This window comes from Bacillus cereus group sp. BfR-BA-01441, assembly GCF_022663075.1.
GTDB lineage: Bacteria > Bacillota > Bacilli > Bacillales > Bacillaceae_G > Bacillus_A > Bacillus_A cereus.
This window is the reverse complement of sequence record NZ_JAKUEU010000028.1, coordinates 1-57,671: the sequence shown is the minus strand read 5'-3', so window position 1 is coordinate 57,671 and position 57,671 is coordinate 1. Positions and strand designations below refer to the sequence as shown.

Below are 57,671 nucleotides of genomic sequence, written 5' to 3'. Positions count from 1 at the left end.
ATTTGACATACCGGTTGATTTGCGAGATAGTCCAAAAGGAACTTATGAGATTTCTTTAAAAACGAACGGGCTTCCAGATGATGTGAAAGGAACAGTTCAGCCATCAACAATTAAAGTTACTCTTCATGAAAAGGCGAGAAAATATGTTCATGTAGATCTGAAATTATCAAATGAGGATCAGATGCCAGCGGGGGCTACTCTAGAAAAATCAAGCCTTAAACCGGATACTGTTGAGGTAGTTGGGACGAAAGAAGAAATTGAAAGCATTTCATCTGCCAAAGCGTATGTTGATTTAAAAGGTGTTAATAAAACTGTTACAAAAACGCCCGAAGTTACATTATACAATAAAGAAGGAAAACGTTTAAATGTAAGAACAAGTCCATCTAAGATTAGTGTAACGTTGAATGTGGCAACGCAAACTACAGCCAATAATACTGAAAAAACTGTTCCTGTAACGTATACGAAGAAGGGGAGTTTAGCAGAAGGATTGGCGGTTACAAATATCAGTGTTGAACCGAGAGAAGTAACGATAGCTGGTCCAAAAGATATTTTGGATAATATACAATCGCTAGAGGGGGTCGAAGTAGATCTTAGTCAATTGACAGAGTCTACAACATTCGATGCCTCTGTTTTATTACCCAAGGGTGTAACAAGTGCAAAACCGAATCAAGTGAAGGTTTCGGTGGGAGTGCAAAAAACAAAACAAACGAAAACAAAAACGATTGATGGTATCCCAATCCAGAAAAATGGACTGTCTAAAGATGTTACTGCTCAGCTACTTTCGCCGCAAGATGGAAAGATAAGTGTTGATATTTCAGGAGAAGCAAGTATAGTAGATAAAATAACAGCTGCTCAAATAACAGCGGTAATTAATCTGCAAAATGTATCCTCAGGGACGAAAGATATTTCCATTCAAGTGAGCGGTCCTGGTAATATTTCAATAGAGCCAAAACAAAAAAGTGCTAAAGTTACTATTGTGAAGAAAGAAAAACCAGATAAAGAAGTACAGGGTAACGGTCAACAACCGGATTCAAATACGGATCAAGAAAATCAAAATGAGAAACCAAAAAATCCTGAACCTGATTCAGAAAAAGAACAGGAAAAGAATCAAAACCAAAATCAAAATCAAGATAAAGATAAAGAAACGAGTCAAGAACCAACAGTAGATAATCAAAAAGAGCAAGAAAAAGGAGCGAATCATAATGGGTAAATATTTTGGTACAGATGGAGTACGCGGAGTTGCAAATAAGGAGTTAACACCTGAATTAGCTTTCAAAATTGGACGTTTTGGTGGTTATGTATTAACAAAAGATACAGATCGTCCAAAAGTAATTATCGGTCGTGATACACGTGTATCTGGTCATATGTTAGAAGGAGCTTTAGTAGCAGGTCTATTATCAACTGGAGCAGAAGTAATGCGCCTTGGCGTTATTTCTACACCGGGCGTTGCTTATTTAACAAAAGCACTAGATGCACAAGCGGGTGTTATGATTTCTGCATCTCATAATCCAGTACAAGATAACGGTATTAAATTCTTTGGTTCAGACGGCTTTAAATTAACAGATGAGCAAGAAGCTGAGATTGAAGCTTTATTAGACAAAGAAGTTGATGAACTACCACGTCCGACAGGTACTAATCTTGGACAAGTGAGCGATTACTTTGAAGGTGGACAAAAATATTTACAGTACATTAAACAAACTGTTGAAGAAGATTTCTCTGGCCTACATATCGCTTTAGATTGTGCACATGGTGCAACTTCTTCTCTAGCTCCATACTTATTTGCAGACCTAGAAGCTGATATTTCAACAATGGGAACTTCTCCAAACGGTATGAATATTAATGAGGGTGTAGGATCTACACATCCAGAAGGCTTAGCTGAATTGGTAAAAGAAAAAGGTGCGGATATCGGACTTGCTTTTGATGGTGATGGCGACCGTTTAATTGCTGTAGACGAAAAAGGAAACATCGTTGACGGTGATCAAATTATGTTCATTTGTGCGAAATATATGAAAGAAACTGGTCAATTAAAACATAATACAGTTGTTTCAACTGTTATGAGTAACTTAGGTTTCTACAAGGCACTTGAAGCAAATAATATTACAAGTGATAAAACAGCAGTTGGTGACCGCTACGTAATGGAAGAAATGAAGCGTGGAGGTTACAACCTAGGTGGAGAACAATCAGGCCATATTATCTTACTTGATTACATTACAACTGGTGATGGAATGTTAAGTGCACTTCAACTTGTAAACATCATGAAAATGACGAAAAAGCCATTATCTGAGCTTGCAGGAGAAATGACGAAATTCCCACAATTGTTAGTAAACGTTCGTGTAACAGATAAAAAATTAGCATTAGAAAATGAAAAAATTAAAGAAATTATTCGTGTTGTAGAGGAAGAAATGAACGGTGATGGCCGTATTCTTGTTCGTCCATCTGGAACAGAGCCACTTATTCGTGTAATGGCAGAAGCACCAACACAAGAAGTTTGTGATGCATATGTACATCGCATTGTAGAAGTTGTGAAAGCTGAAGTTGGCGCTGAATAATTAGCTGAATTTATATGAAAAAGGAGCACAAAAAGTGCTCCTTTTTCATATGTTTTATAGACGATGAAAAAAATTTCATTGACGGTTTATCCATGTTTGTTATAAGATGGTCTTGTTCTTTTTCTCAAAGGAAATATTGTAAATTATAAAAGCGCCAGAACTACAAATAGTGTAGTTGACGAGGTGGGGTTTATCGAGATTTCGGCGGATGACTCCCGGTTGTTCATCACAACCGCAAGCTTTTACTTAAATCATTAAGGTGACTTAGTGGACAAAGGTGAAAGTGTGATGAGAGAAGAGGAACGGATGAAAACTAGCTGTATAAGTATATACGGACTTAAACCCAATCGAGAGGAAGGTGAAAGCCGTTACAAGCTTACAGGGCTAGCAATATGTAATCCGTTTTTTAGTATAAATAAAAATGGTATCGGACTATGTCGTTACATGTTCGCAGAGCAGTGTAAGCATTTGTAACGGCGACTAAACATGTGTGGAATCGTAGGATTTATTGGAGAGCAAGATGCAAAGGAAATTTTATTAAAAGGTTTAGAAAAGCTAGAATATCGTGGATATGATTCAGCAGGTATTGCAGTACAAGCAGAGAACGGTGTTGTTGTATACAAAGAAAAAGGCCGTATCGCAAAACTTCGTGAAATCGTAGATGAGAACGTAGCAGCAAGCGTGGGTATCGGACACACACGCTGGGCTACACACGGTGTTCCAAGTAAAGTAAACGCGCATCCGCATCAAAGTACATCAAAACGCTTTACATTAGTTCATAACGGTGTAATTGAAAACTATGAATTAGTGAAAAAGGAATATTTACAAGATGTAACGTTCGTAAGTGAAACAGATACAGAGGTTATCGTACAGCTTATGGAACAACAAGTGAGCACAGGATTAAGTGTAGAAGAAGCGTTCCGTAATACGCTATCTCTTTTACATGGCTCTTATGCAATCGGATTACTTGATGCTGAAAATCCAAACATGATTTATGTTGCTAAAAACAAAAGCCCGCTATTAGTAGGTGTTGGTGACAACTTTAATGTTGTGGCAAGCGACGCTATGGCGATGTTACAAGTTACAGATCAATTTATTGAGTTAATGGATAAAGAAATCGTAATCGTAACGAAAGAAAGTATTACAATTAAAAACTTACAAGGTGAAACGATTGAACGTGCACCGTTTACAGCGGAATTAGACGCAAGTGATATTGAAAAGGGAACATATCCTCATTTCATGCTTAAAGAAATCGATGAGCAACCACTTGTAATCCGTAATATAATTCAAAAGTATCAAGATGAAAATGGCGAAATTGAATTAAATCAAGACATCCGCAATGCGATCTTAGATAGCGATCGTATTTACATCATTGCATGTGGAACGAGTTATCATGCAGGTCTTGTTGGAAAACAATTTATCGAGAAGTTTGCAAAAATGCCAGTTGAAGTACACGTGGCAAGTGAATTCTCTTACAACATGCCATTATTAACAGAAAGACCATTCTTCATTTACATTTCACAAAGTGGTGAAACAGCTGATAGCCGTGCAGTACTTGTGCAAACAAATGAAATGGGCCATAAAGCATTAACAATTACAAACGTGCCTGGTTCTACGCTTTCTCGTGAAGCTGATTATACACTTCCGTTATACGCTGGACCAGAAATTGCAGTTGCATCAACGAAAGCTTACACAGCACAGCTTGCAGTACTTTCAATTTTAGCGGCTGATATTGCTAAAGCAAAAGGTGAAGTTCTTGATTTCGATTTAACACACGAACTAGGACTTGTAGCAAATGCAATGATAGAACTTTGTGATCAAAAAGAAGAAATGGACGCATTAGCAAAACAATTTTTAGCAACAACGCGTAACTGTTTCTTCATCGGCCGTAGCGTAGACTTCTACGTAGGATTAGAAGGTGCGTTAAAACTAAAAGAAATCTCTTACATCCAAGCAGAAGGATTCGCTGGAGGAGAGTTAAAACACGGTACAATCGCTTTAATTGAAAATGGTACACCAGTTATCGCACTTGCTACACAAGAGCACGTAAACCTTGGAATTCGTGGTAACGTGAAAGAAGTAGTAGCACGCGGGGCTAACCCATGTATCATCTCAATGAAAGGCTTAGAAATGGAAGGTGACAGCTTCGTATTACCAGCTGTACACGAAGCGCTAGCACCGCTAGTAGCAGTTATTCCATTACAACTTATCTCATACTACGCAGCACTTCACCGCGAGTGTGACGTTGATAAGCCACGTAACTTAGCTAAGTCTGTTACTGTTGAGTAGGAGATTGGTAGGTTAATAAGTATAGTTATACGTTTGAAATAAATTAAAACTAAGAAAAAACTCTGTAAAAATCATTTTACAGAGTTTTTTAGTTATTTATTGTTTTACATAACAAATTGTTACTTGTTCGTCTATGTGGAAAATCTGTAACGCTTTACCATCTAAATTTTTAACCTCATATGATGAATAAATAGGTCTTTCCAATTTCACTTCTTGACCATTTTGAGTTCCTTTTTCCACCATTAGCGTTAACTGATGGGAAGAAACGTCTGCTTGGTATGTTCCTGTTAAGTAATTATCTTTATTTGGATAAGAACCATTTGCATATGTTTCAAATGTCTTATCTGCTTTTAGGACTAACGTAGTTTTGACTCCGTCTCCGTAATCAATACCCCAATTACCTACAAGCTCTGTACCGTCTTTATAGTTGTTCTGTACATTCTTAAACTTAGCGGAATCCTCGTCTGGTGTATCAATTTTTCCTTTGAATATACCAGTTTTATCTTGGGTACTGTATGTTTTAACTGTATTACCACTAGATAAACTCGGTGAGTTAGAAGAACTAGTACCACTTGTTGTAGAAGTAGTTGTTGAACCACCCTTAGCTTCCGCTTTTAACTTATTAAATACAGGTTTCCAAATGCGTTTTGCTTCATCTAATTTATTGTTTGCTTTATCTATGATTGCATCATCCGTATCTTTAAGTGTTTTAGAGTAATCAAATAACTTGGATACTTCTTTGAAAGATTCTTTTAACTTTTGAACAGCTTTTACAATTTCCTTATGATCTTCCTTGTATTTTCCTGGTGCATCTATACGCTCTATTTTATTAAATACTTTATCTAAGTCTTTAATACTATCTCGTACCTCTTCATTTGACTTACTTCCCTTTTTATTATCCCTCACAGAAGCATCATAGTAATCTAGACGTCTTAATAAGTCTTCTTCAATGTCTACCATAAGTTGTGGGTAATCCTCAGGTAAAACCATAATCATCTTAACATCTTTACTTTCTTCTTTTGAGTTAGTTGATTTTTCCTTTGTTTCAGATGATTTACCTTCTGTCTTAGTTTCTTTACTTTCTTGTTTACCAGATTCAGCATTTGTTTTTTCTTTTTCTCCAAATAAATTTGTTACACTACAAGCTGACATAGAAACTACTAATCCAGATGCTAGTAAAATTTTACCTGTACTCTTTTTGAAATTCTTCATATGATTTTTCAATTCTCCCTTTAAAAACATAAAATAGATGTGCTTTAGCCCCTTTAAAACTAAAAAACATACCCCTTCTATATTTATTTTATAATACCTTTCTACGTATAATATTTTACAATTAATTACAGATACGGTCAAAATTTATCTTAGTTTAACGATGTTCACAAAAAAGATGCGAAGCTTTATTCCTTCAAGTAAAGATTCTAAGTGAGTTTTGATTAAAATTTTTTTATAAAAATCTCATACTTAGTTAAAAAGAGTGATTCTATTTTGATCAATCGTTTTTTCAAAATGAATTTTTTTGTTGTTAAATAAAGATTTGTGACTTCATTTTTATCAAATTTTATTCTAAACCAACATATAGTTATAGCTTTAAAATAAATTTACAAATTTGTATCTAAAAGGGGTGTTTTTGTGTCGGAAAAGAACATCTAGAATTGGTAAGTGGATAGAACTCCATAAATTAAAGTTTTACTTTATCGACTTCACTTTTATTTATCTGAATTTTCCGTTATCATTTTAAGTATTCGTGAACAATTTCCTTTATTACGATAAAAAGAGACGAGAGATTTATGGACATTTCAAGGGGGTATATTGATGAAAGTGAATGAAAAAACATATTTAAGTATAGAAGAGATTATTTCATTACCAACCGTATCAAGTACAAACATAAGTGATGATGGTAAAAACGTAGCATTTGTTAAGAAGACGGCTGATTGGAAAGACAATACATATAGGAATCATGTATGGATATATGAAAAAGATAAGAAGCAGAGTTACCCATTATCAAATGGTGATATAGATAGTACACACCCATTATGGTCTCCAGATGCTAGGTGTATCGCATATCTTAGTCCAGTTGGTGATGGGAAAAATCAGATATTTGTTAAGTCACTAGATGGTTATAGAGAGTTTCAAATTACCGATGAGAAAGAAGGAGTCAGTACATTCAAATGGGGTCCTACTGGCAAGGGTCTTTATTATGTTACGCAGTCAAAAGAATGTGAGGAGATAAAGAAACGTAAGGATCTATATGGAGATTTTCAACATATAGGTAAGGAACACCAGAATAATTGTTTATATTACATTGAAATAGAGAAGGTGATACAAAGTGATACAGATGAACACGAGAACAGAGTTGTTTATCAATTAACAGATGGTAAGGATTTTCATATCCATGAATTTGATATTTCAAATGATGGTAAAAAGGTTGTATTTATGGCGACACCAAGCTCAAATATGGCAGATTATATAAATGGAGATCTATACATACTCCATATTAAAGCTGGAGAGCTACAAAAGCTGAATGTGGATAAGTTGTTGGGAGGGAGTGTTTGCTTTTCTCCTGACGGCAGTGAAATATGTTACACAGCAAGCATAAGAGAGAAGGGTTACTATAGAAACCATATACAAGATAGTACGTTAGAGATATATGATATAAATACCGGAGAGCTAATTCAACCTTTAACAGATTTTGATAGTACGGTTATGCCATTACAGTGGACAGCTAAAGGGGTTTTAATTAGGTGGCAGAATAAAACGAATTATCTTATTGGATTGCTAGCCGAAGATGGCACTGTGGAAATATTAAGCGAAAAAGTAGATGGCTTTATAATGGATGCTTCTATAACAAAGGATGGCAAACATATATCCTACAATAAGGCTATAACAAATGAAACCTTTGAAATCTATTTAGACGATAAAAAAATAACGGATGAAAATAGCTTTTTCAAAGGGAAACTTAGAAGTAACAGGGAAATCATCTCATGGAAAAGTAGCGATGGTCTTGAAATAGAAGGTGTTTTATCAACGCCAGTAGAGTTGGACACTAATAAAAAATATCCTTTATTAGTAGTAATTCACGGCGGTCCGGCTTGGGCATCTTTTCCGATATTTTCAGACTGCTTCAATGAGAAATATCCGATTGAACAGTTTGTTGAAAAAGGCTTTATCGTTTTAGAACCAAATTACAGAGGAAGTTCAGGTTATGGTAATGAATTTTTAAAAGCTAACTATAGAAAACAGGGGATTGCTGACTACGATGATGTTATATCTGGAGTGGATGAACTAGTAGAAAAAGGGATGGTAGACAAGGATAGAGTAGGAGTTATGGGATGGAGCAACGGTGGATATGTATCAGCTTTCTGTTCTACGTTTAGTAGTCGGTTTAAAGCTATTTCAGTTGGCGGTGGAATAACTAACTGGAGTACCCATTATGTAAATACAGATATACCTTACTTTATTAGAATGTATTTAGGAAATACTCCATGGAATGATCCAGAGATATATACGAAGACATCACCTATGACGTATATTAAATCAGCTTGTACGCCTACCTTAATTCAACATGGGGAAAAGGATGCAAGAATTCCAATTACAAATGCATATGATCTATATCAAAGATTAATGGATATGGAAGTTGATACAGAATTAATTATATTTAAAGGAATGGCATATAGTTCTGACCAACCAGGAGTTCATGTGGCTATTATGAAGCAGAACTTGATGTGGTTTTCACACTATATTCTTGGAGAGAGTATGGAGGGTTTTAGGACTTTGTAAGGGATGTTTGTACAAGACATAAGGTTGAAACGGTCTTCATATTGAGATGATTTATTATAAAATATATACTTAAACTACTATCAGTACATACATCAGGGAGGACTAATATGACAGGAAATAAAAATGACTTACTAGTAGAAAAACGTGAAGAGTTATTGAAAGTATTGCAAGCTCGTTTTGAGAAAAACATGAACCGCCATGAAGGTCTTGAATGGGCTAAAGTTGAAGCGAAGCTGACTACTAATAATGAAAAAATGTGGTCACTTAACGAAATGGAAGTAACTGGTGGTGAACCGGATGTTGTTGGTTATGATGAAGAAAAGGACGAATATACTTTCTATGATTGTTCAAAGGAGAGTCCTAAAGGCCGCAGAAGTCTTTGTTATGATCTTGAAGCGTTAGAATCAAGAAAAAAACATAAACCAGAAAATAACGTTATTGATGTTGCCAATGCTATGGGCATTGAATTATTAACGGAAGAACAGTATCGGGAATTGCAACAACTTGGCGATTTTGACATGAAATCATCAAGTTGGGTACAAACACCTTTAGATATTCGAGAACTCGGTGGTGCTTTATTTTGCGATTATCGCTTTGGACATGTTTTCGTGTACCATAATGGAGCAGACTCTTACTATGCTGCCAGAGGTTTTCGTGGCTCGTTAAAAGTTTAAATTAGGATAAATAAGAAAAAGAGCCTATATTCAGGCTCTTTTTCTTATTTATATTTTAAAAGTAAACTGTTACTACGCAGTTTTACTTAATTTATATGTTCCGTGGTTGTTTTTACGGAAAAGTTTAGGGAAAACATAGCCATCTAATCCAATACGTCCAGCGTTCTGCCCTGCAACTAAAATGAACATAGTCAAAATAAGCAGGTTTGGGTTTACACTAACAGTTCCACTTAATAAAAATGAAAGATTCATTATGATTCCGAAAAATGCAGCTGTTTTTGTTAATCCGCCTAAAATTAAACCTAGACCTACTAAAATTTCTCCCCATTGAACTAAAAAGCTAAATAGGTCTGCGTTTGGAAGGACAAAATGTTGAAGAAAATCTGCCCACCAACTTTGTACTGCAGGGTGGTCACCTGATGCTTGAGCAATAGCACCCTTTAGAAAGCCACTTGCGTCAAAAGATTGTCCGAAGACTTTGCCTATCCCAGCAGCGAACCATGTATACCCTATGTAAAGCCGTAAAAGTAATAATATGAAAGTAGCACGTTTATCAGTTCTTAAAAAATTGATAACCATTGAAATCCCTCCAATATTGTATTTACATGTTTATTATATATATATTGTGAACAAATTCACAATAGAGGAAATGTGAACGAATATATGTTTTGAGTAATTGTTTTATTTTTTGTAACATTTCATCTTTTTTGATAGACTAATAATAGAGATATATCAAAAGGAGGAAAAGACTAGATATGTGGATGAACTTGTAATGATTAGAAACTACTAGATAGATGAATTTTTCTCTCATAAGCGAGGGTTTATTTAGTTATCTGTAAATCATTCAAGGAATGCATATTTGGCTTGTACATCCCTTTTATAAGGATAGGTGCCTATTTTATGTATCTGTCTTTTTTGTGGGAAAGTTTATATCTCTTATATAAAATATGCGTCCTTTAAACTTGGAGGAGTATATGATGAACCAATTAAAAAATAAAGTAGCAGTTATTACAGGGGTAAGTCGTCTAGACGGTATAGGCGCAGCAATTTGCAAAGAATTGGCTGAATCAGGATACGATATATTTTTTACGTATTGGACGGATTATGATAAAGAGATGCCATGGGGCGTTGAGAAAAATGAACAAATACAATTAGAAGAAGAGCTATTACAAAACGGTGTTAGAGTATCAAGCATGGAGTTAGATTTAACTCGGAATGATGCACCGAAAGAGCTTATAAATAAAGTTACTGAACAATTAGGGTACCCTCATATATTAATTAATAATGCAGCATATTCTACGAATAATGATTTCTCTATGTTGACTGCTGAAGAATTAGATAAGCATTATATGGTGAATATTCGTGCGACTACATTGCTCAGTAGTCAATTTGCCCGAGGATTTGATAAAAAATCTGGTGGTAGAATTGTGAATATGACTTCGGGGCAATTTCAAGGTCCTATGGTAGGAGAACTAGCGTATGCAACAACGAAGGGAGCTATTGATGCTCTTACTAGTACGTTGTCAGCAGAGGTAGCTCATTTAGGAATAACAGTGAATGCAATTAATCCAGGACCAACTGATACAGGATGGATGACTGAAGAGATAAAACAAGGGTTAAAGCCGATGTTTCCTTTTGGCAGAATTGGTGAGCCAAAGGATGCAGCTAGACTCATTAAATTTTTAGTAAGTGAAGAAGCTGAGTGGATTACTGGGCAAGTTATTCATTCAGAAGGTGGATTTAAAAGATAAAAAAGAAGGTATCTCACCTTAGTGAGATACCTTCTTTTTTAATCTTTCTTCAGTCTTCGTGCAACACCATTTCCTAAAGACTGTAATCCTTGAACGAGGATAATTAAAATAAAGACAGTTGCATACATTACTTCAGGCTCGTAGCGTAAATGTCCGAAGCGGTATGCTAAATCCCCTAGCCCGCCAGCACCCACAAGGCCAGCCATTGCTGTTGCGCCAATTAAGCCAATTGTTGCGATTGTTAATCCAAGTACAAGGGAGGGACGAGCTTCTTTAACCAGGACGTGCCAAATGATTTTTATAGTAGAGACTCCCATCGCTTGGTAGGCTTCAATGACACCGCGATCGACTTCTAGTAAAGCTGTCTCCATTAAACGTGCGATATAAGGGGCTGTGAAGACGACAAGCGGTACGATAACACCTTGTACGCCAATGGATGTTCCCATTAGAAACTTTGTAAAAGGCAAAATAAAGAATAATAGAATGATAAATGGAAGAGAGCGAATAACATTAATAACCGTATTAAGAATAGGATAGATGATTTTATTTTCATGCTGTCCACCAGGTCTCGTTAAAACAAGTGTAACACCAAGTGGCAGTGCAATAAGGATCGAGATGAGTAATGAAATAGATGTCATTTGAAAGGTTTGGATTGTGGCTTCCCATATGACTTTACCCCATTCATCCAAAAAGGACTTGTTTCCCATAATCTGTTCTACCTCCTTCTACGATGATTCCTTGCTCTTGTAAAAATGATAAAGCACGGTGGATTTCATTTTGTTCCCCTTGCATATGAACGACTAGTTTCCCATATGCTTCATGTTTTAACTGCGTAATATTACCGGATAAAATATTCGGATATACTTGGAACCGTTTTGTGGCAACGGCTAAGGCAGGTTCCCCTGAAGTAGTGCCAATAAATGAAAGTGTTACAATTTCTCCAGTACTTTGTAGTTCTTTCTGTACCTTTTCTGGAATTTTCGCTGCAAATGCGCTATTTACAAATTTCTTCGTTGTTACATGTTGTGGGTTTGTGAAAATATCTTTTACAGTCCCACTTTCGACTACAGATCCATGTTCCATAACAGCAACGCGGTCACATATACGCTGGATGACATTCATTTCATGTGTAATGAGTAAAATCGTAATTCCGATTTCTTCGTTAATCTTTAATAGCAAATCAAGGATAGAATCGGTTGTTTCTGGATCTAATGCGCTCGTTGCTTCATCACTTAATAACACTTCAGGTTCATGTGATAGCGCACGAGCAATTGCGACACGCTGTTTTTGACCACCAGAAAGTTCGCTTGGATACGCATCTTTTCTATTAAAAAGATCGACAATGCGTAAATACTTTTCTACTCTTTTTTCAATTTCTGCTTTTGGAATGCCAGCAAGCCGTAACGGTAATGCGATATTTTCATAAACGGTAACAGTTTTAAGTAAATTGAATCCTTGAAAGATCATTCCGATTTTTTGTCTCGCTTTTGCTAGTTCTTTTGTCGATAACGTTGTTAAGTCTTGTTCATTTACAATGATATTTCCTGTCGTTGGTTTTTCTAATAAATTTACACATCGAATCAATGTACTTTTACCAGCGCCACTATACCCAATGATTCCAAATACCTCGCCTTTTTCTACTTTAAGGGAAGTAGACTTAAGAGCCTCAACATTCCCTTTTTTTGTTGTAAATACTTTGGATATGTTTTTTAATTCAATCATTATCGTCAGCTCCTACCAAGATGGTAAAACTGAACCATCAAATTTTTTCTCGATAAACTCTTTTACTTCTTTAGATTGATAAGCTTTCTTTAATTTATTTACAACGGCATCATCTTTATTTTCAGTACGAACAACAACCCAGTTCACATAGGGTGAATCTTTTCCTTCGCGGAAAATAGAATCTTTCGCTGGACTTAATTTTGCACCTAATGCAAAGTTTGTGTTAATTGCAGCTGCTTTCACTTCACTTAGTTGCGTTGGTAATTGAGATGCCTCTAATTCGACAATCTTTAATTTTTTTGGATTTTCAATTACATCTTTTGCAGTCGCTTTTTCTGTAGCCTTTGGATCAACTTTTAAAACCCCTGCTTTTTCAAATAATTTTAAAGCTCGAAGTTCATTCGTTGGGTCATTTGGTACAGCAATTGCATCGCCCTCTTTTAAGTCTTTTACATCTTTTATATCTTTAGAATATACACCCATAGGGAATGTTACTGTTGAAAATACTTCAGCTAATTTCATATTGCGTTCAGCTTTAAATACATCTAAATACGATTTCGTTTGGTAGCTATTTACATCAAGGCTTTTTTCATCTAATGATACGTTTGGCGCTACATAATCATTAAATACTTTTATATCAATTTCGAGGCCATCTTTTGCTGCAACTTCTTTTACCTTTTCAAAAATTTGTTCATGTGGTCCACCTGTTACACCGACAGTAATCTTTTTCTCGTCTAATTCTTTTACCTCTTTATCTGAACTCACACTACATGCGCCTAATAATAATACTGCTCCGCTTACAATGCTTAATAATACCTTTTTCATCTATAAATCCCCCTTCATATACGTTCCAAAATAAAAAGCACCTCCCAAAAAATAAGAGAGGTGCCGAATAGACGAAATAGATTCCTCTCTTATCTTCCAAAACGAAAACTCGTTTTGCAGGAATTAGCACCTTAGCTTATACGTCATAAGCTCGGTTGCCGGGCATCATCGGGCCAGTCCCTCCGCCACTCTTGATAAGAGTATGTGTATGTAGTTTTGAATATGGTACTAATAGTAAATCGTACAAAAAGAATTGTCAATGATATTTTCAGAATATATTTTATTTTAAGGTAATCGAAACGTTCCCCTTTTTATGTCCTTTTTCTACATATATATGAGCTTCAGCAATTTCTTCTAATCGGTAAGTTCTATCAATAACAGGCTTTAGCTTTTCTGTTTCAGCTAGTTGTTTTAGTAGGTTCATATCTTCTTTACTGACTTTTGCCATCATTCCGTTCACAGATACATATTTTCCATTAGGCATTAATGCATCTGTACAAAGAGACTTATTATATTTTCCAACTGCATCAAATATAATATCATAGTGCTCGCCCCGCTTAGTAAAATCTTCTTTCATATAATCAATTACGTTGTCTGCCCCTAAAGCTGTTACTAAATCGAAATTCGAACTACTACAAATGGCTGTGACAGTCGCCCCGAAGTATTTCGCAAGTTGTACGGCAGCTGTCCCTACTGACCCAGAGGCGCCGTATATAAGTACTCGTTGCCCTTTTTTTATCTGTCCTTTTCTAAGGAAGTGCAATGCTGAAGTTCCGCCAAAAGGAATAACGGCAGCTTCTTCATATGTCACATTGGTAGGTTTTAATGCTATTAATCCACTTTCATGCACGCATGTGTATTCGGCATAACCACCAAGGTTTAGTTCTGTTAATGCAAAAACTTGATCTCCTTTTTTAAATTGTGTTACATCTGTTCCAATGTCTTCGATTTCACCGGATAACTCTACGCCAAGTATAGGTTTTCTCGGTTTTCTGAAACCTAATATGATCCGCATAGGAATCCAAAATAAGAGGGGGCTATTAAAGCCACGTATTCTACAATCTCCAGTCGATACACTTGTTGCGTGAATTTTAACTAATACTTCATTTTTTTTAGGTTTAGGCTTTTCTATATTTTGAAGTTGGAGAACATTAGGTGGTCCATACTTTGTGCAAATAATAGCTTTCATAATGACCTCCTGAAATGAGTTGTTATTATTTACATCATATTTAAACTTTTTCTCAAACATGTTGCTATATAGGAAATAAATTTAAAGAAGAATATTACGAATTATATAGATTTCATAGGAAAAGAGATGATATTATTTTTGGGAAGGAGGGGACGTTATGAAAAAAATTATTTTAATTTCAAGTTTAGTACTTGCAGTCGGTCTAGGAGTAGGGTGTAGTAATGAGAAAGCAAAAAAGACTGATGAACCGAAAAAAGAAGCTGTGCAGAAAGAAAAGGAATTAACAGCGAAGGATGTTTTTAATAAAGCGAATGAAGCTTTTAAAAACGAAGAAAATGTAACGATGACATATGATGTGGGAATAAAGGCTGAAGGAACAGAGATGAATGTAATAAAGGCCAAAATGCAATTAGAGCCGAAGAAAAAAAATTCTCGTTCTGAAATGAATGTTTCTGGTACAGAGGTTGTTGTTTATGATGTGGGTGGCAAAATTGCTGGTCAGTTGAAAAATCCTAATACGGGTGAAGTTATGTCTGTACCAGAGGAACAATTAAATGCTAACGGAATGAATGCGACTCAAGGAATGGTAGATAATTTAGAGATTCCATCGGAAATTTTAAATAAAGTGAAGATGGATAAAAGTGGAGATAATTATAAGCTGAAGTTTGCATTAAAAGGGCAAGAGACAGAGAGTATGTTAGCTAGTATGGATGAAAAGCAGAAACAAATGCTACAAGGCCAAAATGCAAAGATAGAAGAAATAGATGGAGAATATATTATTACAAAAGATTTTAAATATGAATCAGCAAAGATAGATATGGTTATGAGTAGCAATGGTGAGGATAAAGCGCACATTATTACGGATGCGAAGTTTACATCGTATGATAAATTTGATCCAATACAATTGCCAGCAGCAAAGTAATCACTGTCAAGAGAGGTACCTGAAAGAACGGGTATCTCTTTTTGTTGCTAATAAGGAGAGTGTCCTTTGAAAAAAAGAAAGATAGTAGTGGTCATTGTCGCATATACGGTTTTGCTTGCAACGTCTGTACATACGTATAAAAAACAAATTGATCATCCTATTATGAGTGATGTAGGTAAATTGCTTCCGACAAAAATAAAACGTGTTGAAAGTGCTACGGAAGAGCACTCGTTAATAAAATTAGTGCGAGATGCAAAAGTTTCAGGAGAGAAAATTTCCATTGCAGGCATGCAACATAGCCAAGGAGGACAGACATATTATCCAAATGGCACGATGCTCGATATGAAAGGATATAATAAAATATTAGAATTTGATCCAGAGAAGAAGTGGATTACAGTTCAAAGTGGTGTCACGTGGAATGATATTCAGAAGAAAATAAATCCATATGGCCTTGCGGTACAGGTCATGCAGTCTCAAAATATTTTTACTGTTGGTGGTTCATTAAGTGTAAATGTACACGGGCGTGATATTCGTCATGAGGCACTAATTGATACAGTAGATTCATTTAGATTGTTAATGGCAGATGGTACGGTACGTAATGTAAGTAGAGAAGAAAATGCAGAGTTATTTCCATATGTCATTGGGGGTTACGGTTTATTTGGAGTTATTTTAGATGTGACGCTGAAGTTAACAGATGATGAATTATATGAAATGCACACGAGAATGATAGATTATAAAGAATACGCATCTTATTTCAAAGAGAAAGTGAAAAGAGATGAGAATGTTCGTATGCACTTAGCGCGTATTTCTGTTGCTCCAAATTCATTTTTAAAAGAGATGTATGTGACAGATTATACTTTGGCACAAAATCAAAATATGAGAGAAGAGTACAGTGAATTAAAGGAAGAAAATATTATAGCGGTACCGAAATTTTTACTTGGGTTATCACGTTATAGTGATTGGGGAAAGAATACGTTTTGGGATATACAAAGAGGTTATTTTGAACGTACAGATGGAAAGTATGAGACGCGTAATAATGTTATGAGATCAGATAGTGCTTTTATGGAATATGAAAATCCAAATAGGACCGAAGTGTTACAAGAATACTTTGTGCCTATAGATGCTTTCACGGAGTATATAGATGATTTACGTAACGTATTAAATGAAGAAGAGTTTAATTTACTCAACATTACGATTCGTTACGTGGAAAAGAATGAAAATGCAGTTTTGTCCTATGCGAAAGATGATATGTTTGCGCTGGTTCTTTTGATTAACCAGGGACGCTCAGAGAGTGAGATAAAGAAAACAGAGGATGTCATTCGGAAGATGATTGATGTTACTTTAAAGCATAACGGTAGTTACTATTTGCCGTACTATTCTTATCCAACGAAAGAGCAGTTAAAGAGGGCATATCCTCGTATTGAAGAATTTCTCAAGAAAAAGAAGGAAGTAGATTCAGAAGAGAGATTTGTGAATTTATTTTATAGGGAGTATACGAAATGACATATAGAAGATTTGTGGCTTCGCAAAGTATCATCATGATGGCAGGAAGTATGGTATTTCCTTTTTATATATTATTGCTTCGAAACATTGGAAATAGCTTCTCGCAATTTGGCTGGGCGTATGGCTTATTTGCTTTAACATCAGCACTTGTATATCCACTAGTGGGAAAGGTATCTGATCAAGTAGGTGATAAAAAATTATTAATCATATACGCTTGGTCCATGGCAATCTTAATGCTTTGCTTTCCGATTGCCACGGAAGTATGGCATGTGTATATTCTTCAAATTGTAATGGGAGTTTTAGGTGCTGTGCAGCGTAATACTGAGAAGACTTCATTAGCACGAAAGGTTGCGCAGGAAAAGGCTGGTTATGAGATTGGAAAATACCATGTGTGGACATCCATTGGCGGAGCAGTAGCGGTTATTGCCACGGGATATTTAGTAGATTTCTTTACGATTGGTACAATTTTTTATATTGCATCTATTCTATATGTAGTGAGCGGGATTGTATTAAGTAGTAAAAAAATATAACTATTCCTATTTTCACCTTAATACCCTTTATTTGTTATACTAAAAGGGAATACAAAAGAAAAGGGGACAGTGCCTTTGATGAAATTTGTAGTTTTAGCTATTCTTACTTTGTTTTTGATTCCATGGACAAGAAGTAGTAGTAAGCTTCGAGCAGTGGATAAGAAGGGAGATAAGAAGGTTGTAAAGGGTAAGAAATCATCTATTTTAGTTATTCCTGTTTTATTTTGGATAGGTATTGCAATCTATGAATACTTTTGGCTAATTGATGATCGGGTAGACTCGATTCTTACTCATTATTCTGTTGCAGTAGCAATTTTAATTGGGCTTGTTTTATTTTCACAAGATCAAATAGGGAAATTAGAAGGTACATTAAAAGGACTTCTAATGTTTATTTTACTCGCAAGTTACGGCTACTTTGGTTATTTGCACGATATAGTAATCTCGCAAAAGAAATATGATTCTGTTGTTAAGATAGAGAAAGATATTTCAGAGCCATTTACTGAAAATGACCAGCCGTTTACAGTGCCGCCAAAGACAGCGGAGAATAAGATGAAAAAAGTATTTGGTGATATTCCGAAAGTAGCTTATTTTGAGCTAGGAGAATTAACGCCACAAATGGTAAACGGCGAAGCTTTATATGTAGCGCCGATTGAAGTTTCAGGATTTTTTAAAGCGCGTAAAGCTGAGACAATTCCAGGGTATGTAACGATGTCAGGTACGAATCCTGATGCGGAAGCGAAACTGCACCTCGGTTATAAAATGAAATATGTGCCAAGCATGTTTTTTGGTAATAATTTAGAGCGTGTGGTAAGGCAAGCAGAACCAAATTTAATCTTTAAAGGAAAACCTAAATTTGAGGTTGATGATAAAGGAAAACCATATTATACAATGACGTATGGTGAATTTATTTCAGGAAGATCTGGATTTGAGGTAGAAGGTGTTGTCGTAGTAGATGCACAAACAGGTGAAGTGAAAAGATATGATAAAGGAAAGGCACCTAAATTTGTTGATGGTGTATTAAATCATGAGACTGCATCTACGTTAAATACGTACTTTGGTAAATATATTCACGGATTTTGGAATACGAAATTCTCACAAACAGATATGAAAATTCCGACTGAGTGGGGAACGAAAGAAGGCGTGACCCCGATCTTTGGTAAAGATGGAACACTGTATTATTTTACAGACTTTACTTCTCCAAAAGAAGGAGTAGATTCAGCCCTAGGCTATTCATTAGTAGATGCACGCACAGGCAAGCTATATTACTATAATGGAAAAGAAGTAAAGGGGATTATGGATGGTTCAGCAGCTACAGAAGTAGTAGATAATTCCTTTAAGAGAGAGAAATGGCATGGGACAATGCCTGTCATTTATAACGTATACGGTAAACCAGCTTGGATTATTCCGGTTGTTGATGACGGAGGCCTAGTACGTGCACATACAGTTATATATGCTGCTAATGCAAAAATATTTGCGACAGGTTCTTCGCAGAAAGAAGCGCTTGAGAATTATAAAAACGTAATGAGCGGTAATGGTGATACATTTAGACCAACCTCAACAGGAAAAGAAGCGCAAAAAGAAGGTATTGTACAACGTGTATATAAAGAAAAATCAGGTGAAAATACAATCGTGTACGTACTTTTAGAGAATGAACAAAAGGTATTTATGATACCGGTGAAGAAATTCCCATATGCTATGTTTACAGAAGTAGGAGACCCAATTCAAATTACATATTTAGATACGAGAGAGATGATGTCCTCAGTATCTAAATTTACGAATAGCAATGTGAAAAAGTAAAGCGATAGAATTTCTATCGCTTTTTTTACATTATGAAAGAGGAAAATGCGCTGTACTTGACGTATGTTTATGATGTAACTATAATTGTTACGATTCAGTTTGTATAGGAAAGGGTGAATTGAAAAAGTGAATGAAGTTAATCACGAAATATATAAACCTGTAAAGGCAAACAGGTTATGGATGATTCTTGTATTAGGAACACTTACGGCGATTGGACCATTATCTATTGATATGTATTTGCCTTCATTACCGAAGTTAACGGATGATTTGCAAACAGGTGCATCCCTCGCGCAGCTTACATTAACAGCTTGTTTGCTTGGGCTGTCAGTAGGACAATTATTTGTTGGCTCAATTAGTGATATTTACGGAAGACGCAAACCTCTTATTATTGCTCTTATTATTTATGTTGCTTCTTCTTTACTTTGTGCTGTTGCGCCATCTATTTGGACATTAGTGTTATTGCGCTTCCTACAAGGAGCTTCAGGATCAGCCGGGATTGTTATATCACGTGCGATGGTACGTGATATGTATTCAGGTTCTGAAATGACGAAGTTTTTCTCACTGCTTATGTTAGTAAACGGAGCAGCACCTATTTTGGCACCGATTATTGGGGGGCAATTATTACAGTTTACAACGTGGCGCGGTGTTTTCATCGTTCTTGGAGCAATTAGTGTATTCATGTTAATCTCAGCTACTTTTGTATTGCGTGAAACATTACCTCCTGAAGAAAGAGAAACGGGTGGTTTGTCAGGGACTTTGGCGACGTACGGAAAATTGTTAAAGGACCGTCTGTTTATGGGATATGCATTGTCACAAGGATTAGTAACAGCGGCAATGTTTGCATACATTTCGGGCTCACCATTTGTGTTGCAGAATATATACGGAGCATCACCACAGCAATTTAGTTTATTCTTTGCGATTAACGGCATCGGTATTATTATTGCTAGTCAGGTAACGGGTCGTTTAGCGGGGAAAGTGAATGAGAAGACATTATTTGTTGCTGGTATTATTATCGCAGCTGTTGGTGGCCTATCTTTACTACTGACAATCGTACTAGGAATAGGTTTAATCGGTGTTTTATGTTCGTTATTCCTTGTCGTATCAAGTGTCGGGGTTGTATCAACAACTGGGTTTTCATTAGCGATGAGAAATCAGAAACAAGCTGCAGGAACAGCATCAGCTTTATTAGGCTTATTACAGTTCATTTCAGGAGCTCTTGTTGCGCCGCTAGTAGGTATCGGTGGAAGTAATACAGCATTACCGATGGGGGTTGTTATTGCGCTTTGTGAAGTAGGAGCAGTGTTATGTTATCTATTTATGGCCAGAAGAAGTGAGAAGCAGTTTGAACTGCAGCAAAAACAAAATTTAGAGGCTTAACAAAAAAGAACTGATTCAAAGGGAATGTTTGAATCAGTTCTTTTTTTCATTTCTTTGAAATACCTCATACACATTATTCATGATCGTATCATATAAAACAGCAAGTTTATCCCACACCCAGCGATTACTATCGACTTCTTTTTCCCCACAGTCGATAATATCGGTATGGTCAGTAATTTTATACGCTTTTTTAACGATAATAGGAGCAATCTTCGGTATACGTGGGATTTCCTTTAAGGTATCTGCAAAGTTTCCAATGTAGACATGACCGATGATTTCGATTGTTAATGATTTATCCGATATATTTAGCACGGTATGAAATTGATTTGTATGTTGTTGTTTTAAATATTGAGCTAACTTAAATGGAGCATGCTTCTTCTTTAATACGCGGCGAAGGCTCTCTGTATTTTCGATATGAAGTGATTTTTCGCGAATAAGGACACGAATATCTTCTCCCATAAAAGGTATTGTGTTGTACATAGATGATTCTCCTTAAAACCTTACATATGTTTGCGTTATGCATATGTAAGTCTAGCATGGTTTGTTCTTTATGTGTGCTTACAGTTTTGTAAGGTGAGTAGTAAAGCAGTGCAAAAGTTATTTGTATAAAGTGACGATACTGTGACAAACATGTTGGTATACATGTTACGATGTCGTCTTAAGTGTAAAAAGTAGGATGTTCTCGGTATAATAACAAGTGGAGATAAAAGAAACTATAATGAGTAGTAGCTGTAGATAAAAGGAGAAGAAGAGATGAAGAAGGTTTTGGGTATTGCTGTAATGGGAAGTATGATCCTTCTAGCAGGATGTAATGGAAATAAGGATACGAAAGAACCGAAAGAAAAGGTAGAGCAATCTACAGAACAAACAGAAGAAATGAAAGAATACCTTGCAGTACATGAAAAATACGATTTGAAAATGAATAAAGAAATTAATAACGCACTGCAGTTATTTGAAGTGGCAAAAGAAAAGGGCGGTAAGGAAATAACGACTGCTACATATAAAGAAGATGTGCAAAAGGTAACAACGAGCATGTTAGAAGATATTGATCATATACGAAAAGAAATTCGTGTTCCGAAGTCGAAAGAGCAAGAACATGAGGTATATGTCGGTTTCTTGAATGAATCGGAACAAGCAATGAAAAAATTACAGAAGTTAGCTAAAGAAGAAGATTCATCGTTGATTCGTGATATAGAAATTAATTTTGCAACAGCATCGACATACTATAAACGTTTTCAAGCAGAAACGAAAAAATAACCTTGCCTATGCAAGGTTATTTTTTCTTCTTACTACCGCCTACTTCTTTATTTTATTTCTCTTTTATATTCTTTTTTCGTTCCATCAGAGAAGACAACTTCTAAATCGAATTTTTGATAGTCTTTATCAAGTTTGAACACGTTCACTACTTGATCGATTACTTCTTGGTCAGGAGTATCTTTATCAAATTTTAATTCTTGTAGAAGTGGGCTTAATTTTGTGATAGCCTCGTCTCCTGTTAATTTTACATCTGCTTTATGATCTTCAATTTTTGCTTCCATTTTCTTGTCAGCTGCTACATTTTTATAGTCTGCTTCGTAGTCTTTCTTTGTATCTTGGTAGTCTGCCTTTAAATCGAATTCATTGAAGTTTAGTTTTAAATCTGCAGGAGCCTCATTTTTTGCTTCTTCAGTCGTCTTTTTATTAGAAGTTGTGTCTTCTTTGGCAGGAGCTTTACATCCTGTTAATGCAGGTACTAGCATAAGAGCTAATAAAACTGATAGTAGAATTCTCATTATAAATTCCTCCTTATGTAAATTCGTTCTATACAAGTTTTTCCCAAAAACATGTAATTATGTATGTGTTGAAAATAAATTATTATCCTGCAGTCACAAGGGCTAATCCGCAATTTAAATCAAAAACGATTTGTATGTATATGGTAAATTGAAGTTGTGAGGGAGGGGCTAAAATGCATGAAGAATATAAAGAGATAATAAAAAAATCAATTGAATATATAGAGAATCACTTACATGAGGAGCTTACAACAGAAAGAGTGGCATCTCACAGTGCAGTATCGATGTACCATTTTCATCGCATCTTTCAAAGATATGTTGGGATGAGTGTAACAGATTATATTCGAAAGAGAAGGTTAACTCATGCTGCGCAAGTTTTAGTGTCAACGGAGAGAGAGCTGTTATTGATATTGCAGTGCAATACGGTTTTTCCTCACAAGAGGCATTTACGAGAGCTTTTAAAAGAATGTTTCAATTGCCACCAAAGAAATATCGAAAGTACTTTCAGTCATTTTATATAGAAAGAGAGGGTGTTTCAATGCAAAAAGGTATACCGAAAGGATGGATCTTAAGTGGAAGTCATCCTGCTGAATATGAGATGGGTTTAGATTATGAAGTTGTCCATCAAGGAAAAGTATCTGCATACATAAAAGCAAAAGAGAATGTTACGCACGGAGGATTTTCAACATTAATGCAAATGTTCCGAGCGGATAAATATGTAGGGAAGAGATTACGTTTTACAGCATTTATTAAGAGTGAAAATGTAAGAGATTGGGCAGGATTGTGGATGCGAGTAGATGGAAAAGATACAGAACCGCTCGCTATGGATAATATGCAAAATCGCCCCATTAAAAATACGAATAACTGGCAATCGTACTCGGTTGTATTAGATATAAAAGAAGAAGCACTTGGTATTGCATTTGGTGTTTTATTATCAGGAGAAGGTTGTGTGTGGCTAGATAGTATTCGATTTGATGAAGTAGATGAAAAAATCCCTTCAACAGATTTGGCAGAGAACTTTTATGAAACACTTTTAGAAGATCCGGTGAATCTACAGTTTGAAGAAGTAGAAAAATAAAAACAAGGAGAAAAGATATGCTCAAATATGTAAAACTAATAAGTATTAGTTTAGTAATATCGTCTTGTATTATGGGAATTAATTATTTAGTTAGCTATCTTTGGTCAGGGCATATACCTTCTTTGACATGGAGAACATATTTGATGTTTGTGTTTATATTTATGATGAGTTTTGGTTCAATGCAAAAAGAAGGAAAAGAGGATTATTGACAATAGTCTTTTTCGCCTTTCTTTCATTAACACAAATGGTTGTAACTGTGCCACATGAAATGCTTTCTAAAACATATCAAACAATCAGTGAATTATTTCCTGCAACATATGCAGCGAATGGCTATTATACAATAATATTTGGAGGAGTTAGTTTAGAGAGAAATATTATTTCGTTATTAGTTATTGTATTGGTTACACAATCAGTAGCAGTGATGACTTTAGCTATAAAAGGAATGGTAAAGGGAAGAAGAAGCTCTGTAGTTAAAGAAGTATAAAATAAAAAGGTATCCTGGGTGGGATACCTTTTTATTAGCACTTATTATTTTGTAACTTCTGTCCACTTGTAGTTAAACTCACCACCGAAGTCAGTTGTTACAAGTCCTTTAATGAAAGAGCGTTGTAAGTAAGAACGGCCTTGTTGGTATAAAGGAGCGACAGCGCCGTCTTGTAATAGAATTTTTTCAGCTTGCTTCATTGCTTCAAAGCGTGCTTTTTCATCGCCAGCTAAATCTGTTTTCACTTTATGAATTAGCTCATCGTACTCTTTGTTAGAGTATTTATCGAAGTTATAAGCACTATCTGTTGTAAATAAATCTAAGAATGTAATTGGATCAGCGAAGTCAGGGCCCCAGCCGTCAATACCAATTTCATAGTCACCACTTAATAGTAGTTTTAGCTGTTGTTTACGTGGTTGTGGTTTTAAATTCACTGTTAATCCATCTAGGTTCTTTTCTAATTCACCTTTTAAATATTCACCAGTCTTTTTAGCTAAAGCATTGTCACTTGTTAATAGTTCGATTGTTACTTTGTCAGTACCAAGTTCTTGTTTTGCTTTTTTCCAGTTTTCTTTCGCTGTTTTCACATCATCCTTGACTAGATTTCCATTTTCTTTACGGAAGTCATTGCCTTCTGGGCTCTTTGCAAATTTCGCAGGAACCATTCCTTCAGCTGGAACAGCGCCGTTATTTAAGATTGTTTCTACGTAAGCTTTTTTATTCATTGCGCCGTTAATAGCAAGGCGTGCATGTTGATTTTTTAATGTTTCATTTTTCTGATTTAATCGTAAGAATTGAATGCCGACTTCAGCGCGTTCTTTGAAGTTTGGATCGCTCTTATATTTATCAACAAACTCTGCAGTTAAAGCAACACGATCAATTTGTCCTGAATCATATAAGTTCACTTCTGTAGACTTATCTTTAACGACATTGAAGTTGATTTTTTCTAATTTTACAGTTTTAGCATCCCAATAGTTAGGATTTTTCTTCAATTGGAAGCTTTGTTCATGTTTCCAGTTATCTAATGTGAAAGCACCGTTATAAATTAAATGATTTGTTTCTAAACCATATTTATCGCCTTGAGACTTTAAGTACTCTTCATTAATTGGTAAGAATGTTGAGAATGTAGTTAAGCTTAAGAAGTAGGGAACAGGACGGTCTAGTTGTACTTCTAACGTTTTATCATCAACAGCTTTGACCCCTAGTTGATCAATTGGCAATTGTTTTTGGTTTATTTGTTTCGCATTCTTTATATCGAAGAATAAGAATGCGTATTCAGCTGCTGTATCAGGATTTACGGCACGTTGCCAAGCGAAGGCAAAGTCCTTTGCTGTAACAGGAGTACCGTTTGACCATTTTGAATCACGGAGATGGAATGTATATTTTGTTTTATCGGGACTAATGTCAACCGACTCAGCGACACCAGGAACCGGTTTATTATCTTCTCCCATTGCATATAGCCCTTCAAAAACATTACGCATTACGTTCATGGATTCCCCATCCGTTGCTTTTGCAACATCCATTGTTGGAATTTCTGAAGCGAATGATAAGTTAATTGCCTGTTTATCAGGTGCTTTATCGTTTGCTTTCGCTCCGCTTGCATTATCTTTATTTCCCCCGCAAGCAGTTAGTAATAGACTTGCCCCTAAAACAGATGCAACAACAGGTACAACTTTTTTCTTCATTGTTCGTTCCTCCCTAAATGTGTTGTTCGTAACGTCATAATGTCCGTGTCTTGAAGTAGCTATAGAAGGAGATAAAACCTATTATAAATATTTGTTTATAGGTAATCAGGTGTTCTATATGTATATACATGTTGAACTATAATCTATCGTTATATGTTTCAACGTAGTAGACATTATATTTTGATGGTGAAATATTTTGTTTCTTTGATTATTTAGAATATTAACACTGAAAAGAACTATATGTCAATAATAAAAATAGATTGTTAATTTCTCAGAATAATATATTAAAAAAGCAGATTCTCATGTGTGAGAGAACCTATTTTTAATATGTTTTGCTAAAAAAACAATTGGTGTGGGCTAATAATAAGTGGGGATGAAGAAACCCCCACTTATTAAAGTTTCACTTTATTTTTCAATTTTTGCCCACTTGAAGTTTAATTGACCTGCAAAGTCTACTTGCACAATTCCTTTCACATAAGAACGTTCTAAATAAGATTCGCCTTTTTGGTAAAGAGGAGCGATAACAGAGTCTTTAAATAATATTTTCTCGGATGCTAGTAATGCTTCCCAGCGAGCTTTTTCATCACCAGCTAAAGTTGTTTTCACTTTTGCTATTGTTTCATCGAATTCCTTATTAGAGTAATGATCTAAGTTATAAGGGTTATTCGTTGTAAATAGCTCAAGGAATGTAATTGGATCCGCAAAGTCAGGGCTCCAGCCATCAATTCCGATTTCGTAGTCACCTTTTAATAAAAGCGAAACTTGTTGCTTACGCGGCTGAGGTTTTATATTTACTGTTAATCCATCTAGATTCTTTTCTAGTTGTCCTTTTAAGAATTCACCAGTTTTCTTATCAAGGTCAGCATCACTCGTTAATAATTCTAATGTTATCTTTTCAGAACCAAGCTCTTGTTTAGCTTTTTTCCATAACTCTTGTGCAGATTTTGTATCAACTTTTGTTAAATCGCCGTTTGCAGTACGGAAGTCTTTTCCTTCAGGTCCTTTTGCAAAGTTTTTTGGAACGAGACCAAATGTTGGTGTAGAGCCATCATTTAATAACGTATTTACAAAGGATTTTCTATCAATTGTTTGATCAATTGCTTGGCGTGCAGAAACGTTTTGAAGTACTTTGTTTTGTTGATTCATACGTAAAAATTGTACGCCTACGTTTGGACGTTCTTTAAAGTTAGCATCCTTTTTATATTTATCGACGAAGTCAGATGTTAGTTTTATACGATCTAATTGTTTTGACTCGAATAAATTTACTTCTGTTGATTTTTCTTTTACGACATTAAAATTGATTTCTTCTAGTTTGACAGTATCTTTATCCCAATAGGTAGGGTTCTTCTTAAATTTAAAGCTTTGTTCGTGCTTCCAATCGCTTAGTGTAAAAGCTCCATTGTACAAGAGTGTATTATCTTCTAAAGCGTACTTATCACCTTGTACTTTAAAGAATTCCTCATTAATTGGTAGAAATGTTGGGAACGCTGTTAAGCTAATAAAATAAGGAACAGGACGCTCTAATTCTACCTCAAACGTATGGTCATCAACTGCTTTTACACCAAGTTGGTCGGCTGGAAGTTCTTTGTTGTTAATTTTTGTTGCGTTTTTAATATCAAAGAATAAAAATGCATATTCAGAGGCTGTTGCTGGATCTACGGCACGTTGCCAAGCGAACACAAAATCTTTAGCTGTAACAGGAGTGCCGTTTGACCATTTTGAATCTCGCAAATGGAATGTGTATTTCGTTTTATCGCCACTTACTTCATGAGATTTTGCAACACCAGGAACAGGTTTGTTACCTTCACCAAGATTATACAAACCTTCAAATACGTTTCTCATTACTTGACCAGAATCAGTATCTGTAGCACGAGCCGTATCCATTGTTCGTATTTCAGTAGGTGAAGATAAGTTTAAAACCTGTTTACTAGGTGCCTCGTCTTTTGCATTTGCTCCGCTTGCTTCGTTTTTATAACTACCGCAACCAGTTAATAAAATACTTACTCCTACAACTGATGCAATACCGGGTACAAACTTCTTTTTCATTTGATTTTCCTCCTAAATAATTAAGTTTGGATGATGATGAGGGAAATGAAAAATAAAAAATCCCTCTTTTCATATTGAGAAAGAGGGATTTTTACGTACAAGTTATGCACCCGTATATAAACGAAGTCCCTCATTCTATCTTTCAAGCATAAAGCTTGCAGGAAGTGGCACAGTATTCAAAATGAACCTGCTGCCGAGGTTTCAAAGGGCCAGTCCCTCCACCTCTCTTGATACAATGAGTAAACGAATAAATTTTATTAATTTTTGTGTTTCTTTGATAATTCAAAATCTTACACCTTGAATAATGAAGTGTCAACTAAATGAAATATAGTTTAAATTTTCAGTTTTCTTAAATGAAAAAACCACTGCATATGGCAGTGGTTTTTCTACTAGAAGTTAAAGTTATCTGGATCTGGACCAACGCGACGATCTTCATTTAAAGCTTGAATTGCTTTCATATCATCAGCACTTAATTCAAAGTCGAAGATGTTTGCATTTTCAATAATGCGATGTTCTTTAATTGATTTAGGAATTGTTACAACTTCGTTTTGTAAATCCCAACGTAAAATAATTTGCGCAGTTGATTTATTATATTTTGTCGCAATTTCTTGTAACGTTGGATTATCTAGTAGTTGTCCTTGCATTAATGGTGACCAAGCTTCAAGCTGGATATTATGTTCTTTACAGAATGCATGTAACTCTTCTTGTGCTAAACGTGGGTGGTATTCCACTTGGTTGACCATTGGCTTAATTTCAGCAATTTCAAATACGTCTTGTAAGTGGTGAATGTGGAAATTACTCACACCGATAGCGCGAACACGGCCATCTTTATAAAGTGTTTCTAATGCTTTCCATGATTCAGTATATTTCCCTTTTACAGGCCAATGTACTAAATATAAATCTAAATATTCTAGACCTAATTTCTCTAATGTAGTTTCAAATGCTTGAAGTGTTGTTTCATATCCTTGATCGCTATTCCATACTTTTGAGGTAATAAATAATTCTTCACGTGAAACACCGGATTCACGAATCGCTTGCCCAACGCCTTCTTCATTTTGATAGATTGCTGCAGTATCGATGCTGCGGTAGCCATTTTTAATTGCTGCTTTTACAGAATTAATTACTTCTGAACCATCTTCTACTTTAAAAACACCTAAACCAAACCAAGGCATTTTTACACCGTTATGTAATGTTGTATAGTCTTTTAAACTTGTTAAAATCATATTATTTCCCCCTAGCTTTTTTGTTTGTTGCTTCTACTGCTTTTTGAATTGCCTCTGAAAAATTATATTCGTATAAAGTTTTGAGACCCTCAGCTGTGGAACCACCTGGCGTTGTTACTTGTTCGCGAAGGTTAGCTGGATTTTGCGTTTGTTCAAGCATAGAAGCAGAGCCAGAAATCATTTGAATGACAAGATGTTTTGCGGTTTCTTCATCAACTCCATAACTTTTTGTTGCTTCAATTAAGCTTTCAGCAAAGTAATAAAGGAAGGCTGGTGCACTTCCAGTAACTGCAGTAAGCTGATGAACTTCTTCCTCAGTACAAAGTTGCGAAGTACCAATACCTTTTAAAAGTAGTTGCAGGGTTTCTTGATGTATCTCGTTTACTGATTGTCCCATTGTATATAAGGAGATAGACTTTCCAATTTCAGCAGCTGTATTAGGCATAATCCAAGCAACAGGCGTGCCTTTTGGGAGTCTAGCTTCTAAATAAGATGGTCCAATGCCAGCTGCTACTGTTACGACTAGTTGATTTGATATTAACGGAGATAGCTCAGCTAATAACTCTTCATGAGCCGAAGGTGGCATTGCTAAAACAACCGTATCAACAGATGTAACATGCTGTTTCCAATCTGTTGTAGTATACACATTATATCGATGTTGTAACTGTTTTAGCTTTTCTATGTTGCTTCGGTTAGAGACGATAATTTCTTCGATGTACTCTTTGCTTGTTTTAAGTAATCCGGAAAATATAGCTTCTGCCATACGACCGGCACCAATAAATAAAATTCGATGTTTAGTTAGCATATCCTTTATTCCTTTCTAGTAGAGATATGTTATAAAAACGATATCATCTTTAAGAGAATTTTGTAAAAAGAAAAGACTTACCGTAGATGGAATGGATAATGAGAAGGAGGAAATTCATGGTAAAGGAAAGGGCTATTCCTTATACTGGTGATAGGGAATTTATTACACATCTGGGGAGAGATAAATATGGTTAGAAGTTCACTTTTTTTACTTGTTTCTAGTATTATTTGTGTATTAGTTGGATTGTATATTCAATCGAGTTATATTGAAATTTTCGCATCAATTATGGGGATCATTAATGTTTGGTTATTAGCGAGAGAAAAAGTATCCAACTTTTTATTTGGCATGATTACTGTTGCGGTATTTCTATACATTTTTATTACACAAGGTTTATATGCAATGGCAGTATTAGCCGCTTTTCAATTTATATTTAATGTATATGGTTGGTATTATTGGATTGCACGAAGTGGGGAGGGAGAGGTAAAAGCAACAGTTCGTTTAGATTTGAAAGGATGGACTTTTTATATAAGTTTTATTTTAGTTGCTTGGATTGGTTGGGGTTATTATCAAGTCCGTTATTTAGAGTCAACAAGTCCATATTTAGACGCTTTAAATGCCGTATTGGGACTAGTGGCTCAATTTATGTTAAGTCGAAAAATATTAGAAAACTGGCATTTATGGATTTTATATAACGTAGTTAGCATTGTAATTTATATTTCTACTGGTTTATACGTCATGCTAATATTAGCTATTATTAATCTCTTTATATGTGTAGCTGGTTTGCTAGAGTGGAAGAGCAATTATAAGGGGCAAGAACATACAAATAATTATATCTAGAAAATAATTAGAATTAAAAAACCCCTGAAGTACATATGCTTCAGGGGTTTACTAATAGAATATAAGATTATGCTTTTGTCATACCAAGTAATACAGCGCCGCCAATAATTAAAACACTACCGAGTGCAATAAAGATCAATTGACGTTTTGTTTTCTTTTCACCTAAGAATACAATCGCACCGAATGTTGAGATAACGATTCCAGTTTGAGATAATGGGAAGCTTGTTGCTACTCCAACACGTGGTAATGAAAGAAGTAAGAATAAGTTTCCAGTTCCCCATAGTAAACCAGACAAAGCATTACGGATTGCATATTTGTTAAATGGTTTATGTTTAGACGTCAGTACAACCGCACCAACAAACATACCAACTGCTTGTGGTAAAATAGCAGACCAACCATCGATATTATACCAACGAATAATAATTACATATACAAGATAGCCGAAAGTAGAAACAATTAAAGTAAGAAGTCCTTTTTTCAATTGTCCAGGTGGCTGAGCATTTTCTTTATCATCTAATGATGTGAATACAACACCAACTACGATTAATAGGATTGCAATCGTTCCCAGAATGATCGTTGTAGTAGTAGTCCACTCACGGAAAGCGATAACCCCAAAGATAGAAGTTGCAACAAGTTGCATACCAGTAGAAATCGTTACAGTAGTTGAAACACCTAGTTTTTCAACTGTTTTTAATTGGTTTACTTGTCCTAAAGCCCAGAATAAACCTGAAATAAAACCAACAATTAAGATTGTCATTGTTAAAGCTGGTTGAGTAAATACATACATAATTGTTGCGAAGAATAGAGCACCGATTGTCATACCTACCGTTTGGCTATATGCACCACCGCCCATTTTTACGCTTACTAATAAGATGTTTCCCCATGCAATTGCAGGAAGAAGCGCTAATAAAATGTCCATTACAAGACTCCCTTCGGTTTGCTATACCAATATAGTTACATATCGTTCTAACGATCGGTAATGCCCCACTAATAGAGTAGAAGATTACCGATCGCTAAAACAGGATGAAGAATTCACGATATAAATGCGTTTTCATTTCTTCATTTTTTGAAACACCTCCATATAATAACAGGAAATTGCCTATTTTAGAAAGTGAATTCAAATAAAATGTATATTTTAATAAGAGGTAAAATTCAGTTATTTCCCGATGGTATATTTTATTTCCTAAGAAATAAAGAAGCAGCTTCGAAAAAAGCTGCTTTAAGAGTTAGTAATTCTTTTATTAATAAGTTGAATACATAGTAGAAATACGAGTGACATACCGATAGTAATAACTACAAGTGTCCATGCGAGTTGCATATTACTTGCATCAATAGCCATGTAAATTGCAGTTGGGATTGTCTGTGTTTTACCAGGAATGTTCCCGGCAAACATAAGTGTAGCGCCAAATTCACCGAGCGCGCGGACAAAGCTCAAAATCATCCCGCTTAGTAAGGCAGGAAATGCGAGCGGAAGTGTAACGTGCAGAAAAACTTGATATTCACTTGCGCCAAGGTCACGAGCACTTTCTTCAATTTGTACATTTGCGATAGAAAATCCCGTTTTCGCTGATTGGTACATAAGCGGAAATGCAACAACTGTAGAAGCAATGATCGCAGCAGTAGATGTGAACATAATAGACTGCTGAAATAATGATTCAACCCACTTTCCGATCGGGCTGTTGTTTCCAAAGATGATAATGAGAAAGAAGCCGATAACAGTTGGTGGAAGTACCATTGGTAATAAAAATATGGTTTCTAATAGTACTTTATATCGCCATGAGGAGCGAGCTAGTGCTCGCCCGACAATTGTCCCTAAAATTGTAACGAGAATAGTGGCGCATGCAGCTACTCTTAAAGATAGAAAGACAGGCGATAAAATAGCATCAATGCTCATAGTAATTACGACAGGACTGTAAATCCATATTTTTTAAAGATAGATTGTGCATCTTTTGACTGCAAATACTCATAAAATGAAGTCGCCTCTTTCTTATGTTTAGATTCCTTTATAACACCTAAAGGATAGTGGATTGGCTCATGAGAAGTAGCTGCTGCTGTCTCACCAATCTTTACTTTATCCGAAATGAGAGCATCTGTTTTGTATACGATACCAGCATCGACATTCCCTGTTTCTACATATGTTAACACTTGGCGAACATCTTTTGTAAATATGACTTTATTTTGAACATCATTCCAAAGGTTTTCGTGTGTTAGAGAAGCCTTTGCATATTTGCCAGCAGGTACAGATTCAGGTGTACCAAGTGCAATTTTTTTGATTTTCTCATCTTTTAAATCTTGAAATTTTGTAAGAGAACTATCTTTAGGGATGACTAGAACTAGTTCATTTCCAAGAAGATTTTTCCCTTCTTTTTCATTAATGAATCCTTTTTTTACAAGGGTTTGGAATTTATCTTCTGCTGCTGAGAAGAATAAATCAGCAGGTGCACCTCGTTCAATTTGTTGTTGAAGTGCTCCAGAAGCACCGAAGTTAAAAGAAAGTTTGATATTTGGCTCTTTTTCTTTATATTGTTTTTCGATTTCTTTTAATGCATCTTGTAAGCTTGCAGCAGCTGAGATAGTCAGTTCAACTGTTTTATCCTCTTTAGCAGCTGACTTTGTATGCTTTTCCCCACTTGTACAAGCAGCGCTAAATATAAGAAGGAAAGAAAGTATAAGTGCCCCGATGGAACGTAATATAAATTTATTCATAAAAAAATCCCCTTTCATTTTGACACATCTAATTATAACTAAATATAACTAAATATAACTAGTTATAATTGAATATAATTTGAACATAAGTCTATTTTTAAAAAATAGGAGAAATATTCTTTTCTTTGTTACAATGAAAGGAGAAAGTGAGGAATCGTCTATGGATCATCATTCCTACACAACGGAAGAAGTAGCAAAGCGATTAAAAGTATCAAAATTAACTGTATACGACTTAATTAAAAAAGGAGAACTTCCTTCTTATAGAGTTGGTAGACAGATGCGCATTGATGCAGCAGATTTAGATCAATATATAAAGCAAATGAAAACAGGGAAAGTACAAGTTAATCCTGTAAAAAACGATGGTAGTAGTATCTTGAACACGTGTATTATTAGTGGTCAAGAACTAACGTTAGATATGTTAGCTAAACGTATAGAAAATCGTTTGCCAAGTTCTAATGTTTTAAGAGCGTATCAAGGTAGCTTAACGAGTTTAGTGAAAATGTATCAAGGAGAAGGAAGTATCGTTAGTTTGCATTTGTTTGATGGTGAAACGGGTACATATAATATTCCTTACGTAAAACGTATTTTAGTAGGACAGCCATGTCTTATGATTAATTTATTGTCCAGAAATGTAGGGTTTTATGTTCAAAAAGGAAATCCGAAGAAAATAAAGACATGGGCTGACATATCCGGGTCCACTATAAAGTTTGTGAATCGAGAAAAGGGTTCTGGTATTAGAGTGTTAGTGGATGAACAATTACGAATCCGAAAATTAAATAAAGCTGATATTAGTGGATATGAATGGGAAGAATCGAATCATCTTGGTGTTGCCACGCAAGTTGCAAATGGAAAAGCTGATGTAGGAGTAGGTTCAGAAAAGTTTTCGCAAATTGTAAATGTGGACTTTATTCCAATCATGAAAGAACAGTATGATTTAGTAATTTTGAAGAATAAAGAAAATGAAGAGCTGATTGAAGTTGTGAAAGACATTCTGCAATCGGAAGAATTTCATAATGAATTAAATGCGATTGGCGGATATGATATTACGAAAACAGGTCAAATTGTATATGAAATAAAGTGAAACTTTAATCAGTGTGGGGGTTCTTCATCCCCCACTGATTATTAGCCTTCACCAATCGGACTTTTATAGGCAGCCCGACCCTCACCTAACTTCTTTGCTTTCGCTGAATTTTGAGGTGGGGGTCTTACTGCCCATTAAAGCGGGACAAACTAAAAAGCTGCTTGTCTATAAGACGAGCAGCTTTTTCTATATATAAAGGGGTTTGGGGAAACAAAGTGTTAAATAAGACCTTGAGCAAGTGTATAAATGAAAGCCGTAAGAAGAGTAGCTCCACTTGCAAGTCCGATAAAGTCTGATTTGTTGAAAGTAATGTTGTTCATTATAATCTCTCCTTATTTGTTTAATGTAGTTGCAACAGCTTTTGCATCGACAAGTGCGGATAGCACCATGCCCATTGTATTTAAAAATTTATTTGATTTCATATTGTTCATCATGCGTATCCGCTCCTTTTCGAATAGTTGTTGCCCTGCTTATGTCTTAATTATAGGGAATATGGATACTTCCAACTATCGAATTAGCTTACGAAAGACTTACACTTTTGTAAGAAAAAAAGACATTCATGTAAGAATGTCTTTCACAGCATATTGATATGATGATGGTCTTCAATTGTTTTTAAAAAACTACGCATTGAATTCGTCATATAGCTATCTTTACGGCGTATGAAAACCGTTGAAATACTGCCGTATTTTTCAGGGATTGCATGACAATGTACCTTACCTGCTTTAGAAAGATGATGGACAGCAGACTGTGGTACGAGTGTAATTCCGAGACCGAGTGCAACACTGTTTAATATTGTCTCTAATATATTGAATTCCATAATTCTTTTTGGTAGCAAACCTTCGTCTTTAAGCCAACGTTCTAGTTTGGAGCGGTATCCACATCCTTGGTTAAAAACGAGTAGAGGCGTTGTTGTAAATTCTTCTATATGAAAGGCTTTATTTTGTGTTATAAGCATTAATTTCTCTGTACTAACATCGTATTGTTCGATTAGTGGATGTTTAATAGGACCTGATATAAAGGCGCCATCTAATTGATGATCAAGTACTTCTCTAATTAATTCTTCTGTTAGACCCGCTTGTAATGATAAATCGACATTCGGATAGCTTTTATAGTAAGAAGATAAAATGGTAGGCAGTGTACTTACTGTTTCGACTGTACCGATTTTTAATATACCAGAAGGTGTTTCGCTATCTAAAAATACTTGTTTTAGTTCGTCGACATCTTGCAAAATTTTACTAACATAAACGAGCATTTTTCTTCCTTCAGCTGTTAAAGTCATTCCTCGTTTATGGCGGTAAAAGAGTGGGGTTTTTAATTCGTTTTCTAGTTGTTTAATACGTGCAGTTACATTTGATTGTACATAATTTAATTCCTTTGCTGCGCTACTTACACTACCCTGATCGGCAACGCTTTTAAAGATTTGTAAGTCTCTTAATTCCATTTTGTAATCCCCCTTGATGTTAACTATCATTATAAATGATAGTTAACATCATTTTGAATCATTTTACGTGATATATTTTTTCTTTTACAATTCTCTTTGTGCAAATAGAAAGAAACGGGGGATTGCGGTGAGAAGAGGTCAAATGATAATAGGGGCTTTGGCGTGTTTAATTGCGAGTATGTCATGGGGAGCGATGTTTCCAGTTGCTGATCATGCGCTAGAATACATAGATCCATTTTATTTTTCGCTTATTCGCTATGGAGCAGTGGCGATAATGCTGATTGTATTGTTGTTAGTGAAAGAAGGAAAACAGGCATTTTGTTTAGAGGGAAGAGGAAAGTTACTCGTCTTTTTTGGAACGATGGCATTTACAGTATATAATGTCCTCATATTTTTAGGGCAAATGTTAATGGGTAAGTCGGGTGTAATGGTAGCTTCCATTATGGAAGCACTTATGCCGATGATTTCTATTTGTATTTTATGGGGATATAAGCATATAAAACCGAAGAAGTATATGATAACGAGTATGGTTATTGCTTTTGTAGGAGCTGTGTTTGTTATTACAAAAGGTGACATGAGTTTCTTTGTAACATTGAAAGATAATATGTTCCCATTAGCATTTATATTTATTGGTGTTGTAGGGTGGGTTATTTATACGATGGGTGGTCAAACTTGTAGTGATTGGTCAACGTTACGTTATTCTACGTTGACGTGTGTATTCGGTACGACTGTTACAGCGATTATAACGGTAATTATTACGTCGCTTGGATATATTTCAGTTCCAAGTATGGGAACGATTTCTATTGTGAAATATGATTTGTTATTCATGATGACATTGCCAGGTATTGTAGCGCTACTTGCTTGGAACTATGGTGTGAAAATTTTATCATCCATTAATGGGATTTTATTTATTAATTTTGTACCAATTACGACTTTAGCTATTATGATGATGCAAGGGTATCAAATCACAATGTTTGATATTATAGGGACTGTACTTGTTATTGCAGCGCTTATTCGCAATAACGTTTGCCAGAGAAAAGAAGAAAATATAAATAAGAGAGTTTTACAAGAAGAACAATTACGTCAAGCTGTTTAATAGGCAAATGGAGGATTTCACATGTTAGAAAGTTTATTGTTTTTCTTCGCCGTCGGAGTTGCCTGTGAGCTTGCAGCAATTAATCGAAATGGTCGTAAAAAGATAAAACAACAAGCTGAGCTGATACAGCTTTTAAAAGAATTGAAAGAAAGAAAAAATTAAAAAGACGATCGGGCATAGACGGTCGTCTTTTTCTATATAAAGGGGAAAGGGGACACAAAGTTATACAAGCGTAGCAGCGTAAATGAAAGCAGTAAGAAGAAGAGAGCCGCTAGCTAATCCTAAAAAATCTAATTTGTTAAAAGTAATGTTATTCATAATACATTCTCCTTACTTGTTTAATGCAGAAGCAACAGCTTTTGCATCGAAAAGAGCCGATAATACCATGCCCATTGTATTTAAGAAATTGTTCGTTTTCATTTTGTTCATCATATTGATCCACTCCTTTTCGAATAATTGTTGCCCTGTTTCTGACTTAATTGTATGAAATATAGTAAGAAGTAACTATCGAATTAGCTTACAAGAAAATTACACTTTTGTAAGAATTGAAATTTAACAATTCATCCTTAATTTTATTACCAACTCCTAAAACTTAGTGTTATAATTATTATAAGAATATGATTATACTTCGGATGTTTAGAAAGGAACGAAATAAATGTATAAACCAATTACATTTTTGTTGAAATATATATTTAAAACAGCTGGGAAAGTAGAAGTACAAGGAAGAGAAAAGCTACCAGAAGGTGGACCCTATGTTGTTGCATGTACACATACAAGTTTTATGGATGTATTAATGTTAGCTACAGGGATGTATCCAACTCAAATTCATTACATGGCCAAAAAAGAATTATTTGAAGGGAAATTCAAAAATTGGTTCTTTAAAAATGTAAATGCATTCCCTGTAGATCGTGCGAATCCAGGACCAAGTACACTTAAAATTCCATCACGTTTATTAAAAGAAGGAAAGGTAGTAGGGATTTTTCCGAGTGGAACAAGATCAGCGGAAGATGTTTCATTAAAAGCGGGTGCTGTGACAATTGCGATGCGTTCCAATGTTCCGTTAGTACCAGCAGCTTATGTTGGTCCATCAAGTGTAAAAGAATTAATAAAGGGGAAAAAGGCACAATTGATTTTTGGAGATCCAATTCAAATTGAGGCTGGAGAACAAATAGATCGAAAAACCGCTATGAAAATGATGACGGATCAATTAAATGAGAAGTTTGAGGAGTTAAAAGAAGCTTTGCAATCAAATCAAAAATAAGAAAAGACGACCGGGCATAGACGGTCGTCTTTTCTATTACTATTTATAATAAAGGGGAAAGGGGACACAAAGTTATACAAGCGTAGCGGCGTAAATAAAAGCAGTAAGAAGAATCGAGCCACTAGCTAGTCCTAAAAAATCTAATTTGTTAAAAGTGATGTTATTCATAATACATTCTCCTTACTTGTTTAATGTAGAAGCAACAGCTTTTGCGTCGATAAGAGCGGAAAATACCATGCCCATTGTATGTAAGAAATTGTTCGTTTTTATTTTGTTCATCATATTAATCCGCTCCTTTTCGAATAGTTGTTACCTTGTTTCTGACTTAATTGTATGAAATGTTGCGGAAAGTCACTATCGAATTAGCTTACAGAAAAATTACACTTTTGTAAGAGAAACGAATGAAGGTGTAATGATAAGAAGATTTGACATATGTTCATGAGATTCATTAAGTTAAAGGTAGAGGTGAGTGTATGGCTAATATTAAAGATATTGCAAAGATGGCGGGAGTTTCAGTTACGACTGTTTCGAGAGTGTTGAATGATCACCCATATGTAAGTGAAGAAAAAAGAAAAGCGGTTATAGAGATAGTTGAGAAATTGAATTACTCGCAAAACGCAAATGCTGTTCATTTATCAAAAGGAAAAACGAATATTGTTGGTGTGATTTTACCGTATATTAATCATCCGTGTTTTGATGCGATGGTGAGCGGAATGATGGAGACTGCGTTAGCGCATAATTACAGGGTGCTACTTTGCCAAACGAATTATAATAAAAAAGAAGAAATGAAAAGTTTACATATGTTAAAAACAAAACAATTGGATGGTCTTATTATTTGTTCACGTGCAAATGATTGGGAAACGATAGAACCGTATGCTTCTTACGGCGCAATAATTGCTTGTGAAGACAATGATATTTCAAACATCTCAAGTGTATATACGAATCATTCAGCGGCCTTTCAATTAGGAATGGATTATTTGATTGAGAAAGGTTATAAAAAAATTGGTTATTGTACGGGAAGAAAATTAGGGCCGAGTAGTCAAAAGCGTTTTGATGTTTATAAACAGCAATTGCAATCTATAGACGAAGAGGTTAATGAAGAATGGATTTTTACAGAATGTTTTACACTAGAAGATGGTGTAAAAGTGGCTCATAAGTTAAAAGAGATGCAGGATCTTCCTGAAGCATTAATAGTAGCAGGTGATGAAGTTGCGATTGGGGTTATGACAGAGGTTGAAAAATTAGGGATTCAAGTTCCTGAGGATTTAGCGATTATTGGCTTTGATAATCAACCTATCTCGCAAGTGTTACAATTGACAACTATTGATCAAAATTTAAAGGAGATAGGGAAAACTGCTTTTGAAATGTTGCATAGAAAAGTGAATGACGAGAGTTCTGAACAAGAAAAGCTGGAAATTCCATACGAACTTGTGGAACGCTCTACAGTTTAATCGTAATCCGTTATGTGTATAATCGCATAACGGATTATTTTTTTGAAATATCTTTGACAGGAAACGCGTTTCATACTTTATAAAGGAGTTAAACCGGTCTGTAATAATCCATGGATTCTTTTCAAGTGTTAATGCAGTGAATAGAATTTGGAGGAATATGCATGAATGAACTTTTATCGAGTATGAAAAAGTATGTAGATGATGATGAAAAGATTCTGGCTTTTGTGGTAGGGATATTTGAGAAGGATAATTTTATATTATCGTATCAACATGGGGTTTTTGTTGCCACTACTAGACGTCTCCTTTTTTACGGGAAATTTCCGTACTATTCTTCAACATTTAAAGAGTATTCATATTTGTATATAGATAGCATAGATTTTCATCCGTATTTTGAATTTACTTGTAGTCATGAAACCATTCGCGCTAAGTATATTCGGAAAGGGAATGTGGAGCGATTTGTCCGTGCAGTTAGAGCAAATATGAATAATTAATCAACCCTCTGTTTAAACATAATATTTCAATTTTTAAGAGGGAAAATGCGGAATAAAAACCACTTCTAAACCTCTAGGAGATAGTGATACAATGTCAAATGGGGGGAGGGTATGAACTATGGTTAATCAACGTATAAAGGAAATAACACTAATTACAATTGGTTCATTATTATTCGCAATTGGTATTAATTACTTTGCAATTCCAAACCGTTTATCGGAAGGTGGAATTATTGGTTTAACGGTTGTTACGTACTACTTATTTGATTGGTCACCAGGAATTGTGAACTTTGCTATAAATGCAATTTTACTAGCTGTTGGTTATAAATTTTTTGATAAGAAAACAATGATTTATACAATTTTAGGGATTGTAGAAACATCTTTGTTTTTATACGTTACAGAACATATTGAGTATCATGTAAATAGTGATACATTATTAGCAGCTTTATTTGCTGGTTTATTTGTGGGAATTGGATTAGGTTGTATGTTCAAAGCCGGAGGTACATCGGGAGGATCAGCAATCTTAGCTCAGTTAGCAAATCAATATTTAGGTTGGAGTGTAGGTAAAGGCGTACTAATTATTGATATTGTTGTAATTGCTGGTTCTGTATTTATAATAGGGCAAGAAAAGGCGATGTATACACTTGTGGCTGTGTTCATTGGAGCGAAGGTGATTGATTTCATTGTAGAAGGAATGGACACAAAAACGGCTGTTACGATTATTTCGAATCAACCAGATTTAATTCGTGAAGCTATTACGAAAAATATGACACGCGGTGTTACTGTATTAGAAGGGCGCGGCGGATATACTGGTAAAAATAAAGAAGTTTTATATGTTGTTATTAATAAACAAGAGCTTGTTAAGTTAAAACAAGTTATTAGCCGGGTAGATGAAGATGCTTTCGTTGTTATACATGATGTACGTGATGTACTTGGCGGTGGCTTTAAAGCAAGCTAAAAGGTGAACGAGCAAATTCGTTCACCTTTTTTAATTCTTACAAAAATGTAAGTGTAATGTAATGAGATTCAATAGTAGATTTTATTCCCCCTTTTTAAAATGGATGTATATATATCCTGCAGAGGAGGAATGTTTATTATGAAGAAAAAAATGATCACTACTATAATAGCGATGATAGTGATAGTAGTAATGTTACTGCCTACGAAACTTGGACCAGTTATCGATAAATATAATCCATTTTATAAGACGAAAGAATACTATACGTTTGTGAATACAATTGGTCAGCATATTGGTGATGAGTGGTATGAATATGAATTTATTGCATTCGATGAACGTGGTAGAGAGCAGAAAATAAAGAAAACGGTTAAGCATATGTTAAAGAGAGATGAAGCATTAAAGGTTTTTGCAAAAGGACGTTACGGTGAATCGATTGAAGAGATTGAGGTTGCAAATATTCCTATAAATGCGAAGAGCAAACTTTTAACGATGAGATAGTGAAATATACCCCCGGCTATTTTTTGTCGAAAATAAAAATACTGGGTAAGGGTATTTTTGGGATTAACAAAAAAGCCTTAGTCCATATAGACTAAGGCTTTTTTATTATATAAAGGGGAAGGGGGTACATTGTAGTAGCATGGGTGAAAGGTATAAGAAGAGTAGCTACTAGCAATGTAATTTGGTTATGTGAGTGTTCTTCTTATTTGGCTTACTTTCTAACTTTATTGTACGAAATATAAGTAAGGGGAACTATCGAATTACATTACACATAACTTACAAACATGTAAGCCTTCTGTAATGTAATTCGATAGTTAAAAGATAGTAATTTTCATATAGTGTAACTAGAAAGTCTCAATGTATTACTTTCTGTTTGTAATGAAGAATGAAAAACCAACTAATTTTTAATAATCCTCATCTGAATAAAGATGGGGATCCTTTTTTAAACCTTACAACATTGTAAGGTTTACGTAAGTTAATTCGATAGTAAATTTGTCATATTTTTTGCATAATAGATACAGATAGAAAAATAATTAGGGATCTAGTAAGAAGGGAGAAGAATGGGATGCGTAAAGAAGAAGTAGTGAAGTTACCAATTAAAGATTTCTGTAGCTACTTTACTGTTGCCGTAGTGTGTATTGGATTATTTGATATCATAACAAACTTAATTGTTAAATAATATAGATGCTAAAACAAGAAAGGAAGTCCTTTCTTGTTTTTTTTATGGGGGCATAAAGATGAAATGGATTGATAGTCATATACATGTTGATCAATATAAGGATGAAGAGAAGAGCAGATTGCTGAAAGAGGTGGAAAATAGTAAGGAAATAAAGGGGCTTATTGCAGTATCTATGAATTATCAATCTTGTAAGGAAACGTTATCTTTAGCGAAGAAGTATCCCTTTATATATCCAGCGATAGGGTTTCATCCAGAGCAACAGATTCATAAAGAAGAGTGTGAACAGATTTATCAACTTATTGAACAGAACGCAGAGGAAATTGTTGCGATTGGTGAAGTAGGTTTGCCCTATTATTTGAGAAAAGAAGATGAAAGAATTGCTGCAGATCCATACATAGCTGTATTGAAAAAATTTATAGAACTAGCTAGTAAGTATAATTTGCCGATTGTATTACACGCAGTTTATGAAGATGCTGACATTGTATGTGATTTGCTAGAGAAATCTAAAGTTTCACGTGCACACTTTCATTGGTTTAAAGGAAGCGATGAAACAATGAAACGGATGATGAGAAATGGTTATTATATTTCGATTACACCGGATGTTTTACATAAGGAGAAGATTAGAAAAATCGTTTCGTATTATCCGCTTGAATATATGATGGTAGAAACAGATGGTCCGTGGGAATTTCAAGAAGATGTTATAACGCACCCAAGAATGATTCGAGAGGTATTAAAGGAAATTAGTTCTATAAAAAACATATCCATTGATAAGGTCACAGAAACAATATATGAAAATACAAGTCGATTTTATTTGAAAGGATAGGAGAATTATAGTTTTAATCATGTAACAGAAAAAGTAAAAGTTGAATTTATTTAATAAAATGCCACGGTTTGATATAGGACAAAAAACCACCAAGCGTTCCGCTCGGTGGTTTTGTATTAGGATTCTAATTTTTTCGCACGTTTTAATAATAAAAGAAAGACAATGATAACGAACCCTAGCATAAGGAAGAAGCCATATTGCTTTATATAATCAATTATGTCATTCGCACTGGTTGGTTTTTCAACGTGAATGCCGTCTTTATTCGTCGTAATATGAATATCTTTCATTTTTACTTCATTCTTTTCCTTTTGTAAATCAATCCATTCTATATTTGGAATACTTTCTAGATCCTTTAACACTTCTTTTAATGGTTTCGCACCTAAGTAAGGATGATAGAATGCACCAATAACTCCATCGGATAATTTAGAAACAGATAGAGCACGCTCTTTCATTTTAGCAGTAGTTTGTGGCGTATCTTCTTCAATAAATCCGACTGTTTCAGGCAATAGTTTCATTCCATGTAAAAATGATGGAGTACTTGTATAATATGGTGAGTGCATGGATTTCCAAGTTGTATCATTTAACTGTAGTTGTCCTACATAAGTTGAAAAGTACCTTGATAATATTTCATATCCTTTTTGAGACATCGTGTAATGAGGTGCTTCAAAGGCAACAGGATATAGTTTAGCATCTACAAGTTCTTGAATTCCTTTTTCGATATGATCTTTCGTATATTTTTCCTCGAATTCTTCCCCTTTTTTTACATATTGGTTATATGCCTCTATATTTGGAAAGTCATCTTTTGTCTTCGGTTTTTCATGCTTCGGTTGGCGAATTGGTTGATCTGTTTTTACATCCCAAAATTCAAAGCCTTCACCTGTTTCACTGTCATAAAATTGGTGAGTATAACCATGCATAATAATTGCTGCACCATCATCTTGCATAGAGCGTAAAAGATCAACTAGTTCTGGTTTATCTTTTAAATGTATTATCTTTCCTGTATCTGGATCTTTATATACCGGAATAACAGTAATCATGTAAGGCATCTTTTTCTCTTTTAGTAATTCAGCAATTTCTTTCAATTGATTTATATCTGCTGCGGGGTGAACATCCTCAAGGCGTAAATAAGCTTCAACTTTATTTTTCGTTGGTTTTTGGCTGAAATAAGAAAATAACATTTCACCGACGTAATGAGACATCCAGTCAAAGAGGTTAGGTGTTGCAACATAATAAGATGTTTCATGCTGAACGATTAGTGGGTTAGTGTTATTTGAGCTTAAGGCGTTAGCAAGCACAGTTCCATTCGTATCAAATGATTGAATTAATCGTTCCTCCTCTAAGGTATTTTTTAGCTTCTTGTCTGGATATTCAATTTTATTAACTCGTATATCATCACTATTCAAAGTAATGAAAGAAAAACGCTTAGATAATTGTTCAACATTTTGTCCTAATACTAATACAGGGCCGGAGAAGTTTTCTAGAAATTGTTTCGTTTCATCAGAAAACGCTTCTTTTGTTTCACCGATATAAACAATATGTGTATAGGAGGATACGTTATTAATTGAAGTTGCTTCTTTTAAGTTTTTTACGGTTATATCATTTGTAAAATGTCCTAATTGAGTATTAAGGATTTGGACATTATTTGAAACTTTATCGTCTTGTGTACTATACAAAACAAGTACTTTTGGTTTTGATGATGTTTGTGCAGAGGTGTAGGTAGGGATGAGTAGTAAAATGCTGAACAAGAGTGTTAGGCATTTTTTCATTTTGTACGCTCCTATTCTATATATAGAGTTCAGTTTACAATTATATACAATAAATGCGTTATAGTCTATGAAAGTTACATTTTTGCCCGTATTTACCAGCTGTTTTTTCACAAAATCGGTCTAAAGCATGATGATAATATGTATAGTTATTTGCTATGATAAAAGAGTAATAGAATGTAGGTAATTGTAAAGGGAAGGCTGAAAGGGGACAAATTTCAGCGGAGAAAGAGGTAGAGGTAGTGAAGAAATTCTTTGTAGGATTTTTAGTTGTTCTTGGAGTATATTTATATTTCCAAGGAAAGTCTGAAGGAATGGATAAGCTAGTGAATGGAACAAGCTATGTTGATTCAGAAGAAGCAAAACAGATGAAACAAATCATTATAGAGGAAGCGAAGAAAGTAAATCTTCCAGAATGGATACCTCTTGCAATTGCCGAGCATGAAAGTCGATTAAATCCAAGAAGTGTTGGAGATAATGGAACTTCATTCGGATTGTTTCAACTACACCGCGGCGGCGGGCTTGCACCAGAACATTTAACTGATGATGAGCTGAAAGATCCACGTACAAATGCGCAAATTGCAATGCCGCATTTAATGAAAGGATATAAGCGTGGGGTGCAAAAAGGTTTGACTGATTTTGCATTACTGAAATATATAGCGAATACATCTGGATGGCCAGGGAATTTAGGGCCAGAGTGGACGGATAATAACATGAAGTATAACATCGGATTAGAAGATGTGTACTATCGAAATAAAGGTGTAATAAAAGAGTAGGTTTTCTATACCTACTCTGTTTTTTTATGAATAATTTCATCCTTTTCTTTCGTGAAATACTGCGTGAGTTGTATTTTCACCTCTTCTAGTTTTGTAGAAACTTGCGGTATTTTATATCCTACATACAATGGTGAAACGACAAATCTAGGTACAACTTTACAAGTAATTTTTCCATTTAAGTAATAGAAGAATAAGTTATAACTACTACATCCTTTATGGAAATCTGTCAGTATGTAACGTACAGTTTGCTGAATGTAATTTGCCATTTCATTTATATATGAAATGTTATCAATGATTATATTGAATTCAGTGAAGCCAATAATGGGACGCTCTGAAATATTAAGCTCAATGCATTCATTTTTTTGAACAATTAACCCTTGGAAATTTTCTTCTTCAATATTTTCAAGATAATCTACATATTTCATTCCGATAATTTGCATGTGTGCATGATGCAAACTTCCACCTGAAAATGGACCGTGATTTTTATATAAAATCACAGATGCGAACTCTTCGTTCTCCTGTAAGTGTAACCAATGTTGAATAGAAAATTGCATTAATTTTCTCATATGTTCTTCTGTATATGTTGCGATATGATCTTCGCAATTATCGGTTTCGATTAACACTGTTTGAAATGTATCTTGTAATGTAGGAAATTTATTTTTTAACCAAATAATAGAACCATCAGTTGCTAAAATATTCGTTAATTGTTCTTTATCGCAAAATGGACATGCAGCGCTTCTATTCCGAATACTTTCTGGTTTTTGTTTACCGATATCGTTTAAAAAATATAGTTGTTGTGTATCCATTTGTATATATGCCCCTTTAAAATATGTGTAAAAATCCCGCTTAATACATTCGGGAAAAGGAAAAGGAAATCCTCTAAAGGAATAGGGGAAAAATAAAAGACAAGATATCCTCATTACGATAGGGTACCTTGTCTTTTATTTTTTCTCTAATAGTGTGTATGGATAATATAGAACATTTTCATTATTTTTCTTTTTTCTCTTTTTTATTGTGTATAAGGTAATTGCTGTGCTTGCAATTATAATAATGGCTTTCTTCATATTCATATACCCCTTTTTATTGTTGGTTTAATTCTTGGCTAACTGCTTTTGCATCGACTAAAGCGTGTAAAATCATTTTCACCATGTTCATCATATTTCTTCACTCCTTTTTATAGTTCATTTAGTTCTTTTACAACTGCTTGTCCGTTCACTAATACCTCAAAGATTGCTTTTACGATTTCTTTCATCATGTTTGTTTCCTCCTTTTGTTTGTCTCGCTTGTTTACATCTTTATTGTATAGGGAGGCATCTTTTCGTACTATCGCTTTCCATTACGTGAACATAACAGTTTTGTAAGATTTGATGTCACTTATTGAAATGTTTAGTCTATCTTCATTATTTTCAGAAAAATGACTATTCAAACATGAAATTGGAAAGTATAATAAAGAAGTAAGTATTAAATTCCGTACGAAAGGGGTGAATGAGATGAAACGTTCTTTAGCTGCGCGTGCCAAATTTTTAGATTTTATTTATTTTTGTCGTGCGATTTTTCATGATGTAGTTGTTAACGGGATACGTATGCCCTTTTTTAACAATTGCATAGTGACTATTGAACGATAGAAATCTCTTCACCCATTTTTAATAAACGTGTGAAAAGGGAGCTATTTGGCTTCCTTTTTCTATGCCGAAAACCATGGGGAATGTTTCTTTCTCATGGTTTTTTATATTGAAAGGAGTACGGAAAATGACTATTTGTAGTGTAAATAATGTAATGAAATCTTTTGGTGGAAACATCATATTTGAAAATATATCGCTTGAAATAAAGAATGGTGAACGTGTTGGGTTAGTTGGTCGTAACGGTAGTGGGAAGACAACAATCTTTGGACTTCTAACGGGAAAGGAGAGTTTGGATGCAGGAGCCATCCATATGAAGAAAGGTACACGTATTGGTCATGTCGCACAAATTCCGAAGTTTGATGAGGTCATGAATGTATATGATGTATTGAGTTCCGCTTTTAAAGTAGAAAAGGAATTAGAAAAAGAAATGCATGCTCTAGAAAAAAATATGGCGGAGGAGCAGGAACAATCTTCATTGCAAAAGCTAATGGAGAGGTACGGAATAATTCAAGAAAAATTTGCATTTCTCGGTGGTTATGAAATAGAGGCAAATATAATGAAGGTAGCAAATGGCTTACAAGTAACAGACTTATTTCCAAGAGTATTTACGGAATTAAGTGGAGGAGAACAGACGAAAGTTAGCCTTGCATATATGTTATTGCAGAAACCAGATTTACTTCTATTAGATGAACCAACAAATCATTTAGATTTGTTTGCAGTTGAATGGTTAGAGAAATTTTTAAAAGAATATACTGGAACAGTTATGGTTATTTCACACGATCGCTATTTCCTTGATGAAGTTGTAACGAAAATTTTTGATTTGGAAGATGGAGAGATTCACGTGTACCATACGAATTATTCTCAGTTCGTTGAGGAGAAGGAAGAAAGATTACTTCAAGAGTTTCAAGCTTATCAGGAGCAGCAAAAGAAAATAAAGAAAATGAAAGAAGCAATTAAGCGTCTACGTGAATGGGCAAATCAAGCGAACCCTCCGAATGAAGGATTGCATAAAAGAGCGAGAAATATGGAACGTGCGTTAGAACGTATAGAGAAATTAAAGAGGCCAATTTTAGAACGAAAACAGATGGGTCTTCAGTTTGAAGGGCAAGAGAGAAGCGGGAAAGATGTTGTTGTAATGAAAGAAGTGAGTAAAGGTTTTGCTGGACGACCTTTATTTGAACAAGCGAATTTACATGTTCGTTTTCAAGAGCGTGCGGCTATCGTTGGTCGTAATGGTACAGGAAAGACTACATTATTAAAACTACTATTAGAAGAAATAAATCCAGACGTTGGTGAAATTCGAATTGGTAGTAGTGTCAAAATTGGTTATTTATCACAGCATACGTATGGAAATGTGAAGAGTAATGTATTGGAAGCGTTTAGAGAGTATGTAGCTGTAACAGAAGGAGAAGCAAGACATATATTGGCTAAGTTTTTATTTTATGGTCCAGCAGTATTTAAGAAAGTAACGCAACTGAGCGGTGGAGAAAAAATGAGGTTAAGACTTGCGCAACTTATGTATCAAGACATCAATTTTCTAATTCTAGATGAGCCGACAAACCATCTTGATATTGAATCAAGGGAAGTTTTAGAGGAAGCCCTTGAGCAATATAATGGAACAATCCTAGCTGTTTCACATGATCGTTATTTTTTAAATAAGTTATTTGAAAAGACGTACTGGATTGATGAATGTAAATTATTTGAGTTTGCAGGAAACTATGCATGGGCTCGTCAAAAATGGGAAGAAAAGCTTGAGAAGCAAGTAATAAAGCAAAAACGCCAAGGGAGAAAGAGTGTTGAAATGGTTCCAGTAAAAGAGAAAAAAGCTAGGAATCTTGAAGAGATTGAAAATGAGTTAATGCATGTAGAAGAAGATATATATGCAATAGAATGTGAAATGGAACATGTAGCTGATGTTGAAAGACTTAAAAAATTATATGAGGAAAAAACGATGAAAGAGTTGTTACGAGCGAAGTTATATAGTGAGTTAGAGAATATTGTGGAGTAAAGAGTAGAAAGCCACTTCCTTTCAGTTTTGTTGGAGGAAGTGGCTTTTTTCATAATGATATTTTGCTTTAAAGATTAAATGAAGCGGTGTGTTTCACGTGAAACAGTAACTTAGATAAATCCGTGTTCCTCAATTTGCATAGTTTGTGAAACATATGAAAATGATAAGGTGAAAAAGAAATGTCATTAGTGGCTTTTCGATAGGAGTAATTACAAAAACAAAGGCTAATTATTTCCCGAGAGATAAAGTGAAACTTTAATCAGTGGGGGTTTTACTGCCCGGCAAATAGCGGAATAAATATGTGTAACAGAGACTAGTGAATGAAAACAAAAAGAGAGCAAAGTTACAGCTTTACGCGCTGAACTCTGCTCTCTTTTTGCGTGGCATCTTCTCTCGTTGAAATTATAATAGCGATCCCGAGCATGATAAAAAAAGCTAAAAAGAGGACGAACTTTGGGAAGAACGGGAATAGTAATAGCGCTCCGACTATCATAATTGTTAATAATACGTAGTGCAGGACGTATTGGAATAGGTTGTCCATATTTTCGCCCCCTTTTTGGTAATTGGTTATTAGTATTCTATGTTTCATGCTGAAGGAATAGAAGTAGATTTTTAAGTTTTAATACGAATTATAGCTGAGTTTTCTTAAAGTATAAATGTAGAGTGATAATTTTGGAAAAATTCTCAAAATATTTATTTAGAAAGAATTGACAAAACATAATGAACGATATAAGCTAATAACCATAAAGTCTACCGGAAAGGTCGGAATAAGATTGTTACCCCTCAAAAACATCTATTTTTTTACGATTAAAACCGACTTTTCCGATTGGCTATAAATGTTGCTGTGGGAGGCATACATAAGGTAATTCGTTCAGAGGGTATAATCATAAAAAGTTAGGGTGGGAACAATGAAGAAAAAGACAAAAAAATGGGCTGGTGTATTTTCGGTATTAATGAGTAGTTCGCTTGTGTTGTCTGCTTGTGGGGGACAGGAGGACGCGGCTTCTACAGAGCCGGTTAAACAGCAGGATTTAAAAAATGTGAAAATTGAAAAGATCGCTGCGACAGATAAAACGAAAGTGCCAGACAAAGCGAAGAATAGAAAAGATACGTTAGTAGTTGGTATTAGTAAGCCAGGCGGCGTATTTTTGCCATACTTCCAACAAAATGGTTGGGATGGAAACGTAACTTCAGTTATTTTTGCATCTCTCGTATCAACCGATAAACAAGGGAAACCAATTCCAGAATTAGCTGAGAAGTGGGACGTTTCTTCTGATCAGTTAACATATACATTCCATTTACGTAAAGATTTGAAATTTAGTGATGGATCGCCATTAACGGCGGATGATGTAGCTTTCACATTGACGCTTTTACATGATAAGGCATATGAAGGTGAAGTAGATATCTCTCAATATACGGTTAAAGGTGGTAAAGAATATAAGGAAGGAAAAGCAACTTCAATTGAAGGTATTCAAGTTGTTGATCCACAAACAATTAAAATTACAACTGAAAAAGTGAATTCACAAGCTATATTTGTTTTAGGAGGTACAGTACTATCAAAAGCTTATTATGGAAAAGATTATAAGCAAAATACAAGCTTAGATTACTTAAAAGATTTATATGGAAAGCCATTAGCTGCGGGTCCATATAAATTTGAAAAGTATATTCCAGGTCAAGAAGTTCGTTTTGTAGCAAACGAAAATTATTATGCGGGTAAACCAAAAATTCAAAACTTCATTTATAAAATTACTTCTGGTGATACGAAGCTTCAGTTATTCCAAACAGGAGAAGTTGACCATACTGGCTTAGGTACTGGTGATGAGGTTCTTGAACAGGCTAAGGCTTTAGAATTCGCCAATATCCAAATCGAAACAGCACCGTCATTTAGTTATATTTATATGAATAATAATAAGCCTTACTTAAAGGATAAAAAGGTTCGCCAAGCACTTATTTACGGATTAGACCGCAAAAAATATGTTGATACAGCGTTAAAAGGATACGGTACAGTAGCCAATGTACCAATTCATCCAACTTCTTGGGCTTATACGGAAGAAGGAGTTAATAAATACGAATACGATAAAGAAAAAGCGAAAAAATTATTAGATGAAGCAGGGTGGAAAGTTGGTTCGGATGGAATTCGTGAAAAAGATGGTCAAAAATTAAAACTTTCTTATTTCGGTCCAAGTTCGGCTAAAGATAGTGATTTATTAATTCCGATTGCGAAAGAGAATTATAAAGAAATAGGTGTAGAGTTTAATCCTGAATTTATGGACTTTAATACGATGCTTTCTAAGGTAAACAAAGGGGATTATGATTTAGCTTCTGTTTCGACACCGATTACAAGTGATCCGAGTGAAACAGCTGGTGAATATTTGTCTACTGCAAATGAAACTAGTCTTGGTTATAAGAATGCAAAAGTAGATGAGCTAATTCAAAAAGGTATTGAAACTGTAGATATCGAAAAGCGTAAACCTATTTATAAAGAATTGTATAAAGAATTAAGTGATGATCCACCAGTAATTCTATTAAACTACCGTAGAACAATTACTGGTTATAACGGGAATATAAAAGGAATTGATCCTGAAAAGTACAACAGTATTAGTGCAAACTTACCAGTATTATCATTTGAAAAATAACGATAAGAATGTATAAGTAGAAGACATTTTTTCATTCGGTTAGTAATGTGCCGCTTTGAAAAAATGTTCTTCTATTTTAAGCATAAGATTGGAGAGAAAAAGGGTGAAAACATATATTGTTCGTAGGTTGTTACAAATGATTCCTACACTGCTTGGTACATCAATTATTATCTTCGTCCTGTTCGCACTTCTTCCTGGGGATTATATTGATTCAAACCCGAAAATTACACCGGAAAGAGCAGCTGAACTGAGGGAGTTATATGGGTTGAACAAACCAATTGTTGAGCGTTATTTTCATTGGTTAGGTAATGCATTGCAAGGGGACTTTGGCTTCTCACTTCAATATCAAGAGCCTGTAACGTCATTATTAAATAAATTTATTTGGAATTCCTTTAGTGTAGCAATTATTGCATTGTTTTTTATTTGGCTAATTGCACTTATTATCGGTGTATTCTCGGCGACGAAGCAACATTCTTTATTCGATAAACTTGTAACAATCGGTGTTTTTGCAGCAATGTCATTCCCTTCATTCTTTATCGGTTTGTTTTTAATTAAGGTGTTTGCGGTTGACTTTAAGTTATTACCGATAGGTGGAATGATTGATGTTGGCAGTAATTCAACAGGATTTGCTTACGTGATAGAAGTTGCAAAACATATGATTTTACCAGTATTTATTTTGACACTTCTTGGGGTCGGCTCGCTAACTCGTTATTTTAGAACAAGTATGTTAGAGGTTGTAAGACAAGATTACATACGAACAGCAAGAGCGAAAGGTTTGAAGGAGAAGACGGTTATTTATAAGCATGCATTAAAAAATGCAATTTTACCGGCAATTACGTTATTAGCATTTGAATTACCTGGATTGTTTTCTGGGGCAATTATTATTGAACAAATTTTTAACTGGCCAGGGATTGGTAATATTCAATTAGAAGCATTAAATTTCCGTGACTATACAGTATTGATGGCATTTACGATGTTTCTTTCTTGTTTAACAATCGTTTCAAACTTTTTAGCAGATATCGTATATGCAGTTGTTGATCCAAGAATTCGGTTGAAGTAAGGGGGGAAAGAAATGGAGACTGTTACAGTAATTACAGAAAAAAAAGAAAAAAAGAGAAGAAATGAATCATCACCATGGCGACAAGCTTTTAAAAAGATAAAGAAAAATAAGATGGCACTTGTAGGGTTTTATGCATTAATTTTTATGTTTTTATTTTGTTTTATCGGTCCGTTCTTTTCTCCATATGCATCAGGAAAAATACAAGTTGCGCTCATTAACAAACCACCTAGTTTTTCTCATTGGCTTGGTACAGATCAATTAGGAAGAGATATTTTAACAAGGCTTATGCAAGCGGGACGTATTTCATTAACCATTGGTTTAGCTTCAATGGTTTTATCGGTTATACTTGGAGCTTTATTAGGAGCGATTGCAGGTTTTTATCGTGGTATTGTGGACAATATTATTATGCGACTTGCAGATATTTTAATGTCGATGCCAGGATTACCGTTACTTATTATAATGGGTGCGATTTTATCAGAGTGGAAAGTACCGTCTGATTATCGTTTGTATGTCATTATGATTATTTTAAGTTTAGTAGGTTGGCCAGGGCTTGCACGCCTTGTAAGAGGGCAAATTTTATCACTTAGGGAGCAAGCATTTATGCAAGCTGCGGATGTGTTAGGAATAAAAGATTACCGGAAAATTATATATCACTTAATACCTAATGTTTTACCCATTTTAATTGTCGTATCTACATTAGGTGTTGCAGGTTCTATTTTGGGAGAATCCGCACTAAGTTACTTAGGTCTCGGAGTCGTTCCACCTACACCATCATGGGGGAACATGATTAGCGCAGCTAACTCATTAATCGATTTCCAAAAGCGTCCATGGTTATGGATTCCGCCTGGTTTTGCAATCTTTATAACAGTTGTATCAATTAATTTACTTGGTGATGCACTTCGTGATGCATTAGATCCAAAGATGAGACGGTAGGTGAGGAGATATGAGTAAAGCGGTAATAGAGCTGAAAGATTTACAAACATACTTTCAGACAGAAGAAGGGACAGTAAAAGCTGTGAATCATGTTAGTTTTTCTGTTCGAGAAGGTGAAACTGTTTGTGTTGTAGGTGAATCTGGTTGCGGAAAAAGTGTAACGGCGTTATCTATTATGGGACTTATTGCTGAATCAGGCAGTGTAGTAGGTGGAGATATTTTATATGAAGGAAAAAGTCTTTTAGGAATGAAAGAGAAAGAGCTTCGTAGTTTACGAGGGAATGATATTGCGATGATTTTCCAAGAACCGATGACATCGCTAAACCCCGTCTTCACTGTAGGAGAGCAAATTGTAGAAACGTTAAGGGAGCATGAATTACTTAGTAAAAATGAAGCATATAAGAAGGCAATTGAGTTAATTCGTAAAGTTGGCATAGCCCGCGCTGATGAAATCGTCCATTCTTATCCGCATGAACTGAGCGGCGGGATGTTACAACGTATTATGATTGCTGTTGCACTTAGTTGTAATCCTAAGTTATTAATTGCGGATGAACCAACAACAGCTCTTGATGTTACTATTCAGGCTCAAATATTGGATCTACTAAGACAAGTGAAAGAAGAATTTAAAACGTCGATTTTATTAATTACACATGACTTAGGTGTCGTAGCGGAAATGGCTGATTATGTTGTCGTTATGTATGGCGGGAAAGTTATTGAAGAAGCCCCAGTACTAGAGATATTCCAAAATCCAAAACATCCTTATACGAAAGGATTATTGAAATCAAAACCAGTAATGGGAAAACGAATAGATAAACTATATTCTATTCCAGGGCAAGTTCCGAATTTAGTTGGTTTAGGTGAGTTTTGCTACTTTAGTGGGCGTTGTGAGCATTGTATGGAAATATGTGAAAAAGAAGCCCCAAATCTAAATGTAAATGATGAAAATCATAAAGTAGCTTGCTGGCTATATGAGGAGCGTGCGGAACAATGAGTGAACCATTATTAGAGGTGAAAAATCTAAAGACATATTTTCCAATTAAGGGTGGCGTATTTAGTAGAACAATTGGGCATGTAAAAGCGGTTGATGGAGTAAGTTTTACTATTAATAAAGGTGAAGTGTTTGGTCTCGTTGGCGAATCAGGGAGCGGAAAAACAACAATAGGAAAAACAATTTTACGCCTCGTTCAAAAAACGGAGGGAGAAGTGAAGTTTAAAGGGAAAGATGTTCATTCTTTATCCAAGGATGAATTAAGAAAACATCGCCCTAATATGCAGCTCGTTTTCCAAGATCCATTTAGCTCATTAAATCCGAGAATGAGAATTGGAGAAGCGCTTGGAGAGCCAATGTTGGCCCACGGATTAGCGACGAAAGAAAATGTTCGTGAAAAGGTAATTGAAGTATTGGAGTTATGTGGGTTAGCTCCTTATCATATTGACCGGTATCCCCATGAGTTTTCTGGTGGACAACGTCAGCGTATCGTAATCGCAAGAGCTATGGTATTAAATCCGGAATTTATTGTAGCTGATGAACCTGTGGCGGCACTAGATGTATCTATCCAAGCACAAATTATTAATTTATTTAGTGAGTTACAAGAGAAAAAGGGATTATCTTATTTATTCATTTCGCATGATTTAAGTGTAGTAGAACATTTATGTACGAAAATCGGAATTATGTATTTAGGTACGATTGTGGAGACAGCACCGCGTGATGAGTTATTTACCAATCCGCTACATCCTTATACGAAAGCATTGTTATCAGCTGTTCCAATACCAGATCCAACAGTGAAGCGAGAGCGAATTATACTAGAAGGGGATATTCCAAGTCCAGCAAATCCACCTTCGGGCTGTCGTTTTCATACACGTTGCCCATTTGCGACGGATGTTTGTAAAAAAATAGTACCAGAATTCCGTAATGTTGGTGCAGAGCATTTTGTTGCTTGTCATCACGTATAAAAAAGGACTCTTTCAAATTGAAAGAGTCCTTTTTTTATTTAATAGATGAAGTTTGTTTCAATACAAATTGCTCGATTGCGTGAGCAACACCATGTTCATTGTTTGTTAGTGTTACAACATCACATAGCTTTTTTACATCTTCTTCAGCGTTGCCCATTGCAACAGATAAGCCTGCTACTTCTAACATCGGTACATCATTAAAATTATCACCAATAGCAACTGTATCTTCAATAGGGATATTAAAATGAGCTGCCATCTGCTGTATCCCGTTTCCTTTATGTCCATTCTTATCCATAATTTCTAAGTTAGTAGGAGCCGATGCTGTAACCATAATATCAGCATCTTCTTGTAATATACTTAATAGTTGTGCGCGATGCGCTGCATTAAACGTTAAAATGAAGAATTTAGATATTTCTAGTTCTTGGTTATTTACAACATCTTCTATTTTTTTGAAATCAGTAATTAGGTTCGATTTCTTTTGCTTTTCTGTAATTCGTTCAAGTTCCTCTAATGTAACATCAAGCGCATGCTTATTTTCTTCGAATGCTTGCATCACTTGATCTTGCCATGTATATGGAGAATAAACTCCTTTATTCGTATATAGCTTATATGGGAAACCTTCAGATTCTAGTAATTTTGCAAGTTTGTAAACTTTGTCGTTTTGTATACAACGCGAGTTAATTACTTTTCCATCCACATAAACAATAGCCCCATTGCTTGCTCCGACTGGAAGAGATAATTTATATTCTTCCAATAGCTTTAAAGCATCCTCTTTCGCACGACCAGAACAGATCATTACAATATGACCAGCTTCTTGTGCAGTTTGGATTGCTTGTAGGTTTTCTTTGGAGATTTCAAGATTAGATGATAGTAGTGTACCATCCATATCTAATGCGATTAATTTCAAAATGACCACCTCTTTGTTTTTATTATACATAGTTATATAGAGGAAACATATAAACTTATCTTGGAAAGACGGTATTTTATCTCATATTAAAAGTAAGTAAAGATTAGATAGGTTTAGTGTCACTAAATAAACGATTTGTAACAAAAATAGAGAGGAATATGACGACATTTCACTTTATGACTGTAATGTTACACGAATGTTACAAACGTGAACTAAGTGAAAAGCGCATTAAATAAAGGTTTTTGAGGGTTATTATAAAAAAACGTAAAAAAAGTGTAATAAATTTTACGTAATTATATTGCAACGTAATAATAGTTATGTTACATTAATGTTACAAACGTTACGTTATCAAATTTAATGTAACGTTAACATAAAAACTATGAAATAAACATTTCTTAGAAATTACATATAGATAACTTATAAAAAGGGAGGATAAATGATATGAAAGAGCAAGTATTACAAGTAACAAAAGGTGATTTCGTAGGATCAGCAAGTGGAGCGGTAGTATTAACAGCATTAATCGTATTTCTATCAAGCGTATTAGTATAATAGAAGCTTTGTAACAAAAGAAAAGGAAGGGAGAATGAAAGGTATGAAAGAGCAAGTATTACAAGTAACAAAAGGTGATTTCGTAGGATCAGCAAGTGGAGCGGTAGTATTAACAGCATTAATCGTATTTCTATCAAGCGTATTAGTATAATA

Annotated in this window: 61 protein-coding genes and 2 riboswitches (1 of these 63 running past the window's edge); of the genes, 37 read left to right on the top strand and 24 right to left on the bottom strand. The window is 34.9% G+C overall.

Annotated features, from left to right (window positions below; translation table 11 throughout):
* The 4 genes from MR107_RS14115 to glmS form a co-directional block, all read left to right on the top strand.
* Nucleotides 1-1,210, top strand: partial view of a CdaR family protein gene (locus tag MR107_RS14115; RefSeq protein ID WP_000359601.1) — the 3' portion only. Its footprint begins 272 nt before the window's first position; the window shows 1,210 of its 1,482 coding nt (coding positions 273-1,482); its start codon lies off the left edge, out of view; it ends in the stop codon at nt 1,208-1,210.
* Nucleotides 1,203-2,549 carry a phosphoglucosamine mutase gene (gene glmM, locus MR107_RS14110; RefSeq protein WP_000521476.1) on the top strand — a complete coding sequence of 449 codons (1,347 nt, stop codon included), beginning with the start codon at nt 1,203-1,205 and terminating at the stop codon, nt 2,547-2,549. Before MR107_RS14115 ends, glmM begins: the two co-directional genes overlap by 8 nt.
* A gap of 288 nt (nt 2,550-2,837) precedes the next feature.
* On the top strand, nt 2,838-3,023 hold the full coding sequence (locus MR107_RS14105; RefSeq protein WP_001206405.1) for a hypothetical protein: 186 nt from the start codon (nt 2,838-2,840) through the stop codon (nt 3,021-3,023).
* Between the two features lie 12 nt (nt 3,024-3,035).
* A complete protein-coding gene (gene glmS / locus MR107_RS14100; protein ID WP_000334163.1) occupies nt 3,036-4,838 on the top strand; it encodes a glutamine--fructose-6-phosphate transaminase (isomerizing) in 1,803 nt (600 codons plus the stop codon).
* A gap of 96 nt (nt 4,839-4,934) precedes the next feature.
* Here the strand turns inward: glmS and MR107_RS14095 are convergent, their stop codons facing one another.
* A complete protein-coding gene (locus MR107_RS14095; protein WP_011109777.1) occupies nt 4,935-6,062 on the bottom strand; it encodes a DUF3994 domain-containing protein in 1,128 nt (375 codons plus the stop codon).
* A 588-nt stretch (nt 6,063-6,650) separates the two neighbouring features.
* On the opposite strand from MR107_RS14095, the gene MR107_RS14090 reads away from it, so the two are divergent.
* Complete coding sequence (locus MR107_RS14090; RefSeq protein WP_242292460.1) at nt 6,651-8,615, top strand: S9 family peptidase; 1,965 nt, start codon at nt 6,651-6,653, stop codon at nt 8,613-8,615.
* Nucleotides 8,616-8,722: 107 nt separating this feature from the next.
* A complete protein-coding gene (locus MR107_RS14085; protein ID WP_000147393.1) occupies nt 8,723-9,289 on the top strand; it encodes a DUF4256 domain-containing protein in 567 nt (188 codons plus the stop codon).
* Nucleotides 9,290-9,361: 72 nt separating this feature from the next.
* Here the strand turns inward: MR107_RS14085 and MR107_RS14080 are convergent, their stop codons facing one another.
* Nucleotides 9,362-9,868, bottom strand: coding sequence for a DoxX family membrane protein (locus MR107_RS14080; RefSeq protein WP_025690519.1), 507 nt, complete (start codon nt 9,866-9,868; stop codon nt 9,362-9,364).
* Nucleotides 9,869-10,263: 395 nt separating this feature from the next.
* Between MR107_RS14080 and MR107_RS14075 the strand changes: the two genes are divergently transcribed.
* A complete protein-coding gene (locus tag MR107_RS14075; protein WP_002180301.1) occupies nt 10,264-11,040 on the top strand; it encodes an SDR family oxidoreductase in 777 nt (258 codons plus the stop codon).
* Nucleotides 11,041-11,078: 38 nt separating this feature from the next.
* Here MR107_RS14075 and MR107_RS14070 read toward each other — a convergent pair whose 3' ends face one another.
* The 4 genes from MR107_RS14070 to MR107_RS14055 form a co-directional block, all read right to left on the bottom strand.
* Entirely contained in the window at nt 11,079-11,747 is a 669-nt protein-coding gene (locus MR107_RS14070) for a methionine ABC transporter permease (protein ID WP_000527148.1), read from the bottom strand.
* Entirely contained in the window at nt 11,722-12,762 is a 1,041-nt protein-coding gene (locus MR107_RS14065; RefSeq protein WP_000571313.1) for a methionine ABC transporter ATP-binding protein, read from the bottom strand. The genes MR107_RS14070 and MR107_RS14065 overlap by 26 nt, the downstream gene beginning before the upstream one ends.
* Before the next feature lie 12 nt (nt 12,763-12,774).
* Nucleotides 12,775-13,587 carry a MetQ/NlpA family ABC transporter substrate-binding protein gene (locus MR107_RS14060; RefSeq protein ID WP_000756994.1) on the bottom strand — a complete coding sequence of 271 codons (813 nt, stop codon included), beginning with the start codon at nt 13,585-13,587 and terminating at the stop codon, nt 12,775-12,777.
* Between the two features lie 86 nt (nt 13,588-13,673).
* Nucleotides 13,674-13,788: riboswitch (SAM riboswitch) on the bottom strand.
* A 79-nt stretch (nt 13,789-13,867) separates the two neighbouring features.
* Nucleotides 13,868-14,776: an NAD(P)-dependent alcohol dehydrogenase gene (locus MR107_RS14055; protein ID WP_000643856.1), complete on the bottom strand. Its 909-nt coding sequence runs from the start codon at nt 14,774-14,776 to the stop codon at nt 13,868-13,870.
* Between the two features lie 157 nt (nt 14,777-14,933).
* Between MR107_RS14055 and MR107_RS14050 the strand changes: the two genes are divergently transcribed.
* The 5 genes from MR107_RS14050 to MR107_RS14030 all read left to right on the top strand — a co-directional run bounded on the left by MR107_RS14050 (nt 14,934) and on the right by MR107_RS14030 (nt 20,905).
* Nucleotides 14,934-15,698 carry a hypothetical protein gene (locus MR107_RS14050; RefSeq protein ID WP_242292459.1) on the top strand — a complete coding sequence of 255 codons (765 nt, stop codon included), beginning with the start codon at nt 14,934-14,936 and terminating at the stop codon, nt 15,696-15,698.
* 66 nt (nt 15,699-15,764) lie between these two features.
* On the top strand, nt 15,765-17,201 hold the full coding sequence (locus MR107_RS14045; protein WP_000746315.1) for an FAD-binding oxidoreductase: 1,437 nt from the start codon (nt 15,765-15,767) through the stop codon (nt 17,199-17,201).
* Nucleotides 17,198-17,731, top strand: a complete 534-nt coding sequence (locus tag MR107_RS14040) for an MFS transporter (RefSeq protein WP_000222352.1) — start codon at nt 17,198-17,200, stop codon at nt 17,729-17,731. The genes MR107_RS14045 and MR107_RS14040 overlap by 4 nt, the downstream gene beginning before the upstream one ends.
* A gap of 78 nt (nt 17,732-17,809) precedes the next feature.
* On the top strand, nt 17,810-19,528 hold the full coding sequence (locus tag MR107_RS14035; protein WP_242292461.1) for a DUF3981 domain-containing protein: 1,719 nt from the start codon (nt 17,810-17,812) through the stop codon (nt 19,526-19,528).
* A gap of 117 nt (nt 19,529-19,645) precedes the next feature.
* Nucleotides 19,646-20,905 carry a multidrug effflux MFS transporter gene (locus MR107_RS14030; RefSeq protein ID WP_224200803.1) on the top strand — a complete coding sequence of 420 codons (1,260 nt, stop codon included), beginning with the start codon at nt 19,646-19,648 and terminating at the stop codon, nt 20,903-20,905.
* A gap of 33 nt (nt 20,906-20,938) precedes the next feature.
* Here MR107_RS14030 and MR107_RS14025 read toward each other — a convergent pair whose 3' ends face one another.
* On the bottom strand, nt 20,939-21,385 hold the full coding sequence (locus MR107_RS14025; RefSeq protein WP_242292458.1) for a hypothetical protein: 447 nt from the start codon (nt 21,383-21,385) through the stop codon (nt 20,939-20,941).
* A 273-nt stretch (nt 21,386-21,658) separates the two neighbouring features.
* On the opposite strand from MR107_RS14025, the gene MR107_RS14020 reads away from it, so the two are divergent.
* Nucleotides 21,659-22,162, top strand: coding sequence for a hypothetical protein (locus MR107_RS14020; protein ID WP_000756525.1), 504 nt, complete (start codon nt 21,659-21,661; stop codon nt 22,160-22,162).
* A 47-nt stretch (nt 22,163-22,209) separates the two neighbouring features.
* Here the strand turns inward: MR107_RS14020 and MR107_RS14015 are convergent, their stop codons facing one another.
* Nucleotides 22,210-22,677 carry a YusW family protein gene (locus tag MR107_RS14015; protein WP_001221552.1) on the bottom strand — a complete coding sequence of 156 codons (468 nt, stop codon included), beginning with the start codon at nt 22,675-22,677 and terminating at the stop codon, nt 22,210-22,212.
* Between the two features lie 173 nt (nt 22,678-22,850).
* Here MR107_RS14015 and MR107_RS14010 point away from each other — a divergent pair, with 173 nt between their 5' ends.
* The 4 genes from MR107_RS14010 to MR107_RS13995 are packed head-to-tail and all read left to right on the top strand — an operon-like array spanning nt 22,851 to nt 24,236.
* Complete coding sequence (locus MR107_RS14010; RefSeq protein ID WP_242292457.1) at nt 22,851-23,195, top strand: helix-turn-helix domain-containing protein; 345 nt, start codon at nt 22,851-22,853, stop codon at nt 23,193-23,195.
* Entirely contained in the window at nt 23,090-23,752 is a 663-nt protein-coding gene (locus MR107_RS14005) for a helix-turn-helix domain-containing protein (protein WP_242292456.1), read from the top strand. The genes MR107_RS14010 and MR107_RS14005 overlap by 106 nt, the downstream gene beginning before the upstream one ends.
* A gap of 17 nt (nt 23,753-23,769) precedes the next feature.
* On the top strand, nt 23,770-23,961 hold the full coding sequence (locus tag MR107_RS14000; RefSeq protein ID WP_000922547.1) for a hypothetical protein: 192 nt from the start codon (nt 23,770-23,772) through the stop codon (nt 23,959-23,961).
* Nucleotides 23,958-24,236, top strand: a complete 279-nt coding sequence (locus MR107_RS13995; protein WP_000156944.1) for a hypothetical protein — start codon at nt 23,958-23,960, stop codon at nt 24,234-24,236. The genes MR107_RS14000 and MR107_RS13995 overlap by 4 nt, the downstream gene beginning before the upstream one ends.
* Nucleotides 24,237-24,280: 44 nt before the next feature.
* Here the strand turns inward: MR107_RS13995 and MR107_RS13990 are convergent, their stop codons facing one another.
* From MR107_RS13990 to proC, 4 genes are all read right to left on the bottom strand, one after another.
* Complete coding sequence (locus MR107_RS13990; protein WP_242292455.1) at nt 24,281-25,921, bottom strand: peptide ABC transporter substrate-binding protein; 1,641 nt, start codon at nt 25,919-25,921, stop codon at nt 24,281-24,283.
* Between the two features lie 405 nt (nt 25,922-26,326).
* On the bottom strand, nt 26,327-27,967 hold the full coding sequence (locus MR107_RS13985) for a peptide ABC transporter substrate-binding protein (RefSeq protein ID WP_242292454.1): 1,641 nt from the start codon (nt 27,965-27,967) through the stop codon (nt 26,327-26,329).
* Between the two features lie 132 nt (nt 27,968-28,099).
* A riboswitch (SAM riboswitch) is annotated at nt 28,100-28,204 on the bottom strand.
* Nucleotides 28,205-28,356: 152 nt separating this feature from the next.
* On the bottom strand, nt 28,357-29,190 hold the full coding sequence (locus MR107_RS13980) for an aldo/keto reductase (protein WP_242292453.1): 834 nt from the start codon (nt 29,188-29,190) through the stop codon (nt 28,357-28,359).
* Between the two features lies 1 nt (nt 29,191).
* Complete coding sequence (proC, locus tag MR107_RS13975) at nt 29,192-29,995, bottom strand: pyrroline-5-carboxylate reductase (protein ID WP_242292452.1); 804 nt, start codon at nt 29,993-29,995, stop codon at nt 29,192-29,194.
* Between the two features lie 186 nt (nt 29,996-30,181).
* On the opposite strand from proC, the gene pnuC reads away from it, so the two are divergent.
* Nucleotides 30,182-30,832, top strand: a complete 651-nt coding sequence (gene pnuC, locus MR107_RS13970) for a nicotinamide riboside transporter PnuC (RefSeq protein WP_226368416.1) — start codon at nt 30,182-30,184, stop codon at nt 30,830-30,832.
* A gap of 67 nt (nt 30,833-30,899) precedes the next feature.
* Here pnuC and MR107_RS13965 read toward each other — a convergent pair whose 3' ends face one another.
* The 3 genes from MR107_RS13965 to modA all read right to left on the bottom strand — a co-directional run bounded on the left by MR107_RS13965 (nt 30,900) and on the right by modA (nt 33,538).
* Nucleotides 30,900-31,751, bottom strand: coding sequence for a GRP family sugar transporter (locus MR107_RS13965; protein WP_000353544.1), 852 nt, complete (start codon nt 31,749-31,751; stop codon nt 30,900-30,902).
* 300 nt (nt 31,752-32,051) lie between these two features.
* Nucleotides 32,052-32,726: a molybdate ABC transporter permease subunit gene (gene modB / locus MR107_RS13960; RefSeq protein ID WP_000020526.1), complete on the bottom strand. Its 675-nt coding sequence runs from the start codon at nt 32,724-32,726 to the stop codon at nt 32,052-32,054.
* 5 nt (nt 32,727-32,731) lie between these two features.
* Nucleotides 32,732-33,538 (bottom strand): molybdate ABC transporter substrate-binding protein, encoded by an 807-nt coding sequence (modA, locus tag MR107_RS13955; RefSeq protein WP_242292451.1) that lies wholly within the window; start codon nt 33,536-33,538, stop codon nt 32,732-32,734.
* Between the two features lie 160 nt (nt 33,539-33,698).
* Between modA and MR107_RS13950 the strand changes: the two genes are divergently transcribed.
* Complete coding sequence (locus MR107_RS13950; protein ID WP_002180310.1) at nt 33,699-34,619, top strand: substrate-binding domain-containing protein; 921 nt, start codon at nt 33,699-33,701, stop codon at nt 34,617-34,619.
* Nucleotides 34,620-34,837: 218 nt separating this feature from the next.
* On the opposite strand, the gene MR107_RS13945 is transcribed toward MR107_RS13950, so the two are convergent.
* The gene (locus MR107_RS13945) at nt 34,838-34,939 is read right to left on the bottom strand and encodes a DUF3948 family protein (protein ID WP_001060017.1); all 102 of its coding nucleotides are present in this window, start codon (nt 34,937-34,939) and stop codon (nt 34,838-34,840) included.
* Nucleotides 34,940-35,193: 254 nt separating this feature from the next.
* Nucleotides 35,194-36,060 carry a LysR family transcriptional regulator gene (locus MR107_RS13940; RefSeq protein ID WP_000423031.1) on the bottom strand — a complete coding sequence of 289 codons (867 nt, stop codon included), beginning with the start codon at nt 36,058-36,060 and terminating at the stop codon, nt 35,194-35,196.
* A 127-nt stretch (nt 36,061-36,187) separates the two neighbouring features.
* Here MR107_RS13940 and MR107_RS13935 point away from each other — a divergent pair, with 127 nt between their 5' ends.
* Nucleotides 36,188-37,156 (top strand): DMT family transporter, encoded by a 969-nt coding sequence (locus MR107_RS13935; RefSeq protein WP_002180311.1) that lies wholly within the window; start codon nt 36,188-36,190, stop codon nt 37,154-37,156.
* Between the two features lie 21 nt (nt 37,157-37,177).
* Nucleotides 37,178-37,318, top strand: a complete 141-nt coding sequence (locus tag MR107_RS13930) for a YrzO family protein (RefSeq protein WP_000894065.1) — start codon at nt 37,178-37,180, stop codon at nt 37,316-37,318.
* Nucleotides 37,319-37,378: 60 nt separating this feature from the next.
* On the opposite strand, the gene MR107_RS13925 is transcribed toward MR107_RS13930, so the two are convergent.
* Nucleotides 37,379-37,474 (bottom strand): DUF3948 family protein, encoded by a 96-nt coding sequence (locus tag MR107_RS13925; protein WP_001060007.1) that lies wholly within the window; start codon nt 37,472-37,474, stop codon nt 37,379-37,381.
* A 337-nt stretch (nt 37,475-37,811) separates the two neighbouring features.
* Between MR107_RS13925 and MR107_RS13920 the strand changes: the two genes are divergently transcribed.
* Nucleotides 37,812-38,417: a lysophospholipid acyltransferase family protein gene (locus tag MR107_RS13920; protein WP_000277778.1), complete on the top strand. Its 606-nt coding sequence runs from the start codon at nt 37,812-37,814 to the stop codon at nt 38,415-38,417.
* A gap of 72 nt (nt 38,418-38,489) precedes the next feature.
* On the opposite strand, the gene MR107_RS13915 is transcribed toward MR107_RS13920, so the two are convergent.
* Nucleotides 38,490-38,585, bottom strand: a complete 96-nt coding sequence (locus tag MR107_RS13915; RefSeq protein WP_001059999.1) for a DUF3948 family protein — start codon at nt 38,583-38,585, stop codon at nt 38,490-38,492.
* A gap of 305 nt (nt 38,586-38,890) precedes the next feature.
* Between MR107_RS13915 and MR107_RS13910 the strand changes: the two genes are divergently transcribed.
* The 5 genes from MR107_RS13910 to MR107_RS13890 all read left to right on the top strand — a co-directional run bounded on the left by MR107_RS13910 (nt 38,891) and on the right by MR107_RS13890 (nt 43,311).
* Nucleotides 38,891-39,868: a LacI family DNA-binding transcriptional regulator gene (locus MR107_RS13910; RefSeq protein ID WP_001273903.1), complete on the top strand. Its 978-nt coding sequence runs from the start codon at nt 38,891-38,893 to the stop codon at nt 39,866-39,868.
* A 161-nt stretch (nt 39,869-40,029) separates the two neighbouring features.
* Nucleotides 40,030-40,359, top strand: a complete 330-nt coding sequence (locus MR107_RS13905; RefSeq protein WP_226368415.1) for a PH domain-containing protein — start codon at nt 40,030-40,032, stop codon at nt 40,357-40,359.
* Between the two features lie 118 nt (nt 40,360-40,477).
* Complete coding sequence (locus MR107_RS13900) at nt 40,478-41,314, top strand: YitT family protein (RefSeq protein WP_000248045.1); 837 nt, start codon at nt 40,478-40,480, stop codon at nt 41,312-41,314.
* 138 nt (nt 41,315-41,452) lie between these two features.
* Nucleotides 41,453-41,809 carry a YxeA family protein gene (locus MR107_RS13895; RefSeq protein WP_242292450.1) on the top strand — a complete coding sequence of 119 codons (357 nt, stop codon included), beginning with the start codon at nt 41,453-41,455 and terminating at the stop codon, nt 41,807-41,809.
* 737 nt (nt 41,810-42,546) lie between these two features.
* A complete protein-coding gene (locus MR107_RS13890; RefSeq protein WP_086401867.1) occupies nt 42,547-43,311 on the top strand; it encodes a TatD family hydrolase in 765 nt (254 codons plus the stop codon).
* A 116-nt stretch (nt 43,312-43,427) separates the two neighbouring features.
* On the opposite strand, the gene MR107_RS13885 is transcribed toward MR107_RS13890, so the two are convergent.
* Complete coding sequence (locus MR107_RS13885) at nt 43,428-45,077, bottom strand: DUF2334 domain-containing protein (protein WP_086401868.1); 1,650 nt, start codon at nt 45,075-45,077, stop codon at nt 43,428-43,430.
* Between the two features lie 239 nt (nt 45,078-45,316).
* Here MR107_RS13885 and MR107_RS13880 point away from each other — a divergent pair, with 239 nt between their 5' ends.
* Entirely contained in the window at nt 45,317-45,850 is a 534-nt protein-coding gene (locus MR107_RS13880; RefSeq protein WP_000713249.1) for a transglycosylase SLT domain-containing protein, read from the top strand.
* Between the two features lie 11 nt (nt 45,851-45,861).
* Here MR107_RS13880 and MR107_RS13875 read toward each other — a convergent pair whose 3' ends face one another.
* Nucleotides 45,862-46,656 (bottom strand): DUF4931 domain-containing protein, encoded by a 795-nt coding sequence (locus MR107_RS13875; protein WP_226368414.1) that lies wholly within the window; start codon nt 46,654-46,656, stop codon nt 45,862-45,864.
* A gap of 135 nt (nt 46,657-46,791) precedes the next feature.
* Nucleotides 46,792-46,920, bottom strand: coding sequence for a hypothetical protein (locus MR107_RS13870; RefSeq protein WP_002023099.1), 129 nt, complete (start codon nt 46,918-46,920; stop codon nt 46,792-46,794).
* A 420-nt stretch (nt 46,921-47,340) separates the two neighbouring features.
* Here MR107_RS13870 and MR107_RS13865 point away from each other — a divergent pair, with 420 nt between their 5' ends.
* Together MR107_RS13865 and abc-f are read left to right on the top strand one after the other, a co-directional pair.
* On the top strand, nt 47,341-47,475 hold the full coding sequence (locus MR107_RS13865; RefSeq protein ID WP_000830643.1) for an RAxF-45 family protein: 135 nt from the start codon (nt 47,341-47,343) through the stop codon (nt 47,473-47,475).
* 73 nt (nt 47,476-47,548) lie between these two features.
* Complete coding sequence (gene abc-f, locus MR107_RS13860) at nt 47,549-49,480, top strand: ribosomal protection-like ABC-F family protein (protein ID WP_226368426.1); 1,932 nt, start codon at nt 47,549-47,551, stop codon at nt 49,478-49,480.
* A gap of 343 nt (nt 49,481-49,823) precedes the next feature.
* Here the strand turns inward: abc-f and MR107_RS13855 are convergent, their stop codons facing one another.
* Nucleotides 49,824-50,021, bottom strand: coding sequence for a hypothetical protein (locus MR107_RS13855; RefSeq protein ID WP_000369254.1), 198 nt, complete (start codon nt 50,019-50,021; stop codon nt 49,824-49,826).
* A gap of 367 nt (nt 50,022-50,388) precedes the next feature.
* On the opposite strand from MR107_RS13855, the gene MR107_RS13850 reads away from it, so the two are divergent.
* The 5 genes from MR107_RS13850 (at nt 50,389) to MR107_RS13830 (ending at nt 56,062) form a co-directional block, all read left to right on the top strand.
* Complete coding sequence (locus MR107_RS13850; RefSeq protein ID WP_242292449.1) at nt 50,389-52,116, top strand: ABC transporter substrate-binding protein; 1,728 nt, start codon at nt 50,389-50,391, stop codon at nt 52,114-52,116.
* A gap of 103 nt (nt 52,117-52,219) precedes the next feature.
* Nucleotides 52,220-53,176, top strand: coding sequence for an ABC transporter permease (locus MR107_RS13845; RefSeq protein WP_000860748.1), 957 nt, complete (start codon nt 52,220-52,222; stop codon nt 53,174-53,176).
* A 12-nt stretch (nt 53,177-53,188) separates the two neighbouring features.
* Nucleotides 53,189-54,109 (top strand): oligopeptide ABC transporter permease, encoded by a 921-nt coding sequence (gene opp4C / locus MR107_RS13840; RefSeq protein WP_000451077.1) that lies wholly within the window; start codon nt 53,189-53,191, stop codon nt 54,107-54,109.
* A gap of 10 nt (nt 54,110-54,119) precedes the next feature.
* Nucleotides 54,120-55,100: an ABC transporter ATP-binding protein gene (locus MR107_RS13835; RefSeq protein ID WP_242292448.1), complete on the top strand. Its 981-nt coding sequence runs from the start codon at nt 54,120-54,122 to the stop codon at nt 55,098-55,100.
* A complete protein-coding gene (locus MR107_RS13830) occupies nt 55,097-56,062 on the top strand; it encodes an ABC transporter ATP-binding protein (RefSeq protein ID WP_001294518.1) in 966 nt (321 codons plus the stop codon). Before MR107_RS13835 ends, MR107_RS13830 begins: the two co-directional genes overlap by 4 nt.
* Before the next feature lie 34 nt (nt 56,063-56,096).
* Here the strand turns inward: MR107_RS13830 and MR107_RS13825 are convergent, their stop codons facing one another.
* Entirely contained in the window at nt 56,097-56,969 is an 873-nt protein-coding gene (locus tag MR107_RS13825; RefSeq protein ID WP_000766420.1) for a Cof-type HAD-IIB family hydrolase, read from the bottom strand.
* Between the two features lie 441 nt (nt 56,970-57,410).
* On the opposite strand from MR107_RS13825, the gene MR107_RS13820 reads away from it, so the two are divergent.
* A complete protein-coding gene (locus tag MR107_RS13820) occupies nt 57,411-57,518 on the top strand; it encodes a DUF3948 family protein (protein ID WP_000664237.1) in 108 nt (35 codons plus the stop codon).
* A 34-nt stretch (nt 57,519-57,552) separates the two neighbouring features.
* Nucleotides 57,553-57,669 carry a DUF3948 family protein gene (locus tag MR107_RS13815; protein ID WP_000677736.1) on the top strand — a complete coding sequence of 39 codons (117 nt, stop codon included), beginning with the start codon at nt 57,553-57,555 and terminating at the stop codon, nt 57,667-57,669.
* Nucleotides 57,670-57,671 lie beyond the last annotated feature (2 nt).

Excerpts from the sequence above, each read along its gene's own strand:
- glmM (WP_000521476.1), top strand. The coding sequence starts at position 1,203 with ATGGGTAAATATTTTGGTACAGATGGAGTACGCGGAGTTGCAAATAAG.
- MR107_RS14105 (WP_001206405.1), top strand. The coding sequence starts at position 2,838 with ATGAGAGAAGAGGAACGGATGAAAACTAGCTGTATAAGTATATACGGA.
- glmS (WP_000334163.1), top strand. The coding sequence starts at position 3,036 with ATGTGTGGAATCGTAGGATTTATTGGAGAGCAAGATGCAAAGGAAATT.
- MR107_RS14090 (WP_242292460.1), top strand. The coding sequence starts at position 6,651 with ATGAAAGTGAATGAAAAAACATATTTAAGTATAGAAGAGATTATTTCA.
- MR107_RS14085 (WP_000147393.1), top strand. The coding sequence starts at position 8,723 with ATGACAGGAAATAAAAATGACTTACTAGTAGAAAAACGTGAAGAGTTA.
- MR107_RS14080 (WP_025690519.1), bottom strand. The coding sequence starts at position 9,868 with ATGGTTATCAATTTTTTAAGAACTGATAAACGTGCTACTTTCATATTA.
- MR107_RS14075 (WP_002180301.1), top strand. The coding sequence starts at position 10,264 with ATGATGAACCAATTAAAAAATAAAGTAGCAGTTATTACAGGGGTAAGT.
- MR107_RS14070 (WP_000527148.1), bottom strand. The coding sequence starts at position 11,747 with ATGGGAAACAAGTCCTTTTTGGATGAATGGGGTAAAGTCATATGGGAA.
- MR107_RS14065 (WP_000571313.1), bottom strand. The coding sequence starts at position 12,762 with ATGATTGAATTAAAAAACATATCCAAAGTATTTACAACAAAAAAAGGG.
- MR107_RS14060 (WP_000756994.1), bottom strand. The coding sequence starts at position 13,587 with ATGAAAAAGGTATTATTAAGCATTGTAAGCGGAGCAGTATTATTATTA.
- MR107_RS14055 (WP_000643856.1), bottom strand. The coding sequence starts at position 14,776 with ATGAAAGCTATTATTTGCACAAAGTATGGACCACCTAATGTTCTCCAA.
- MR107_RS14050 (WP_242292459.1), top strand. The coding sequence starts at position 14,934 with ATGAAAAAAATTATTTTAATTTCAAGTTTAGTACTTGCAGTCGGTCTA.
- MR107_RS14040 (WP_000222352.1), top strand. The coding sequence starts at position 17,198 with ATGACATATAGAAGATTTGTGGCTTCGCAAAGTATCATCATGATGGCA.
- MR107_RS14035 (WP_242292461.1), top strand. The coding sequence starts at position 17,810 with ATGAAATTTGTAGTTTTAGCTATTCTTACTTTGTTTTTGATTCCATGG.
- MR107_RS14025 (WP_242292458.1), bottom strand. The coding sequence starts at position 21,385 with ATGTACAACACAATACCTTTTATGGGAGAAGATATTCGTGTCCTTATT.
- MR107_RS14020 (WP_000756525.1), top strand. The coding sequence starts at position 21,659 with ATGAAGAAGGTTTTGGGTATTGCTGTAATGGGAAGTATGATCCTTCTA.
- MR107_RS14015 (WP_001221552.1), bottom strand. The coding sequence starts at position 22,677 with ATGAGAATTCTACTATCAGTTTTATTAGCTCTTATGCTAGTACCTGCA.
- MR107_RS14010 (WP_242292457.1), top strand. The coding sequence starts at position 22,851 with ATGCATGAAGAATATAAAGAGATAATAAAAAAATCAATTGAATATATA.
- MR107_RS14000 (WP_000922547.1), top strand. The coding sequence starts at position 23,770 with ATGCTCAAATATGTAAAACTAATAAGTATTAGTTTAGTAATATCGTCT.
- MR107_RS13990 (WP_242292455.1), bottom strand. The coding sequence starts at position 25,921 with ATGAAGAAAAAAGTTGTACCTGTTGTTGCATCTGTTTTAGGGGCAAGT.
- MR107_RS13985 (WP_242292454.1), bottom strand. The coding sequence starts at position 27,967 with ATGAAAAAGAAGTTTGTACCCGGTATTGCATCAGTTGTAGGAGTAAGT.
- MR107_RS13980 (WP_242292453.1), bottom strand. The coding sequence starts at position 29,190 with ATGATTTTAACAAGTTTAAAAGACTATACAACATTACATAACGGTGTA.
- proC (WP_242292452.1), bottom strand. The coding sequence starts at position 29,995 with ATGCTAACTAAACATCGAATTTTATTTATTGGTGCCGGTCGTATGGCA.
- pnuC (WP_226368416.1), top strand. The coding sequence starts at position 30,182 with ATGGTTAGAAGTTCACTTTTTTTACTTGTTTCTAGTATTATTTGTGTA.
- MR107_RS13965 (WP_000353544.1), bottom strand. The coding sequence starts at position 31,751 with ATGGACATTTTATTAGCGCTTCTTCCTGCAATTGCATGGGGAAACATC.
- modB (WP_000020526.1), bottom strand. The coding sequence starts at position 32,726 with ATGAGCATTGATGCTATTTTATCGCCTGTCTTTCTATCTTTAAGAGTA.
- modA (WP_242292451.1), bottom strand. The coding sequence starts at position 33,538 with ATGAATAAATTTATATTACGTTCCATCGGGGCACTTATACTTTCTTTC.
- MR107_RS13950 (WP_002180310.1), top strand. The coding sequence starts at position 33,699 with ATGGATCATCATTCCTACACAACGGAAGAAGTAGCAAAGCGATTAAAA.
- MR107_RS13945 (WP_001060017.1), bottom strand. The coding sequence starts at position 34,939 with ATGAACAACATTACTTTCAACAAATCAGACTTTATCGGACTTGCAAGT.
- MR107_RS13940 (WP_000423031.1), bottom strand. The coding sequence starts at position 36,060 with ATGGAATTAAGAGACTTACAAATCTTTAAAAGCGTTGCCGATCAGGGT.
- MR107_RS13930 (WP_000894065.1), top strand. The coding sequence starts at position 37,178 with ATGTTAGAAAGTTTATTGTTTTTCTTCGCCGTCGGAGTTGCCTGTGAG.
- MR107_RS13925 (WP_001060007.1), bottom strand. The coding sequence starts at position 37,474 with ATGAATAACATTACTTTTAACAAATTAGATTTTTTAGGATTAGCTAGC.
- MR107_RS13920 (WP_000277778.1), top strand. The coding sequence starts at position 37,812 with ATGTATAAACCAATTACATTTTTGTTGAAATATATATTTAAAACAGCT.
- MR107_RS13915 (WP_001059999.1), bottom strand. The coding sequence starts at position 38,585 with ATGAATAACATCACTTTTAACAAATTAGATTTTTTAGGACTAGCTAGT.
- MR107_RS13910 (WP_001273903.1), top strand. The coding sequence starts at position 38,891 with ATGGCTAATATTAAAGATATTGCAAAGATGGCGGGAGTTTCAGTTACG.
- MR107_RS13905 (WP_226368415.1), top strand. The coding sequence starts at position 40,030 with ATGAATGAACTTTTATCGAGTATGAAAAAGTATGTAGATGATGATGAA.
- MR107_RS13900 (WP_000248045.1), top strand. The coding sequence starts at position 40,478 with ATGGTTAATCAACGTATAAAGGAAATAACACTAATTACAATTGGTTCA.
- MR107_RS13895 (WP_242292450.1), top strand. The coding sequence starts at position 41,453 with ATGAAGAAAAAAATGATCACTACTATAATAGCGATGATAGTGATAGTA.
- MR107_RS13890 (WP_086401867.1), top strand. The coding sequence starts at position 42,547 with ATGAAATGGATTGATAGTCATATACATGTTGATCAATATAAGGATGAA.
- MR107_RS13885 (WP_086401868.1), bottom strand. The coding sequence starts at position 45,077 with ATGAAAAAATGCCTAACACTCTTGTTCAGCATTTTACTACTCATCCCT.
- MR107_RS13875 (WP_226368414.1), bottom strand. The coding sequence starts at position 46,656 with ATGGATACACAACAACTATATTTTTTAAACGATATCGGTAAACAAAAA.
- MR107_RS13870 (WP_002023099.1), bottom strand. The coding sequence starts at position 46,920 with ATGAATATGAAGAAAGCCATTATTATAATTGCAAGCACAGCAATTACC.
- MR107_RS13865 (WP_000830643.1), top strand. The coding sequence starts at position 47,341 with ATGAAACGTTCTTTAGCTGCGCGTGCCAAATTTTTAGATTTTATTTAT.
- abc-f (WP_226368426.1), top strand. The coding sequence starts at position 47,549 with ATGGGGAATGTTTCTTTCTCATGGTTTTTTATATTGAAAGGAGTACGG.
- MR107_RS13855 (WP_000369254.1), bottom strand. The coding sequence starts at position 50,021 with ATGGACAACCTATTCCAATACGTCCTGCACTACGTATTATTAACAATT.
- MR107_RS13850 (WP_242292449.1), top strand. The coding sequence starts at position 50,389 with ATGAAGAAAAAGACAAAAAAATGGGCTGGTGTATTTTCGGTATTAATG.
- opp4C (WP_000451077.1), top strand. The coding sequence starts at position 53,189 with ATGGAGACTGTTACAGTAATTACAGAAAAAAAAGAAAAAAAGAGAAGA.
- MR107_RS13835 (WP_242292448.1), top strand. The coding sequence starts at position 54,120 with ATGAGTAAAGCGGTAATAGAGCTGAAAGATTTACAAACATACTTTCAG.
- MR107_RS13830 (WP_001294518.1), top strand. The coding sequence starts at position 55,097 with ATGAGTGAACCATTATTAGAGGTGAAAAATCTAAAGACATATTTTCCA.
- MR107_RS13820 (WP_000664237.1), top strand. The coding sequence starts at position 57,411 with ATGAAAGAGCAAGTATTACAAGTAACAAAAGGTGATTTCGTAGGATCA.
- MR107_RS13815 (WP_000677736.1), top strand. The coding sequence starts at position 57,553 with ATGAAAGGTATGAAAGAGCAAGTATTACAAGTAACAAAAGGTGATTTC.